Below are 54,926 nucleotides of genomic sequence, written 5' to 3' on the forward strand. Positions count from 1 at the left end.
CTTAACTCGCACCTACGGCCTCTGGCATCGGCCGGTTAGTACTTGTAGAGAACCTCGAAGTATTCGGTGAGCACTTCGCCATCCGGTTCGAATTCGATGCCCACCTGCTGGCATTCTCGCCGGAAGAAGGCCTCGTGTTCGCTCTTCCACTCCTCGAACGTGCCTTCTCCCTCGGCTTCCGCGATCTCTGGGCCAGCTTCCTGAAATGCCACAGTCGCGACCTTGGTTGTGCGGGTGAGGGCATGCGGCGCACCGGCGCCGTCGCAGATGATGGACAGTTCGCCTACCTCGGGTAGGGGAGCGTCCTCGGCCCTGTAGGAGGCCAGCCACGAGGAGGTTGCGCGCTTGACCCCATCAACCACCAGCTGACACAGATGATCGGCTTGCTCAGGTGAATCGCCCATCGAAAAGGCGGACGGGCGCAGCGCAGAAGTACTGTCCGTCCCAACAATTACTTCAAGCGGGTTGATCTTGGCAACGTTCTTTGCCCGTGTCCAAAAGGCCTCCAGCAGGGCATCCTCCGGTTCGGCGGGAGTTTCTTGGTGGCCGCTGGCCGGCGTTGCATTTTCGGACATACTGCCTTCTTCCGTAGGAATCAACTGTTCTCGATCCACCTTAGTGCCCCTTTGCCGCAACTGGATCGCTCAGGTGAAGTGTTCGTCTGGGTTCCGCCCGCCGCAGATGCCACGGGGAACGCCCGCGCCAGCACCAACGTGCACCCTAAGCAACAAACGGGGATACTCGAAGCATGACAACTCTATTTTTGACTGGAGCAACCCGCGGCGTGGGCGCCGCATTAGCTGATCGCTTGGCCGGCTCGTGGGACTTGATCCTGTTGGCGCGAACCGAAGCACGAGCTAGCGAGCTACAAGAAAGGTACCCGCGCGCCCGTACGGTGATCGGTGATCTTTCGAATCCCGCCGAGGCCGCGGCCAACGTCACCAGCGCCTTACGCGAGTGGGACGCGCACGTTGACGCTTTCGTGAGCTGCGCGGGAATTGAAGGATCCGCGGCCCTCGAACACCTTGAGGCCACGTTCCTCGAGCAGGTGTACGCCACGAATGTGTTGTCGCCGATCCTGCTGACGCAGAGCCTCTTACCGTATCTGCGAGAGTCCCGCGGCACGGTGGTTTATGTGGGCTCCACCGCGGCGCAGCTGACCTTCCCGGGCTGGCTGCCATATTCCACCAGTAAGGCTGCCCTAGAGAAGGCTTCTGAGGTGTTGCGCGAGGAGGAGCACCAGCTCCGGGTGAGCACCGTGACCCCCGGCCGGATCGATACCGATATGCAGCGGGATATGGCCGCCAAGGAATCGCGCGAGTTCGATCCGTCAACCGCGATGTCCGCGGATTCGGTGGCGTGGACCATCCAAGCGGTGCTTGAGTCCCCAGATGATGTGGTGATCACGCAGCTCACCGTCAGGCCCAACCGGTAGAGGGCGTAGTCCCCACCGCTGCTTTCCCACCATTGGACCGGTTATGGCGCCTATGGACAGGGTATAACCGGTCCAAAGAGCACATAAGTAGTCCAACGGCAGGTTGAACAGGGGCGGAGGGGGCGGAGCGCGCGAAGCCCTCCGCGAACCCTAGTCAGCGGGCTGAATCACCAAGGAATCATAATCTGGCTCTTCGGAAATGATCCCCTGATCCAGAGCGGCCTTGCCGTAAAGCTCGATGGATTCGGTGTCCAAGCCCGGCAGGTATACGCCGAAGTTGATGCGATCGGCAACGTCCTGATCCAAGCCAACTTCGGATACGGCCAGCTCGCGGAGCTTATCCGTGTTCTCTGTGGCGTATTCGTTGGACTTGTCCATCGCCTTCTGGAATGACGCGACTATCTCGGGGTTTTGCTCGGCGAAATCACCGGACGTGACGTAGTAGCCGAGCGTTGAATCGGGGAAGGCCCCCACAAAGTTGGCCAGAATGGGCCGGTAGCCGTTATCGAGTGCAACAGTACGGAACGGCTCCACCATCCAGATGGCGTCAACATCCCCGCGCTCAAGGGCCCCGGACATATCCGAGTAGTTCATGGGAACGTATTCGATGCCTTCGGGATCGATGCCCTGATTCTCGAGGGCAGCGGGGATGGTCACGTCCCCCAGATTCTTCGTGGAGTTCACGGCGATGGACTTACCGGGAAGATCTTCGGGGCCCTCAATGTCAGAATCGGGCAGGACGAACACCTGAGAAGTATCGTTTTCAGGTACAGAACCCGTACCGCAGCACGTGCTGACGAACTTGATGTCCAGCCCCTGATCAATAGCTGCGAGGTCCGAGACCACGTTGGCATAGCCGATGGGGCTTTCGCCGTTCACCACCGAGGGGATGATGGCGGAGCCGGATTCGGCAATCTTTACCTCAACGTCTAGCCCCTCATCCTCGAAGAATCCTTCTTGAATGCCCAGATACAGCGGCGTGGAATCAGTTGTGGTGATCTGGTAAACGGTGAGCTGTGTGAGCCCATCGGCATCCGTTTCCAATCCTTCATCATCGGAGCCGCACGCCGCCAAAGCAAGCAGCGCGGAGGCCGCCAATGCGGCGATGGTTGTTGATCTCTTTTTCATGGGGTGTCCTCCGGGGGTCGGGTAACTCGGGTGGTCGGGTAACTCAGATTGTCGGGTATCTCGATGATTCGGTGTGATCGAATGGCTTGCTCGCGGATGGCGATGTCAGATTGAATACTCGGGCGGCGTCTTGCTGGGAACAACAAGGTTGCGGATCGTGCCAAAGATGTGCGCGCGTAGCTCCGAGAACTCGGGAAGGGCGCGCGTGACCAGCTGGCTGCGTTGGTCCGGCAGGCCGATAGGCACAATCTCTTCGATGTGGCTGGGGGTTTTGGACAGGACGGCCACACGATCTGAGAGATACACGGCCTCGTCAACATCGTGGGTCACGAACACGAAGGTGGAACCCGTCTCCTTGCGCACTTGGAGGAGCAGATCCTCCAGATCGTTGCGGGTCTGGGCATCCACGGAGGCGAACGGTTCGTCCAGAACCATCACCTCGGGGCGGTAGGCGATGGCACGTGCGATGGCCACGCGTTGCTGCATTCCACCGGAGAGCTGCCACGGGTAGCGGCCCGATGCGCCTTCCAGCCCAACGCTCGCAAGGCATGAATTCACGCGCCCGGAGATTTCTTCCTTGTCTAAGCCCTGTGCACGCAGCGGCAACGCGATGTTCTTGCCCACGTTCATCCAAGGGTAGAGCGATCGGGAGTAATCCTGAAATACTAGCGCGATCTGGCGCGGTGGCCCGGTGATCTCCTGATCGTCCAGCAACACCTGCCCACTCGTGGGTGCGAGCAGGCCGGAGATGCAGCGAAGCAACGTTGTTTTGCCGGCGCCAGAGGGGCCAACGATGGAGAGAAACTCGCCATCATGAACCTCCAGATTCACGTCCCGCAGCACTTCTGTGCCCGAATCCGTGCGGCCGCGGGCTGGATAGGTTTTGTGTAGGCCCTCTACTTTCAGGCGAACATCCGTCATAGTTGATCCCTTCCGTGCAAGCCTCGGTCCCAGGCCAGTAGCCTGCGTTCAATCAGGCTGAAGATACTTGTGAGAATCATTCCGAGCAGTCCCAGAATAATGATGACTCCCCATACGCCCGTCTGATCGAACGAATTCTGTGCGGTGATAAGGAAATAGCCAATGCCTTGCGCAGATCCCGTCATCTCACTGGTCACCACCAGCACGAGTGAGAGCGGAATCGCCACGGTGATGCCGGCAACGGCACGCGGGGTCACGGCGGGCAGCACAACGTTCAGCTGCTTGGTGACGCCCGTGATGCCGAAGCTCTTGGCCGTATCGTGGGATTCGCGTGGGATTGAGCGCGCGCCGTCAATCACGTTGAGGAGGACGGGGAAGAACGTTCCCAGAGCGATAATGAAGATTTTCATCGAGTCCCCGAGTCCGAAAATCACCATTGCAAACGGGATGAGCGCGGTGGCTGGGATGGCCCGAACGAATTCGAGGGGAGGAGTAAGTCCGGTTCGCACGAGTCTTATTTGACCGACGACGAGGCCGACGACGATTCCCGCCAGAATCCCCAGCGTCAGGCCAACGGCTAGATTGGAGAGGCTGGAGAAGAGGTGCTCTTGGCCCTCACCTGTGAGCCAATACTCCCACACAGAGGTCAGGATATCGGGCAGAGGAGGGAAGTAGATTTCCTTGGCGTTGCTGGATGTCACCCACCAGATGGCGATGATGAGGATCGCGCCTGTCAGGCCCAGAAGGAATGAGGTTGATTTTCTCATCGTGCCTCATTTCTATAGGATTCGTGCCAGCTCAGAAGGCGCCGTTGTAGTGCCATCAGCAACGTGTTGAGTCCGAATCCGACAATCCCGATCACCAGAATATAGGCGTACATGACGGGAAGGTTGCCCACGGAACGTGCCTGCCCGAGCTGGTTGCCCAGTCCGTTCATGCCAACCAAAAGTTCTGAGGTGATGCACAGGATCAACGCTGTGTTGGAGGAGATTCGGATGCCCGTTAGGAGCTGGGGAAGCATAGACGGGATGATGAGGAAGCGGATACGCGCCCAGAGCGGCATCGAGTACGCAGCTGCTGTATCCCGGGCCACCGGGTCCACATCGCGCACCGCGGAGATTGCAGACATGAGCATCTGGAAGATCGCGGCGTAGGTTGCCAAAAAGACTTCCGAGGATTTGCCAGAGCCCATCGTGAGAATCACCAAGGGAATCATGGCGATCGACGGGATGGGCTTGAGGAACTCGATGGCCGGGCGGAAGAACGCTGAAAGATAGCGGGAGGATCCAAGGATGAGTCCAACGGTACTACCTCCCACAACCGCAATGGCAAGTGCCTGAATCCACGCGGTGAGCGTGGAACCAATGGCAACCCACAGTTCCGATGCTGCCACGAGGCGGGCGAGTTCGCTCACGATCTGGGTGGGAGCTGGAGCGAACCTCGTGGGAATGATGTCCGTAATTGATGCCAACTGCCACAGCGCCACCAACAGGAAGATCGTGGCGAGCGGTATGAGGAACCGGACGGAGCGCCGGTTGTAGTTGAGCATCATGGGCGGGCTCGCAGTTCCTCTGCGGGCGCGGCTATCAATTCTTCAGCGCGGCGGGCCAGCAGAGCCTTATCTACCTTGTTGGTGCCGGACAGTGGGAAGCTCGTTTCGAAGAACACGCGGCGCGGGTGGGCGTATGGCTCCAGATTGTCCAATGCCCATGAACGCAGCTCAGCCTCCGTGATGTCTTCTCCGGGCACAGGCACAACGAACGCAACGGGTTTTGCTCCCTTGAGGCTGTCCGCAATAGGCACCACAGCGGCTTCCTGAACCGCTGGGTGGTTCTCCAGCACCTTTTCCACGGCGGCGGGGTACACGTTCTCCCCGCCTGAGGTAAACATGTCATCAACGCGCCCGCGGAAGAAGTAGAACCCCTGCTCATCGCGTTCGAATAGATCGCCCGTCATGTAGAAGCCGCGATCATCGATCGGGCTTGGGACATCGGGGCGGTCTTTGTAACCGAGCATTTCGGCGGGGGAAGCTAGGCATAGTTCGCCGGTGACGCTGTTCCCGGGCGTGGTGCCCGAGCCGCTAGCCGTCGTGCCCCGCGAGTTGCGCGCCGCACTGTCGGCAGCTCCCTCAGAGACGAGAACGTTGCCCTCAGGATCGCGTAGCTCTACTCCCACCGCGGGATGAGCGATGCCCACCGAACCAGGCGGAACCGGAAGGGTTGAGTGCGGCGCAAAGGCCACTGGACCGGATTCGGTGGTGCCGAATCCGAGAGAAAAGACGGCATCGGGGAACACACGCTTGCTTTCCTCGATCAGCTCATCGGACATGGGTGCGGAGCCGAGCCACACCTCGTCCACACTGGACAGATCCAAGGAGGGATCGCGGTGGCGAAGCGCCAGAGCCATCATCGGTGGAACGCCGGTGATTCGGGTGACGCCGTAATCGGCTACTGCCTGCAGGAAACCCGCGGCCTCAAATGAGGGTTGAAGTACCACGTGATCACCGTGAAGGAGGGCGGCCTGAACTGTTGCCAACGCATTCATGTGGTAGAGCGGTGCGGCAACCAGCAGCACGCGATCCCTACCATCGGAGTAGCGCTCGCCGGTCTCCATGATCCATTCGTGAGAGGCATGCGAACGGACCACGCCCTTTGGCGCCCCGGTGGAGCCTGAGGTGTACAGGATCATCGAACGGTCGGAGCCTGAGACGGCTGCGGGATTGACGCCGCCAGTCGTGGCCCGGCTAGCCCCGTCTTTCAAAGCCGCGTCCTTCAAGGAGTCCTGAGAATCAGCGGAGTCCCTAGAAGGTGAAGCGGCAACCTCGGAGAGAAGATGAACTGGCAGGGCTGCCGCTTCGGCGTCAAGAACACCGCTGCCCTGATGGCTGAGCCGATCATCCGAGTCCACGAGGATGAGAGAGGTGCCGGAGTTGCTCAGCACGTAGCTCAGCGCAGAGGCGGGGAACTTGTAGCTCAGCGGAACGGCCACGCCACCTGCCCGCATGATCGCGAAGAACGCCACGAGGAAATCGATCGAGTTGATCCCGATGATGGCAACGGCTGTGCCTAGGCCAACGCCGTGTTGTTCTAGTCTGGCCTGCGCTGTGTTGACCCGTGCCAGAAAATCACCGTAGGAGACGCTCTCTGGGTGATCGCCGGTCAGGCTGATCGCAAGCTTTTCAGGGCTGGCGGAATTAATGGCTGCGCCGATGTTGCCAAAGGAGAGAGCATCACTCACGCCTACTGCGAGTGGGCGGTTGGAAGCAGTGGCTGCGCCGGAGTTAGGGGTTGTCGTGCCGAGATGAGAAGTGCTGGCCGTGGCGGTCACGCCGGAAGCGGTGGCTGTGCCGGACGTACCAGCTTGAGCCTCCGGGTTACCTGCTGAGAATGCGATCGGTGTTGCAGCGGATGCCGCGAACGTGCCACGGGCGATGGCAGCGGTCTTCTGCCCCGCCCCATGCACCTTGGCCTCTGCGAAGGCGACCCCGCGCCCCGGTTTGATCAACCGTCCGGTCACGATGAGCTTGCCTGGGGTTGCGGGGCGCAGGTATTGGGTGCTTAGTTCGATGGTGGGCGCTGGACCGCCGATTGTTCCCGTGAGAGAGAAACATGCCGCGGTATCTAGCAAGGCAGAAAGAATGCCGCCGTGAACCACGTCAGCGCTCTGCGCATTTGTCCACTCGGCCCGAGAATCCGCCTCTAGCGTGATCGAATCGCGGGTCAATTCAGTGACCCGCAGCCCGAGCCACCGGTTGAAGGCGCCAGCCTCCAGAACGGCTTGTATGTCCTCTAACGAGGGAAGTGCGGTCATTCAGCCTCACCCCACGGTGCAACAATCACCTTGCCGGTGACGCCGCGGTTCTCCAAACGCTCTAATGCGGCGGGTGCCTCCTCAAGGCTGAGCACCGAATCGATGACGGGATGGAAATCGTGGCGGTCCACCAGATCAACCAGAGCCTCGATATCCTCGCGGCCGAATCCGTTCGATCCCTGCACCTTGAGTTCGAAGCTCCAGATGTAGCGCAGATCCTCGGCTGGGGCGAAGCCTGCCGTTGCTCCAGCTACCAAGATCGTGCCGCCCAACTTCGTGGACTTGAGCGTGGGATGCCACGTATCGCCGCCCGTGTTATTGATCACCACATCGAACCCGGTGTCCGTTGAGTTACGCGAGGGCTTACCAACGTTTTCACGGGTCCACTTATCGATCCCGATCTCGCGGTAATTGAAGTAATCGTCCGCGCCGATGGACAGGAGGCGTTCACCCTTTTCCTTGGAGCCAACGGCGGCCACAACGTAGGCGCCCAGCTGCTTGGCCAGCAGCACGGCGGCGGTGCCAACTCCGCCGGATGCACCGAGCACCAGCACCTTGTCTCCCGCCTTCACAGCGTTCTTGCCCACCACCATGCGGTGAGCGGTTCCGTAGGCAACCGGCATGGCCGCCGCCTCGGCGAAGCTCACCGTATCGGGGAGGGGGATGATCTGGCCGGCTTCTGCTAGCGCGTATTCGGCCAGCCCGCCATCCTGAACTTCTCCCATGAGGTTGAACTTAGAATCGAGCGGATTTACGAGAACGCGATCGCCCACGTGGATATCCTCCACGCCTTCGCCAACCTCAACGATTTCGCCAGCGATGTCCAAGCCTGGGACAACCGGCATGGGGATGGTGATCCCGGGCATGCCCCGCACCGTGAAGATGTCGTGATAGTTCAACGAGGTGGCGCCCACCTTGAGCACCACCTTGCCGGTGGTGGCCTCCGGGCGGGGGTAATCGCCCTCAACAGTTAGATTCTCAACGGTGCCGTGGTTCCGGAGGACCACTGCCTTCATCGTGTTCAAGATGACTCCTATGGATTGGTGGTGCGATGGCCACAATGCGTTCCAGATGTGAGGAATGCGGGATTGAAACACGTCCCGCATGGTCCTTGTGGGCGGCGGGAAATCCTCGGTATTTCTTAGATGCTCCAGATACCTGCTGGCCCGCTCACTTCGAGGCACAGGCGTGCCGCGGTAGAACAGGACGGACAATCCTCAGTAGAGGCGGTCTGGATCTCAATGGCGGTTCCCATGGCCGCCAGCTGCATTCGGACCTGAGGGACGTCATCGCCCGAAAGGTAGAAACCATGCAGATCGGCCTTCGCCGCAGTGGAATAGGCAGGGGAAACAGAATCCTGCCAGTCAATGATGAAGGGGAGAGCACCCGCCGATGGGGGAGTCAGCCGCCATTCAAGAAGGTTGCCATCAGGAGTGCGCCGGGAGAGTGCGTCCAGCGAGCCAACGTCAATTCCCGCTTCCGCGGCCTTCGCAACGGCGGCGTCCGCATCATCTGGGTGAATGGCCCACGTAGAGACGGCCGCCTGCGGCAGCTCATCGAGTCCAAAGGGATAGGGGCCATCGGGGTGAGGAAGTGATTCGTCCACGCCCACGATCTCGAGGTAATGCCCGCCACCGAAGGTGACCAAGTAGTTGCGGGTTCCCAAGCTTTCGTGCGATCCGCCCTTTTCGGGACGGATGCCTGTGGCCCGTTCGAACTCATTCACCGTTGCCTCAAGTGTTGGTGTGGCAACAACGATGTGGTCAAGAAGCGGTGGAATCACAGATGTACCGTGTGTCATGACTTCCCTCCAAATCGTTCATCGGGTTCCAGATGGTCCCGGAACTCTGTCCATGCAGCTATCTTGGCAAACACTTGATTGTTCTCGATAGATAATTTCAGGATTCGAACTGTCTGTAAACCTATTAAGCTGGTAGGGAATAAGAGATAATGGCCATAGTTAGCGAAATGTCTCCTCCACCACCATGGCGCCTTGTGATGAAGATTACGGTCGAGCGTACGCTGCCACGCCGTCGTCGTCAAAAACAATGAAATCGGCCACGCTGGTCCCGCTAACCACGCAATCAAATCACCTAAATCTGGCGTCCCACCACCGTTTGACCAGCTTCGCCACCATGTCCTCATGCCGAGACTCATTGCCGGTGGGCGCCGCAGGGTCAAGGATGGACCGAGAGATCGAAGGGAAGTGTATGACTACTCCATCAACACCAGGTGGTTCGCCGTCACGAAAAGCGAACCGGGGCGCGTTTTCCGGACGCAATGCATTTATTTTTGCGGCGATTGGATCGGCGGTTGGGCTTGGCAACATTTGGCGTTTCCCGTATGTGGCCTATTCGAACGGTGGCGGCTCGTTCATCCTGCCGTACATCATCGCGCTAGTGACAGCCGGAATTCCGCTCCTTTTCCTCGACTATGCGATCGGGCACCGCTACCGCGGATCGGCTCCGCTTTCCTTCCGCCGCCTTCATCGGCGCACCGAACCGCTCGGGTGGATTCAGGTGATGATCTGCTTCGTGATTGGCGTGTACTACGCGCTCATCCTCGCGTGGGCCATACGCTACTTCTTCTTCTCCTTCACCAAGGAATGGGGCGATGATCCGGCGGGATTCTTCGCGGAGTCGTTTACCAAATCTGTGCCCGCCGAAGAGGCGTCCTTCAGCTTGGACTTCGTTCCGGGTATTGCCATCCCATTGCTTCTGGTGTGGGTAGGCGTGATCGTGGTGCTGGCGCTCGGCGTTCAAAAGGGCATTGCTGGATCATCCGCCGTTTTCATGCCGCTACTCGTGGTGATGTTCGTTGTGCTGGTGATCGTTGCCCTCACACTCCCGGGTGCGAGTGCCGGGCTGGACGCGCTCTTCACTCCAGACTGGGGGGCGCTCACTAATCCCACCGTGTGGGTGGCGGCCTACGGGCAGATATTCTTCTCGCTCTCCGTGGCCTTTGGCATCATGCTGACCTATTCCTCCTACCTCAAGAAGGACGAGGATCTGACGGCTCCCGGGCTTCTGGTTGGCTTCTCCAACTCCAGCTTCGAAATCCTTGCGGGTATTGGCGTATTCGCGGCGCTCGGCTTCATGGCGGGAACCACCGGCCAAGCCATCGATGAAGTTGCCGGCGGCGGTATCGGCCTTGCGTTCATCGCCTTCCCCGCGATCATCAATCAGGCGCCACTGGGTGCGCTCATTGGGGTGTTGTTCTTCGGTTCGTTGGTATTCGCGGGCTTCATCTCCATGATCTCCATCATCGAAGTGATCGTTGCGGCGGTTCAGGACAAGCTCGGGATGGGGCGCGTGCCTGCCGTCATGGCCGTTGGTGTACCCATGGCGGTGGTGTCACTGCTGCTTTTCCCCACAACAACCGGCATGAACCTGTTGGATATCACCGATGCGTTCATCAACAACTTCGGCATTGTTGGCGTGGCCCTTTTGGCTACCGTGACGCTCACGGCGGCATTCGGCGCCCTGCCAACGCTCCGCAATCACTTGAACCGATCCAGCTCCTTTAAGGTGGGGCGCATCTGGCAGCTGTTCGTGGGCGGGGTAGCTCCGATCATTCTGGGCTTTACGCTGATCAACGAAGTCCAGCGCACGTTCGCCGAAGGGTACGGCGGCATGCCGGACTGGTTCGTTAACGTGTTTGGCTGGGGGATGATCGTCCTCGTGGTTCTCATGGCCCTCGTTCTCACGGCTATCCCGTGGGGGCCGCGCTCCAACGCGCACACGCTCGATTCCGATGGCGATAAGATACCGCCGCCCATCTTGGACCGGCTGGTGGATCAAGGCCGTTTCGGCCCCGCCAAGTCCGATCCCACTATCGCCGGGTACATCCTGCCCGATCTGGACGAACGCGCCGTTGCCGCCGAAGAATATAGGCACGAACACGGGAACGGCGGGCGTCACGGCGGCGAATCGGATTCTGTATCGAAAGGTTCCGGATCGCAGAACGCCAAGTCCGAACCGCAGGATGCCAAGGACCGCAAGGAGGCTCGCTCATGAGTGGAGCAGCAATTGCCATGATGTGCGTGGCCATGTTTGTTATCTGGGGCGGGATGATCGCCTCCGCCGTGTACTTGCGGAAACACCCGGAAGGATCGGTGCAGCTTCTTGATGAGTTTGGACGGCCGGTTGATCACCCCATGCTGGACGTGGATCACGAGGATTAAGTAGCGGTGGGAACGTGCGCGCTGGCCGCGCCCCACGCCAGACACGCCCGGATCACCGCCAGACAAGTGCGCGCCGGCCGCGCGCAACACCCCCAACTGCTGAGGGGCTACGGAGGTACCGCTGAGGGGGCACGGAAGGGAGCACTGAGGTACCACGGACGGCCAACCCAACCTCCCACAAATCCCAAAAGTGTTGCGTACGCCATAGTTGAGGGAATACTGTGAGTGTGTCTGTAAGAAGGCTCACGCAAACAGGAGTGCGCGGGCTGCCCGTATAACTAAACAAGGTTGGGGGATGGGATGAAGTCTCGCAGAACAAGGCTGTCCGGTCTGGTAGCCGCTGGAGCAGCGGTGGCGCTTGTGGCCGCATGCGGTGGGTCCGGAGATGAAGGCGGCGGCGATGAAGCAGAGCCCGAGGTCACGATTGACGGAGATTTTTCCGGCGAAACATTGAATGTCGCGGCGGCGTGGTCCGGTGGCGAACAAGATAATTTTGAACTGGTGCTGGACGAATTCGAGGAGCAGACGGGGGCAACCGTCAATTACACGAGCTTCGGAGATAACGGTCCGGCGTATTTGCAAACTCAGCTGGAGGGAGGCAACCCACCCAACGTTGCGGTGATCGGCCAGCCCGCGTTGTTGCAGTCACTGGCTGCTGATGGCGATTTGGTGCCGCTAAGCGATGATGCGGTGGCAACGGTTGAAGAGAACTTTGACGAGAGCTGGGTGGATCTGGGTTCCGCGGATGACACGCTGTATGGCGTGTGGTTCAAGGCGGCGCACAAGTCCACCGTCTGGTACAACGCGGATATTTATGATGAAGCGGGTGCCGAGGTTCCGACGAATTGGAATGGTTTCCTCGATCAGCTCCAACTCATTTCGGATGCCGGGTATGACGGCATTTCGGTTGGCGCGGATGTGGGCTGGCCGCTGACGGACTGGTTCGAGAACGTGTACCTACGCACGGCCGGACCTGATCTGTATGATCAGCTGGCAAACCATGAGATCCCATGGACGGACGAATCGGTGACCGTGGCGCTCGAGACGCTGGCAGAGCTCTGGGATTCTGACGTGGTCCAGTCCGGAGGCGCCCAGCGTTCCTTCCCAGATAGCGTGACGGCCGTGTTCGGCGCTGATCCGCAGGCTGGCACCGTGTTCGAAGCCGATTTCGTGGCGGGCAACATCGCTGAGGATGGCAATTCCACCGTTGGGGAAAACGCGCTGTTCTACGATTTCCCGTCCATCAACGGTTCCCCGGCATCGGTGGTTTCCGGCGGTGACGTCGCGGTAGCGATGGTGGATGATGAAGCAACGGCGGCCCTCATGGATTATCTGGCAACGGCTGAGGCCGCTGAGATCTGGATCCCGCACGGTGGGCTCCTTTCGCCCAACCAGCAAGTAGATACCTCGGTGTATCCCGATGATGTTTCCCGGGAGATCGCCGAATCGCTAACCGAAGCGGAGACTCTTCGCTTCGATATGTCGGATCTTGCCCCGAGCGCCTTCGGAGGTACTCCAGGCCAAGGGTTCTGGCAGGAAATGATTAGCTTCTACGAGGATCCCACGGATATTGAGGGAACCCAGCAGCGTCTGGAGGATGCTGCAGAGGCTGCGTACTAGCCCCTAAGAAGCAACATGATTCGGTGGGTTCGGCGCTGTCTGGGCCCACCGAATCCGTTTGAAAGGACAATCCGTGACCGCCACCGCCACTGAGATTCCTCCCGCTCCCAAGCAGGCCGCGCCCGCTCCTCGGCACGTCCGGTGGAAGCACGGGCTGCTCATCGCCTCGTTCGTGGCGCCCGCACTCATTATGTTGGGTGCCTTCGTGGTGTATCCGATTATTTTCACGCTCGTGCGCTCGTTCTACGACGCATCGGGCGGCGATTTCATCGGTTTCGAGAACTACATCCACATGTTCACGAACGATTCCACCTACACGGCGATCCGCAATAACGTCATGTGGGTGATCGTGGCCCCGCTTACGTGTACGTTCCTTGGTCTGATTTTCGCGGTGATGATGGAGCGCGTGCGCTGGAAAACGGCCTTCCGCCTCATCATTTTCATGCCGATGGCCATCTCGATGTTGGCCGCCGGGGTCATTTTCCGCACGATGTTCCAGGAGGATCCGAACCTCGGGGTGGCGAACGCCGTCGTTTCCGGCGTTCACGGGGCGTTTAGTGACGAAGCGAGTTATCCCGGAGCCAGAGTTCGTGAGGGGTTCGATATTTCGGACGACGACGGCGCCCTCGCTTCTACCGATTCCCTCAGCGCCGGTAGCTCTGTGGACTTCCCATTGATCGGGGTCAAGCAGGGTGACCTTCCCGAGGATGCCGTTCAGGCGGCGCAGCATTCTGGGGCAAATGACTCGCAGATTTCTGGAACGGTGTTCCTTGATGTCATTCGCGGAGGCGGCGGGACGCAGGGGCAGATTGATGAAGGCAAGAGCGGTCTACCCGGTATTCGGGTAGACGCGGTGGATGCCAACGGCGATGTGGCGGGAAATGCCACCACGGGACCGGATGGAACCTATGTGATCGAGGGGTTGGATCCCGGCGGGGACTACCGGATCGCGTTGCCGCCCACGAATTTCGAGCAGGGCTTTCAAGGCGTATCGTGGCTAGGCCCATCGCTCATCAACGCGGTGATCATCTTGTCTTACGTGTGGATCTGGGCCGGCTTCGCCATGGTGATGATTGCCTCCGGCCTATCGGCCATTGATCGAACCCTACAAGAGGCTGCGCGAACGGACGGTGCCAACGAGTGGCAAGTGTTCCGAAAAATCACGGCGCCCCTCCTTTCGCCGGTCATCGTGGTAGTTCTTGTCACCCTTATCATCAATGTGCTCAAGATATTTGACCTTGTGTATGTAATAGCTCCCGGCCAATCCAAGCCCGCATCCAACGTGATAGCCGTGGAGATGTGGACGGCATCATTCGGTGGCGGAAACGATCATGGGTTGGGATCGGCGCTCGCGATCTTGCTGCTGATTCTCGTCTTACCATCCATGATCATCAACGTGCGCCGGTTCAGGGAGGAGTCCAGCCGATGAGTACGAATGAAGTGCAAGCAGTGTTGGATTCGCCCGATTCTCAGAATGAAGAGGACTCTGGGCGCACAGCGGCAGTGGTTCGGCCAGCGCGTCCCAAGAAGCCTGTGGCCCAGCGGATTCGGCAATGGCGTAGTCAACGTCCTGCTGATCGCGGTGGCGGTTTTCTGGCTGGTCCCGACAATAGGATTGTTCCTGACCTCGCTGCGCGCACCGGGAGATAATGCCTCGTCGGGGTGGTGGACGGTGTTCACTCAGCCAGCCCAGCTCACGATCGAGAACTATCAGAACCTCCTGTCCAATCCCACCATCACCGGATCGTTCTGGAACACTGTGGTGATCGCGGTTCCCACAACTATTCTCGTGGCCTTGTTCGGTGCGCTCGCGGCCTACGCGTTTGCGTGGATGAAGTTCCCTGGACGGGACTGGCTGTTGATCGCTGTCATCATCCTGCTTGCCGTTCCGCTTCAGGTGGCCTTCATTCCGTTGGCTCGCATGTTTGGGACCCTCGGTATTTCCGGCAGTGTTGTTGGCGTGATTCTCTTTCACGTGTCCTTCGGGTTGCCATTTGCCATTTTCCTCCTGCGCAACTTCTTTGTGCAGATACCGGGCGAGCTGCTCGAATCGGCGCGAATCGATGGGGCAGGGGAATGGCGAATCTTCTTTACGATTGTGCTGCCGCTGGGCTTGCCAGCCATTGCTTCCCTGTCCATTTTCCAGTTCCTGTGGACGTGGAATGACATGCTGGTGGCTCTGATTTTCACCAACTCCGGCTCGCAGCCATTGACGGTGGCTATCCAGACCCAACTGCGCCAGTTCGGATCGAACATTGACGTGCTCTCCTCAGGAGCATTCTTGTCCATGCTTGTCCCGCTGTTCGTGTTCTTCGCCTTCCAGCGTTACTTCGTTCAGGCGTTGCTGGCCGGCTCGCAAAAGTAATACGTCTCTGAGAGGCAAGAAAGTGGGGAGTGTGAGGGGGATTCAACTCCCCCTGAGCGATATGTCTCCGTGAGACAGGAGAGTGGGAGGGACGCGGCTGTGATGCCGGGTCCCTCCCACTGACTAGTAGTGGACGCGTCCTCGAGTGAACGTCCTGCTCTAGGTGTGAACACACCCTGTCTAGGTGCGAACAACCTGCCTAGGCGCGAACGCCCTGCCGCGCAATTGCCGCCTTGTGAGCGATTGGCACAGAACGTGCCTCGGGCAGAGTCCAACTCTTGGTTAGGATGCGCGCCTGCGCATGACGTAGGCGATGATTCCAGCCGCAGCTGCACCAATCGCGAGTCCGCCGATTCCAAAGAGCCACGGAGTGGAATCGATGCCCGAGTTTGCGGTGTTCGGGCGTCCAGTCAGCTGGACGGCGCTGTAGTCAGGGATGTTATCCGGGTCCCCGTAGGTGCCAGCGCGATCGAGCGTTGATCCGTCAGTCCAGCCGCCGCCAACATCGCAGTTCATGCGATCGCGGGAGGCCGCGTCAGACTGTAGGTCCATCGGGAGGGAACGGGCAGAGGCGCTGGTGCCATCCGTGATCTCAACGTCCGGTACATGAAGGCCACCGTCAGCGCGAGACTGCGTCAGGGTGTCATCCAAGAGATAGTTGCCTAAACGCAAACCGTCCAGCGCACGGGACTCGGTAGCAGCCGTCAGGATTGTGGTGCTCTCATCCCCGTCATCTAGAGCATTTTCAGCTTGCTGCAGCGTATTCTCCCACTGCGCGATACTCTCAGCGTCGTAACCTTCGAAGGCAGCGGTGACGCCCGGTAGGTAATCCTCAGGGCGTGAGCACGTCGCGTACATTAACTGCTTGTAGGTTTGGGTGGCGTACTCGGTGGCCTCTTGCTCGGCGTACTCAGGATCAATGTAGTTTTCCGACGCTCCAGCAGTCAGGTACCTGTGCTGGGAGAATTCCTCCGGCAGATCTTGGGTCCCGATAGCGATTGGAGTATAGGGCGCAGTAACCGCAGCGGTAGGAGCTACCCACAGTGTTGCCAGCGAATTATCGGCAAGATCATCCTTGAGCTGGGCAACGTGGCCGTAGCCCGAACGATCATCAGACCACCGTGGATCGCGAACAATTCTCATGACATCTTCAAGCTTGATGTCATCAAGCTGCTCGAATTCCTCTTCGAGGGAGACAGGGTTGCGGTAGGGAGCCGTGTCATCCGGGCTGGCAACAGTTCCAACCTCAAACTCGTCGGTGGGGAAGGGTTCCTGATAGACATCCTGAAGATTGAACGAATCGTCCGTTTCGGGGTCATACCAGCCCTGCTCCTCGGCGAAGGATACAAGGTTATCTGAGCCGACGAAATCAGGGTTGTCTCCGTTCACGGCATCAACGGGGAAGTCGTGAATGTAACCGGGGTAGTTGACGCGGATCTCATCTGGGCCAAGGCGCTCTGCGGCCCACAATCCCTCGCCACCAGCAAACTCGATGAACACCCAGCCTTCGTTCTCATCAGCAAAGAGGTGGGAGTTACCGCCGTAGGTGGTGTAGCCGTATTCGTCGATCAGTTCTCCGAGGATGTCAACAGCTTCGCGAGACGATCCCGCGCGCTCCATAGCGATGCGCGAAAGGTCGGAGTACTGGGGCCCCGTTTGGTCGGTGGGTGTCATGTCCACGAGTTCTTCGCGGGAGTTGGACCAGACGTCGCGTGCGGCGAGGTTTTGATCGTTGAGCCCGCCGTTGGTTAGCGGTGCCGGCATACCTGTGAATTCAGAGTAATTCGAGGTGATGTAACGATTAGTGTGTTCAGCCTGCGGGATTGTGGAGAGTTCGCCCGGCATATCTGCTTCGTCAGTAGCCCCAACGGTAATTTCTGAGCCCTCGGGATGGTCCTGCTCTGGAACTATCTCTACCCAATGGCTGGACGGTTCGTGCCCGAAGCCGCCCAACATGGTGTAGCCGTCTTCTGTGAGTTCCTTGCCAACATAGACGGCAAAGGACTTGTCAGGTTCATCGAATTGGTCATCTGATGCCTGTGCTTGCGGTGCAAGAGGTGGCTCTGGCTCAAGCGGCATCGCTTGAGCTGGTGCGGCGAATCCACTCAGGGTGGTTATCAGGGCTGCAGAAGCAGCTAGGACGGTGGACGTTTTGGCTAATTTGCTGAATCTCATCAGTATCCTATCGATCTGTTATCGATGTGCTGGTCGGTGGTGTAATCGTTCTGGTGGCAGTCTTCCTTCCTGTCGTTCTTGGTGCCCAAGTCCGTTGGCTCAGGCCGAAAGCCTTGTGTTCACGGGTTTCGAGACTTTGGCACTCGCCTTGTCTCCGCGGGTTCCGGGAACTCGGTTGCCCGTTGACACAAGGCTGTTGAGTCTAGGGGACCCAATTGGGCCTTTCCAATAAATCCATAACGTGGGATGTGGTGGTTTCTCTCCAGTGGATGAATACTAGGTGAAGGTTTCATGGGCGAGGACCAGCGTGACCTTTTATCTCCAACGCAATACTGCGTGACGATGTCGGAGGGCGAGCGGCAGTTGTGCGGGTTATCCCCAGACGGGGATATTGCCGAACGCGATGGTGGAGATGACACGTAGACTGTGCCTGTGAGTATGGCACTGTACCGGCGATACCGGCCCCAGAAGTTTCAAGATGTGATTGGCCAAGAGCAAGTCACCAAGCCGTTGATGGCTGCACTTCGTGCGGGAAAAACCGCGCATGCTTATCTGTTCTCAGGGCCGCGAGGATGTGGCAAAACAACCTCGGCCCGCATTCTGGCGCGCTGCTTGAACTGTGAGCAGGCTCCAACCGATACCCCCTGCGGTGAATGTGAATCGTGCCGTGAGCTTGCCGCCGAAGGTTCTGGCTCCCTAGACGTCGTGGAGATGGACGCTGCCAGCCACGGTGGTGTGGATGATGCCCGCGATCTCATCGAGCGTGCGTCGTTTGCTCCTGCACGTGATCGCTACAAGATCTTCATTATTGACGAGGCCCACATGGTCTCCAACCAAGGTTTTAACGCGCTCCTCAAGTTGGTGGAGGAACCCCCGCCGCACATCAAGTTCATCTTTGCTACTACTGAGCCTGAGAAGGTTATCGGCACCATCAGGTCCCGTACCCATCACTATCCGTTTAGGCTGGTGCCGCCGGATGAGCTCGAGAGCTACCTTGGCCAGATCTGCGGCGAAGAAGGCGTACAGGTTGGCGCCGGAGTTTTACCTTTGGTTGTCAGGGCAGGCGGGGGATCTGTTCGCGATTCGCTTTCCGTTTTGGATCAGCTCATCGGAGGATCGGAAAGTGACTCCCTCGCCTATGAGGCGGCCATTGGCCTTCTTGGCTTTACTGATGGTTCGCTGCTCGATGATGCGGTGGAGGCGCTCGCGGCGCGCGATGGCGCCACGCTTTTCGCAGTTATTGATCGCGTGGTCCAATCCGGGCATGATCCGCGCCGATTCGTGGAGGATCTGCTCCAGCGGCTGCGGGACATCGTGGTGATTGCTCTGGCGGGAGAGTCAGCCCACGACGTGCTGGTCTCGGTTCCCGATGATCAGTATGAGCGAATGGTCCAACAGGCGGGGCATCTGGGTGCGGCCCGGTCAAGCTACAGCGCAGATCTGGTGAACGATGCGCTCTCGCAAATGGTTGGCGCCACGTCCCCCCGTTTGCAGCTGGAACTCCTGTGTGCGCGTTTGCTGCTACCGCCGCAGCGTGCTGATGGTCAGGCTCCAGCGCAGGCAGCATCTAGCGGTCACGGCGATTCAGTCCAGCCTAGCCCGGCACGGAACAAGCCCGCTGAGCGCCCGGTGCGCCCGGCATCGGCAACCCGTGAACAGAAGGCTCCGGCTGGCCCCGGTAATCCGAGTGTTCCCGGGCGTCAGATTCGCCCGGAGTGGGCGGCGCCTGAAGCGGCACCGGCAACGGAACAAGCTGCGAGGTCTGATCGGGCCGGATCCGCCAGTCCTGCGAGAGCTCGAGCAGAGCAATCAGAAGCTACGCCTGCCGAGCAACCGGGAAAGGTTCAAGCGGCAACTCCTGAGACCGTCCCAGACACTCGGCCCAAGAGCCCGCAAACATCTCGGCCCGATCAGTCGGTTGAAACTCAACCCGCACAATCTGAAGCGGCAAGTAGGTCTCAGACCAATCAACCGGTCGATGATCAGAGCGCGCAACCTGAAGGGCTCGAAACGCCTCGGCCTGAGCAGCCAGCTGAAGCTCCAGCAATCCCTCAGGACTCGGGGGATGTGAGCATTATCCGCCAGCGATGGAAGGAAATCGTTGCGGAAGTTCAGGCTCATTCAAAGTCCACCGCTGCTCTCATCCAGACGAATGCTCAGGTTGGGAGCCTCGAAGGCGGCGTCCTGACACTCCTGTTCCAAACACAAGGCCTTGCCACGACCTTTAATAGCCGCGGGCACGCCCCGCGCGTCCAGTCCGCTCTGCACGATGTTCTGGGGATCGATGCCACAGTTGAGGCCGCGTCGGGAGGCGATGGTGCCGGCCCAAAAGCGCGGGCCGTCGCGGCGGCCGGCCCCAGTAATTCACCCACTGTCCTAGCAACGGGCGCCCTGACTGACACCGCCACGAATCTCGGGAAGAACTCACCCAATGTCCCGGCCATAAGCTCTGACGAACCAGCGCGCGATCAAGAGCATCAAATTCAACAGCTGAGGCCCGAACCCGCAGAAGTGGCGGAGCAGCCGACGCCCGTCGCGAAGGAACCTGCGCAGCCGACGCCTGTCACGAAGGAAGCTGCGCAGCCGACGCCTGTCGCGAAGGAAGCTGAGCATCGCCAGGCTGGCCCAGCCGATCCAGCTGGTGTTCTGGCGCTGCTCTTGGATTCGCCGGAAAACAACGGTAGTGCCGAGCCGCAAGAGGTTCAGTCAACGCCCGTATCCGCTGCCGAGTCTCAACGCGGGCCCAGCCTTGATACGAATACCGGATATGACGCCGCACCCGCTGAGACGGATGGGCCAGCAGGGCCTGAACGAGAGACCATGTCCGTTGCGGTGACTGACCCGGCGCCGGAGGACGGCGGCACTCCCTATTTTCCGCCAGAGCCCGAACCGGAGCCGTGGCTAGATGAGCCGGAAGCATCTAGCTCGGCGGCCATGGCGGACCATGAAGCGATGCAAGTCTCGGAGCCGGCACGTCCTCTTGGGCAGTCACCTACCTCGAGATCTGAGGAACCGGCGGATCGTACGGGACAAGCTAGTCCGCACGTTAGCGCTTCGGAGGGCAACGGTTCGTTAGGCAGTACGTCGGACGTCAATGGGGCGCGGGGCCATTCTCCGGACACGAGCGATGTCCCGTTCTATGCCCAGCAAATGCCCACCCCGCGCCGTCCGGAGGATATCGATCCCGGCGGAAGCCTGCCAGCCGGGAGTCGCGCATCGAGCGCGACCAGCACTGCCCAGACACCTAGTGCACCCAGCACTGCCCAGACACCCAGGGGATCTAGCTACAGCCAAGCGCCGAGCGGGCCCAGCTCTGCCCAGGCTCCTGGTGCACCCAGTTCTACCCAAGCGCCCAGCGCACCCTCTCCATCCTTCGCGCTGCCGTCCAAGCCACGTCCGCAGTCCGCTGGTGGCCCGAGTTCGAACCGCTCTGTCTCTGACCGGATCCGCGAGATGCACGGTGGCAGCAGCTCCAGCCCAGCCGATCCGGGACCGTTCGCGAGCCAAGGCGGGCGTGGGCTGGGATACGGAGCAACTGATCGCGGCTATGCTGGTTCCGCTGATTCCCACGAAGACGCCGATGATGATGGCGTTTCGCCCGATGATCCCACAATTGCGCAGTCCAACCTTGTGGGAATTGAGGTTGTACTCAACACGTTCAAGGGAACAGTGATTGACGAAAAGACTGGAAATGGAGAGTAGATAATGGCGGGAGTTTACGATGGAGCTGTCCAAGAGCTCATCGATGAACTGGGGCGGCTCCCAGGAATTGGCCCCAAGAGCGCGCAGCGCATCGCCTTTCATCTGCTTGAACAGGATTCGGCTGAGGTAGATGCCCTCGTGGGCGCGATCCAGCATGTGAAGCAGCGCGTCCACTTCTGCAACATCTGCGGGAACGTCACAGAAGGAGAAACCTGCTCCATCTGCAATGACGTCCGCCGCCTCGATGCAGTGATCTGCGTTGTTGAGGAAGCCAAGGACATCGTGGCAATCGAGCGAACCCGAGAGTATCGCGGCCGCTATCACGTGCTGGGCGGGTCGATTAACCCGATTCAGGGAGTCGGTCCAGAGGACCTGCGTATCCGGGAACTCCTCACTCGCTTGCAGGATGGCAAGGTCACGGAAGTCATTCTGGCAACAGACCCCAACATCGAAGGCGAGGCAACAGCGGCCTACCTCATCAGGCTCCTAGTGCCAATCGGAGTTTCTGTGTCTCGATTGGCCTCCGGCCTGCCGGTAGGCGGAGATCTTGAGTACGCGGATGAGATCACACTCTCGCGCGCCTTCGAAGGCCGTCAGCGCGTCCATACTGCAGCCGGAGCTGAATAGCCAAAAACGGCGACGTTCCGGGGATTTCAGTGTGGCTCGCGCCTCAATTGTGGCCGCTGTCTCATGTCCACGTGCCGATACGTCCCGAATAGTGGGAATGTGCGGCGGTTACGATGATTACGTCGATCAAAGGAGCACCCTATGGCACTCATTGTGCAGAAGTTTGGCGGATCATCTGTAGCTGACGCTGCGAGCATTAAGCGCGTGGCTAAGCGGATTGCCGAGACTAAGCGAATGGGTAACGACGTCGTCGTCGTCGTTTCTGCTATGGGTGACACTACGGACGATCTCATCGATCTTGCCGAACAAGTAACGAACAAACCGCCGTCCCGTGAAATGGATATTCTCCTCACGGCTGGGGAACGAATCTCCATGGCTCTTCTGGCCATGGCTGTGACCGACGAGGGTATCGAAGCACACGCATACACCGGCCAGCAGGCTGGACTGCTCACCGACGATCGGTACGGGCAGGCCTCGATTCTCGGAATTGTTCCCGAGCGGATTCTTCGCACCGTCAAGGACGGCGCTGTTGCGATTGTCGCAGGGTTCCAAGGAGTGAACTCGCAAAATGATGTGACAACGCTTGGACGCGGCGGTTCCGATACGACGGCCGTAGCATTCGCCGCAGCGCTGCACGCAGAGGTATGCGAAATCTATACGGATGTGGACGGCGTGTTCTCCGCCGATCCGCGCATTGTCCCTGCAGCTGGACAAGTTGCCCTCATGACGTATGAGGAAACCCTTGAATTGGCTGCTCATGGCGCTAAAGTATTGCACTTAAGGGCCGTCGAATTTGCGCGCAAGTTCAACGTCCCCCTTCACGTACGTTCTTCATTCTCCAACAAGGAAGGCACTTGGATCGTGAGCGATAACCTCAGCCAGCAAAAAGCAATGGAAGCGCCAGTGATCTCCGGCGTTGCTCACGATCGATCTCAGAGCAAGATTTCGGTTGTTGGCGTTCCGGATGTACCTGGGGCTGCCTCGAAGATCTTCGCCACCGTGGCGAGCGCCGATGGCAACATCGATATGATCGTGCAGAACACGGCCTTGTCCACGCCCGGACAATCCAACATTTCCTTCACCGTGCCGCGCACTCAGCTGACAGGTGTTGTTGACGCCCTGAAGGCTGAGCGCTCCGAACTTGGGATCAAAGAAATCCAAGTGACCGACGAAATCGGGATCGTTTCGATCGTGGGTGCTGGCATGCGCTCCCATTCAGGGGTCTCTGCCAAGCTGTTCACGGCCCTGTCTGACATTGGGGTCAACATTGACATGATTTCGACATCGGAGATCCGCATCTCCCTTGTTGTTGCGCCGGACGCACTCGAAGAATCCGTCCGCACTGTACACACCGCCTTTGGACTCGATTCCGAATCCGAAGCAATCGTCTATGGAGGTACCGGACGATGAGTATTACTCTCGCTGTTGTTGGCGCCACCGGCCAAGTTGGCCGCGTTATGCGCACCCTTTTGGATGAACGAAACGTTGCCGTTGATAAGGTGCGATTCTTCTCCTCCGCCCGGTCCGCAGGCACGGTCCTGCCGTTCCGTGGCGAGGACATCACCGTGGAAGATGTGGCTACGGCTGACTTTTCGGGCATTGATGTTGCCGTTTTCTCCGCTGGAGCTACCGCTTCGCGCGAGTTCGCCCCAAAGTTTGCGGCGGCTGGCGCTGTAGTTGTTGATAATTCCTCCGCGTGGCGGAAGGATACTGACGTTCCGCTCGTGGTGTCTGAGGTGAACCCGCAGGACATCCCGAACCGTCCCAAGGGCATCATCGCCAACCCGAACTGCACCACAATGGCCGCCATGCCGGTGCTTGGGCCGTTGCACCGCAAGTACGGACTTTCGCGCCTGATCGTTTCCTCTTATCAGGCGGTTTCTGGATCTGGCCTTGCCGGCGTCAAGGAGCTGGATGGCCAGATTCGCGCGGGCGTGGAGCAGGACCTGACCGCGTTGACTACCGACGGGCAGGCCGTGGAATTGCCTGATCCGGGCGTGTACGTGGCACCGATTGCCTTTGACGTTGTGGCGCTTGCCGGCAAGATCGTGGACGACGGCTCAGATGAAACCGACGAGGAACAGAAGCTCCGCAACGAATCCCGCCGGATCCTCGGTGTGCCGGACCTCAAGGTGTCTGGCACCTGCGTGCGCGTTCCCGTTTTCACCAGCCACGGGCTGGCCATCAACGCCGAATTCGAGACCCCTGTGACCCCCGAAGAGGCGACGGCCCTACTTCGCGAGGCGCCGGGTGTTGAACTCGTTGATGTTCCCACCCCTCTTGCCGCCGCTGGCAAAGATCCGTCCTTCGTTGGGCGTATCCGGCAAGATCAGTCAGTGGACGACGGACGCGGGCTCGCAATGTTCGTTGTGGGGGACAATCTCCGCAAGGGTGCAGCCCTCAACGCGATTCAGGTTGCCGAGCTTGTGATCCAGGAGCTTGAAGGCTGACGGTCTAGCTGGATTCGATTCGCTGGATTTGTTGGTTTGACCCCTTAATGCGCCTCATGACATGTTGCAACATGTCATGAGGCGCATTAACCTGTCTACTGCCGAAATGGTGGTGGCTGGGGAGGCTGAAACGGGAGCCGGAGAGGCCGAAACGCCGCTGGTTGCTCAAGGGGTAACCGTGGCGGAGATTGGTTGGCTAGGCGAAGTACCCAGCCATCCCTGACATATCGGCGGTGTCGGGCCCAAGCACCTCTTCGGCGTTCTTGCCAATAAAAGAGTGCTCGTTGGGCTTGTGGCGCAGGACGTGTTCGATGAAGGAGGCAATCACCTTGTCGCCGGGCACATCGTAGCCGGCGTTTTCTGACATGTACCAGCGGTGCTCCAGGAGCTGGTGGAAGATTTCGGCGGGTTCCAATTTGCCGTGCAACTCCCGCGGGATGGCGTTGATGGTGGGCTCATACACTTTGGTCATCCACTCGTGGGCGGCGATCGCCTGCGAGGTGCCGGGCTTGAAGTTCGTGACACGGTACTGCTCGATATCATTCATCATGCGCCGGGCCTGATTCTCCTCCACATCCATGCCGGTGAGCCGCATGATCTTGCGTGAGAAGTGCCCGGCATCCACAACCTTGGGTTGGATCGATACCTGCGTGCCGCCTTGATCGGAGGACATGGACAGTTCGCCCACCTCGAAGCCCAGATCGTTGAGCCGGCGAATCCTTTCGGCGATCTTCCAGCGCTCGTTAGTGGAGTAGGTAGTGGTTTGGGTGAGGTCAGCCCACAGATCGGTGTAGCGCTTAACAAAGAAATCGCCTACCTCGATGGCATCAACATCCATCTGGAGGATCTCGCCTGCCTGAAGATCCATGAGTTCGCCGATGATGTTGGTCCGGGCAACATCCACGTCATAATCGCGCTTGCCGCGCGTGAGGCTTGGGTAAAGCTCCCCAGTCTCAGCGTCCACGAGGTAGGCCGCGAATTCTCCGGCGTCCCGCCTGAAGAGCGTATTGGAGAGCGAAACGTCGCCCCAGAAAAAGCCAAGGAGATGCAGGCGAACCATCAGCACGGATAGGGCATCAATCAGGCGCCGCACTGAATCCTTGCGCTGGTGTTGGCCGAAGATCGCGCGGTAGGGCAGGGAGTAAGCAAGGTGTTCCGTCACCAATGCATCGTTGAGCCGCTCACCATCTGGTGCGCTCCGGCCAGTCACAACGGCCACGGGTTCCACAGCCGGGGCATCATGGCGTCCGAGATCGCGCAGCATCTCGTATTCCTTGTAGGCCACGGTCTCGCCGATTTCCTTCACGGCAATAATTCGTTCGCCGAGATACACGAACCGGACGGTATGGCGAGAAATGCCGCGTGGGAGAGCCGCGATGAGCTCCTCCGGCCAATCCGTCAGAGGAGTGTTCCACGGCAGATCGAACAATTCGGGATCTACCTGTGCCGCCATGATCTGGAGCGAGGGGTTCATGCCGAGCCTTTCAGAAGGAATTGAGGCAACGATTATTCTAGCCGCCTGCTACTGCGGCGTGCGACCACCCAATACTGCGGCGTGCGACCACCCGCAGATACAAAAAGGTGGCGGGAAGATCGCTCCTCCCGCCACCAGTTCCCGATGTCAATGAGCTACATGCTACTGGCGCACCTTTAGCTGTTCAGGCGCTCACCGGTGGAGGCCGAGAAGTAATGCACGGTGTCATTCTCGGGTGTCAGGTTCACAACGTCGCCTGCGGAGGGAACAACATGCGGCTCGATGCGCACGGTGCAGTCGGATACGCCATCGCCGGAGCCGAAGTTTTCGGTTTCCTGCTCGGCGCCGGAAACGCGGCCATACACATAGGCGTCTGATCCGAGGTGCTCAACGAAGTCCACCTTGAGGGGGATGTTGGAGGCGGCTGGCTCGGATGTCCACGCCAACGCTTCGGGGCGGAAGCCCACCATGATCTGGCCATCATCGGCTGCCTGAACCTGCTTGGCAACGTCCTCCGGCAGAACCAGCTTGGCATCGCCGAATGTGGCAACGTTGCCGGAAACCTTCCACTTGCCCAGATTCATGGCGGGGGAGCCGATGAAGCCGGCAACGAAGGAGTTGGCTGGGGTCTTGTACATTTCGTCTGGGGTGCCCACCTGCTGGAGCAGGCCGTCCTTGAGAACGGCGATGCGATCGCCCATGGTCAGAGCCTCGGTCTGATCGTGGGTCACGTATACGGTGGTGATGCCTAGGCGGCGCTGCAGCGAAGCGATCTGGGTACGGGTTTGAACACGGAGCTTGGCGTCCAAGTTGGAGAGCGGCTCGTCCATGAGGAACACCTGCGGCTCACGAACGATCGCGCGGCCCATGGCAACGCGCTGGCGCTGGCCACCGGAAAGAGCCTTGGGCTTGCGGTCAAGGTAGGGCTCAAGATCAAGAATCTTGGCGGCTTCCTCAACGCGCTTGCGGATTTGATCCTTGGGTTCGCCGGCAATCTTGAGCGCAAAGCCCATGTTGTCCGCAACGGTCATGTGGGGGTACAGGGCGTAGTTCTGGAACACCATCGCGATGTCGCGATCCTTAGGTGAAACATCGGTGACGTCCCGATCGCCAATAAAGATTCGTCCAGCGTTTACTTCTTCTAGGCCGGCCAGCATGCGGAGCGATGTGGATTTTCCACAACCCGATGGGCCAACAAGAACAAGAAATTCGCCGTCATTAATTTCCAAGGAGAAATCATTAACGGCGGGGGTATCTGATCCCGGGTAAACACGGGTTGCGCTATCGAAAGTTACGGTTGCCATGATTCATGGTCCCTTCACCGGCAGGTACGTGCCGGACGATCCGAGTGAAAGGTGCCGAGTACGGTGTGTGTCCGCTCTGACACGGTCCGCCATATGTAACGAACCGATCTCATTTTTACACGTCCTGAAAGAAAGTGCCACATGAGTGGCGAGGATCACATAATTAACCACGTGATACCGGTGCCGAGGACGTGGCGGTGGGCCCCGCCGTCGGCGTCAAACAAAAAACTTCCCGCCACCCGCGATAACCGTGCCACACCCCGCAATCCGATCGCCGGCGGACGGTACGGTTAAGGGGTGAGTGAACGACGTGCAGAGATAGGCGGCTACGATATCGTCCGCAAGATCGGCTCTGGCGGCATGTCCACGGTGTACGAGGCGGCCGACGGGCAGGGCCATCGCGTTGCCATGAAGGTCCTTCATCCACATGTGGCAGACACGCTCGATGGCCGCGAGCGGATGCGCCGCGAGGTCCGGATGTTGCGCAAGGTCAAGGGGCCGTACGTGGCTGAGGTGCTGGACGTGGAGACGGATGATGACGATGCCTTCATCGTCACCCAGCTGATCGATGGCCCCACCCTCGAAGATGACGTGGTGACCGGCGGGATCTACACCGAAGAGGACCTCGCTTCCCTCGCCCGTAACCTGCAAAAGGCCGTGGCCTCGATCCATGCCGTGGGTGTTTTGCACCGGGATCTAAAGCCGTCCAATGTCATGATGAAGCGCGGGCGCCCTGTTCTCATCGATTTCGGGATCGCTCAGCTCGGCGACGATCCGCGGATCACCCAGCATGGCCAGATCGCCGGTTCGCCCGGCTACACGGATCCGCAGGTCCTGCGAGGGGCCGAACCATCCAAGCAGGCCGATTGGTGGGCGCTCGCCGCGGTGCTCGCCTACGCCGCCACGGGATACGCACCGTTCGGCTCCGATGCCAGCTTGGTGATCACCAACCGGGTGTTGCGCGGGGAGATGAAGCTACCGGGCCTCACGCCCGCGATTCGGCGCGCTTTCGAACGCGCGCTTGCGCCCGATCCCGCTACCCGGATTTCGTTCGAGGAATTGGTTCGGGCGATTGAAGGTTCGGAGATTTTTGACGACGACGGCGAATCCTCTCCATCCGCTACCGCACCGCTCAGTGCACTCGGTGGCGCAGCGGCCGCTGGGGCGGCGGGCGTGGCTGGAGCGGCTTTGGGGAAACATGCTCAAGGCCCCGGCGTTCCGGCAGATGGTGCAACCGAGGTGATCGGTCACGCGGCCGATGGTGTGGAGGCGGCTGGCCCCGGCCAGGACCAGACGGCAACTCCGGACGAGGCCGGTGATAGGGCGGGTGAAACCGAAGTGTTCGGGGCGGCTGGACAATCGCCAAGCTCTTCGTCGCACGGGGATTCTCATACCCACGTGTTCCCGAGCGTTCAGGATGCCGAGAGTGGTGAACCCGGCGCACAGTATCCGGATTCGCAGGAGTCGGTGGGGGAATCGGCGCGGACGGAAATCTTCGGGGGCAGCTATGGCCAGCCGCCGGAGGATTCAGCGCCAACGCAGGCGTTCGGTGGTGCGTATAACCAACCTCAACAGCCCGCGCCTGCACAACCGTTTGCGGGGGCTTACAATCAACCTGCCTACGGCGGCCAGCCTGCGGGGCAGAACCCGTACGCGCCCCAGGCGCCGAACGGAGTCCAGCCATACGGTGGCCAAGCGTACGGCGGGCAGTATCCGCCTGAAGTGCCTGCGTGGCTGCGCCCGCCAGAGCCCGCCAAGCTGATTGTTGCGTTGATTGGCGCCACGCTTGCCTTGCTCGCGGCGGCTCTTCCGTTCGTGGCTATGGCCATTTTTGTTGTGTTCAGTATCACGGCGGCAGTGGTGGGAGCGGGATTCCACAGTCTCAACAAGAAGCGGGTTGCCAAGGGCGGCAGGTTTTCAGGAGAAAGCGGCTGGGTAGTGCGCAGAGTGCCGTGGCTCGTGGTGAGGGGGTTCTTCTCCCAGATGCTCGGCTTCCTGATCGGCGGGGGGCTCGGTGGTCTCACTGTGTGGCTCCTAGCCATGGTGGTCTCATACGATCAACGGTTGGGGACGGTGGCCGGTGCCGCCGTTGCGATGCTGGTCTCGTGGTTCATGGGAACCAACTCGTTGGGCAGAGAAGGGGCTCGCAGAATCGTCAAGGCGGTTGCCCCGTCAACCGGCTACCGAGTGCTATGGACCGTGGTGTGGGTGGCGGTCGTGTTCGTGGCCTTCGTGGTGGCGCGTGGAAGCGGAGCTCCCGATTGGTACCCGATCACAACCCCGTTCTTCTACCAGTCCCTGTGATCAGGCAGCGCCCGCTTTGATCCGATAGCCTTCTTCTTATCCGGCAGCCCTCATAGGGGATTGCTGGCGCTAGCCGCTTTGGCAGCAGTAGAGGTGCGAGAAAGCTCCATGGCCTGCGGGCTTACTTGCGCTTGATGCGCCTAGTTCGGTGCCGGATTCGGTGGAAAGCTTCGCGACGTGCGGGCTTACCTGCGCTTGGGCCCATCGGCGTGAAGCATGTTCGCGCTAGCTGGGTTATTGCTGAAAGCGGTCCTCGAATTGCCACGGTTAAACCGGGTAGAGTGACAAAGTCGGGCGTTCCGGCAGCGAGTATACAAAGGAACTAGTTTAGAATTCAGCTATGGCATCTCGAAATACGCCGGGCACATCCGGCCAAAACCTCACCAAGCAGGAGCGGCGCGAGCAGGCTCGCGAAGCCGCCCGTAAGTTGCAGGAACAAGAAGCAAAGCGCGCCAAGCGCAACAGGATCCTCGCGATCATCGGCACGATTGCCCTTGTTGCCGTTGTTGGGTTGGCTGTCTGGCTGATTGTCCGATCCGGTCCTGATGACACGGGGTCAGACGGAGATTGGGCGGATTTCAATCGCGCCGAATCCGTTTTCACCGAAGATCGGCCTGAAAACGTCACCGATCAAGGTGGCATCACCATCGGCGCCAGTGGAGAAGCTGGAAGCGTGAACGAGGGCGCCCCCGAAGTGGATATCTACTTCGATTACCTGTGCTCATGGTGCAACAAGCTTGAGGGCGAATCCGGCGAAGAGCTTGCACAGATGGCAAAGGATGGCGAGATCACGCTCGTGTACCAGCCCGTTTCCATTATGGGTCAGGATTTCTCCGATCAGAGTGCCACGGCGGATTTCTTCCTCGCAGAGAATGCCCCCGAATACTACTTGGATTTCCACAATGAGTTGTTCTTGCAGAAGACCAACCCGCTGTTCGAAGATGGTGCTGATCAGACGTTACCGACGGTTGATGACATCGTAGAGATAGCCGAAAGCGTTGGCATCCCGGACGATACGATTGCTGATCTGAAGGAGGCCGTGGAAACCGGCGCCTATGATGACACGATCGCTAGCGCTTACGAGCAGTGGACCGCCAACGGGCAAACCGGTACTCCTGGCGTGATCATCAATGATCGCCAGCTCGCTGATTGGACGGAAGGTAAGCTCATTCAGTACGCCAAGCAGGCTGGCGAAGAGTAAAGACCCTCACTTGCCAGTTTGGGTAGGACCGTGACCCGCGGCTGCTTCGATAGGAATGCGGAGAGTAACGATTCTCGCATCTGCCTAGTTGGCCTGTAGGGCCCGATTCTGGCAAGATTAGGGACGCTGCGAACGTGCAGCGTGCCACCTTAGCTCAGTTGGTAGAGCAGCTGTCTTGTAAACAGCAGGTCATCGGTTCGAGTCCGATAGGTGGCTCAAGAATTTCAACTGCGAAGACCCGGCACACTTCAGAGTGCTGGGTCTTTGCGTACTCTGGAACCGTGAAGCAACATGGTGGTTCCTCGCTCGGCTCGGCGCGTCAGCTTTGGTGTATCCTCGCTGGAGGTTTTGCGCTGGCGTGGACGTTAGGTGCGTGCTCGCCAGCCACAGACGGTGCGCCATCCGGTGGGGGCCGTAACTCCGCATCAGTTAGCACCAGTCCGGAAAGCGCTCATGTGCCGGAAGAGACCTCTACGGAGGCAGAGAAGGCCAGTGGCTCGCCACAAACTGATACGGATAGCTCCGAAAGCTGGATGCTGCCGGAGGCGGGGCAGCTCGACTATCAACTGGGCGGCGCCTACGATCCGGATGATTCCGTCCACATTCTTGTGCGGGATCGCGAAGAGCCGCCGCTGCAGGGCGAGTACTCCATCTGCTATGTGAACGCGTTTCAAACTCAACCCGGCGAAGAGAGCCAGTGGAGTGAGGAGCTTCTGCTCAAGGAGAGCGGCGAGGTCTATTACGATCCCGAGTGGCCTGACGAAGCGCTGCTGGATACGTCGACTGAGCACAATCGCGAGCAGATCGTAGAGATTGCCAGCCCGTGGATCGAACAATGCGCTCGCGCTGGCTATCAGGCCGTGGAGTTCGACAACCTAGATTCCTACACCCGAACCGACGGTCTGCTGAGTTTTGGCGATAACCTCGCGATTGCTGAAGAACTGGTAGAAGTCGCCCACGCCAATGGACTGGCAGCTGGACAGAAGAATGCTGCCCAGGATTCAGCGGAGTTTCACGCTGGTGCTGGCTTTGACTTCGCGATCACGGAAAGCTGCGCCTATTACGGTGAATGTGCCGAGTATTCGCAGGTTTATGGTCCACTGGTGTTGGATATCGAGTACGCCGATCAGGTCACTTCTGCGGAGTTTCAGGCATTGTGCACCGAACCCGAATCGCCAGCTGGGATGGTCCTGCGAGACCGCGATCTGCTCACTCCGGACGATTCGGCCTACGTGTTCGAAACCTGCTAGCTGAGTTCTGCATACTGGTTGTCGGACTTTTCGCAGCTGGGCACTGGGCGGCACTTGTGTGCCGGATATGTGAAGGAGCCGCAGCCCCGGAAACCACCCGAATCCGGGGCTGTGGCTGGTCTTGTCACGCACCGATCAGCGTCTTGTATGCCGAATCGGAGCGTGGGTTGATGCGCGGGAGACTGAGCGGCGGCACCGCGAGTATTCCGCCGCTTCTCAGAGCTCCCACTTCCGTGAGCAAATGTGTGTCAGGCGAGTCCATAGGGCAGCGAAGCACTCGCCGTGATCTCGAGGAGCCGGTTGTACTTGGCGATTCGCTCTCCGCGTGCCGGTGCTCCGGTCTTGATCTGACCGGAGCCCATCGCCACAACGAAATCTGCGATGAACGGATCTGGTGTTTCTCCCGATCGATGCGAGACCATCTGCGCATAGCCGTTGGTGTGGCACAGCCGAATGGCATCAATAGCCTCGGTGACGGTACCGATCTGGTTCACCTTGATAAGCGCCGCGTTGGCAACGCCGTTATCGATGGCCTCGGAGATAATAGCGGGGTTTGTGCAGAAGTTGTCGTCTCCCACCAACTGGACCTTGTCCCCGAGCTCACGCGTCAACGTTTGCCAGTCCGCTAGATCATCTTCAGCGGCACCATCTTCGATGGACCAGATGGGATAGCGCTCCACGAGTTCGTCCAGAAGTGCGATCATCTGCTCCGAGCTCAACTGGCTTTCCCCTATGAGGTACCTGCCGTCTTTGTGGAACTCGGATGAGGCGGGATCTAGTGCGATCATGATGCCGCTTCGTCCGTGAGAGTAGCCGGCTGTAGTAATTGCCTCCACAAGAAGGTCACAGACTTGCTGAGGGGTGGCGAGGTCAGGCGCAAAGCCACCCTCATCACCCAATCCAGTTGAGTATCCGCGCGATGCCAGAATCTTCTTGAGTGCCGAATAGACCTCGGCGCCTGCACGGACCGCCTCGGGCATAGACGGCGCCCCAAGTGGGCTGATCATGAACTCTTGGAACTCAAGCGGGTTGGGCGCATGAACCCCGCCGTTCAGCACGTTGAAGCAGGGGACTGGAAGTCTGTAAGCCTGTCCCTCGATCGTTGGCAACCACTGCCACAATTCCTTGCCATCGGCGATTGCTGCTGCCCGAGCAAAGGCCATAGAGGTGCCAAGAATCGCGTTAGCACCAAGGCGAGCCTTGTTTGGAGTGCCGTCAAGATCGATCAGGGCCTGATCAAGAGCAGCGAGCGAATCAAAAGCTCTGCCTGAAAGAAGATCACGGATCTCTGTGTTGCAATTGCTGACAGCCTTCAGCACGCCCTGCCCAGAGTAGCGATCTGGATCGCCATCGCGCAGCTCCACCGCTTCGCGCGAGCCGGTCGAGGCTCCAGACGGAACCCCTGCCGTTGCTCGGAGGCCACCGGCGAGCGTCACAGCTACTTGGAGTGTTGGCTTCGCCCGAGAATCTAGGGTCTCTACCGCTTGGACATTTTCAATCTGGTACGGCATGGCCGATCCTTCCTCACGTAATAATGCAAGGAGGCACCCTACGAAAGCATGAATGCCTCGTAGGGACCGTTGGCCATCTGGATTCCAGATCGCAGTTTCATAGGCGGGCCCCACCGCCACTACCAATCGTCAGCATACTCCACGTTGGTGGCTACGGAGCGCCCGTTCCCAGATCTGGTGTCCTAGATTCGTGTTTTCTGGAGCTGGCGTCCTGATTCCAGTTAAGGGGCGCTCCTTAACCGGCGTTACGCCCCGGATCTGGTGAGTAGCGTGCGCCCGCGTACGGCAAGGTCCCGGCCGCAGTAACACTGAGGGTAGGTCCTATGAAAGCTGGAGGGTTGTGAGGCAGGTGGCGTCGTCGTCGTTAATCGTCGAAATATCCTCGGAAGCGGACTTTCCATCGTACTGGACCGTCAACTCAGCATCGATTCCCTTCGGGAGCCACACGCCAACGAAGCCGTTGTCAAAGCTGGTGAGGGTCTCGTTCACAATGTCCTCGCCGGTTTCCGAATCAACGATGGTCACCTCGAAGTCCTGATTGCCGAGTTCGGCCGTGCATGTGGTGAGGCTGTGGTAATAGCAATCGTGCGTCTGATCGATGTACGGGGCGAAGGAGAGGTAGAACTGGTCCTCGGGCAGCGGTGCGGATTCCTCGGCGCCGCTGGCGGTGGTGAAGACGACCTCGTCAGGGAGGACTGAGGCGAGAAGATCAGCGGGGCGTTCGTTCAGTGGTGTGCGGTCGAGTTCGTCTACAACCTCTTCCGGGGCCAGATCGCCGAGTCCGTGGGACTCGAGGACGTCTGAGACTTCGGCTGGCGCTTCCTGTGCGGCCGCATCGCTTGAGGCTGGTGCCGAATCGGACTCCGAATCCGAGCATGCCGAGAGAGTGGCTGTGGCGATCAGCAGTGCCGAGCCGATGGAAAGAAGCTTTGACGCGCGCATGAAGTGCCTCCGTGATGGGGTTGCGAGTATGTGGCTGGCTGGCCGGTGTTGCGTGTGGCCGGCCGAAGTATTGTGCCAGCTGGAGTTTGTGCTGGATTTGCCTTGGTTGTGATGCTGGCAATCCATCGGGAGTTCGATTCCCAACAGGCCGCCAACAGAAACCGTGAAAATTCTAAACAGGAACTCCGCCGGGTAAGTAGGTATTCGGACCTATACCGGGGCAGGGTATGCGGGGTGTTGGGTGTGTTGGGCGGGAAGTGGTACTACTTCCCCTAGTGTTTGGGCTCCCGATTTCTCAGTGAAGCGTCAGTGTAGGTCACTGAATTACACTGAACTACAGTGAGACCTACACTGAACTACAGTGAGACCTACACTGAACTACAGTGAGACCTACACTGGGATCTAATGATAGCTAAGAGGCATTGAGGCTGAGCCTTCAGTCGGGCGGCGGTACTTCCGCTGTCTGCTCGTTGGTGGAGCGGTAGCTTCAACCATCCCATCCGCGATGAGTTCCCGGAGAACATGACGGAGGGAGCCAATGGAACGTCCAGTGAGCTCGGCAATGTCATGGATAGATAGTGTCTCGTTCGAAGACAGCACGTCTAATATGGCAGCGCCCGCAGGAGACGGGAGTGCACTGCCGATAGCTATCTCAAAGTGTCCGTGCTCGGTTGACCTAACAACGCACTCCTTGCGGAGATCCTCGACGATTCTCTGCAAGTCCGCAGAATCGTAGCCCAAAGACTCGTGGAGGTCTGAAATAGTGGATTCACCGTCCCGATTCAGCGTCACGAGGATGGCATCCTCTTCGGGTGTGAGGTCCCGGTCAGTCAGATTATTCAACCAGCTTCGGAGTTCTGGCACTTCTGTCCCGTGACGGCGCAACGTGATTTCCACGCGTGCTGGGGTCACTCTGAACTCAGGAGGTTTGAGAGATCCTTCCGCCATTCGATTGATTATTAACCGGATACCGCTGCCTTGGCCCTCAGCAGCTTGATAGCCCGCGTTAGAAGGAACGGATTGTAAGAGGTTCAGCAGGACGGGATTTCGGGGAATGGACACTCCATCATCGAGAGTTTCACGAGTCTTGCCGCCCCACAACCCTCCTGGACTTTCGATCTCAATTCGGTCGGCGTAAATGTCAACACTGACATCTTGCGATTGGAAGCGTGAATCGTATTCGCGGTGGAGCACTGCATTCGCGATCGCTTCCCGAATCGCGTCCTCAGGGACCTCTAATTGGTCGCGCCTGCCCTCGCCTGTAACAACAGTGAACGTGCGAAGATTCTTTGTCACAGCTGCGACCGCTTGATCGACCATCTCTTGGATCGTGCCTTCGCAGATGGTTCGATCTAGGAATCTCATGGGGGCGCTAGCGTTCGACTTCTCGAGTCCCGGATGGGACGTGACGTCGATAACCAGCCGGGGGAAGAACTGTTGCGGATACGCGCCCAATACGAGTACTCCTGCCATCGTTAGCTCGCCCGATTTGGTAAGTACGTTAAGCCGGTGAAGTCGTGTTTCTACGGAATCGACACCGCTGATCGCGCGCTGTGAGCGCTTGTGAGCGAGCAATGCTTCCACTAGGTGGGGGTTGAGATCATCAATTGAACTATCCGGAACTGGGGACCTGTCCGTGTCTTGTGGGCGTAGCTCGTTTTGAAACTCGAATACCTCGAACGGTGTTAGCTTATGATCGCCATCGTCGATTCGCTTATAGGCACCATTCTGGACGCCTCTCGCAGTGATAAAGCTGGGACGGTTTCCTGCGTGATTTGGGCTGATGTCAACCAATAGCAGCGGCGCATCTTCAAAGGCTGCTCGGTGGATCTCATAATCGGGTGGGTTCGTTAACCGTGCAGCGGCCGAGTCTGCGCCACCGATACCAGAGATGAACTGGTTGCTAGCCCTATCTGGGTCAAATCCAACGGTCGGAGTGAAACCGGCTTCTTCGTCCAGTCCTAGAATTAAGGTCCCGCCGTTGGTGTTTGCGAATGCGCTGACCGTTTCCCATACGGCCTGCCCGATGTCTCTTGCAGCAGATTTCACTTCAATAGTGTTGGTGTCACTGTGGTGGGTGCGCATGAGTGATATCTCGCGTGACAGGTTTTCGATGTTCATGCTAGGCCCACATTCTCAGTGCTAAGCGGATAGTATCCGTGTGTTCATTCCTCAGTGTACGTCACTGTAGTTCACTGTACTACAGTGACGTACACTGATCGAGGCGGTTGTGTGCAGTGAGTTTCTCTGAAATGAGAACTAGCAATAGAGTTTATGGTGGAATTGCGGGGATTCCCAGATCTGGGATGTCTCGATCAGTGGATCTTCAGTGTATGTCTCAGTGGATTACACTGTGACATACACTGAAGTACAGTGAGGCCTACACTGAGCCTTACGTAGGACTTGTGGAGAGCGATTCCACTCCTAGATCGTGGATTCCGGCGGATTGGCGAGCAAAGGGCAAGTTATAGCTCCGTATATGGTGTAAGCCGTCTCCATGCGCATGGCTACTACAACATGCGGATCTATAATCCGACTAATCGGCGTTATGGGTGTGGCGGCTGGGGATATTTGTTGACTACCTGCACTTCCCGCGCGGGAGACTAGGCGGATTCAACAAGTGTTGCAACCACCGATTGAATTCTCCCTATCTATCTGCCCGCCGACAAAAGCCGTAGAGTTGCGGCATGGTTGATTCACGGCTTCTAGAACAAGCGAAGCGTCTCGGGGATAATGAGAAACTCGAGATGATCTCTGTGTTGTGGGACTAGATTGACCACTCAAAGCGGGAGCCATCGAAGGAGCGCCTTGCTGCTGTTCAACAACGGGCGGCAGAGGCGGACCCCAATCCGGATGACCAACTGACTTCAGAAGAGTTTTGGACTCTCCTTGAGCGGCGCTACATGTGAGCTCGAGATTTTGGACCGGATCCAGCCGCGCTAGGCAAACACCACGGTGGATGTGCCGTTGATTAGCACGCGTTGTTCTGCGTGCCAGCGGACGGCGCGGGTGAGTACGCGGCGCTCCACATCCTCGCCCTGAGACATGAGCTCTGAGACGGAATCTGAGTGTTTGACGCGCACGACGTCCTGTTCGATGATCGGGCCCTCGTCCAGATCTGGCGTGACGTAGTGAGCGGTGGCGCCGATGAGCTTCACGCCACGGGCATGGGCTTGGGCGTAGGGGCGTGCGCCCTTAAACGAGGGGAGGAAGGAATGATGAATGTTGATCACTCGGCCCTCCATTGCCTCACACACCTTGTCTGAGAGGATCTGCATGTAGCGGGCGAGCACCACAAGCTCGGCCCCGGTATCCTCGATCACTTTCAACAGGGCGGCCTCTGCCTCTGGCTTCGTTTCCTTCGTGACGGGGATATAGATGAACGGGACGCCGTAGAAATCGGCAAGCGGGCGGAGCGTCTCGTGGTTGGCCACGATCGCTGCAACCTCAATCTGAATCTTTCCCTCTTTGGTGTGATACAGAAGGTCAGAGAGGCAGTGTCCCTCTTTCGAGGCCATGATGACGGTTGGAATCTTCCGATCCTTGGCGCTGACTTCCCAAGCCATGTTGAGAGCCTGACCCATGTTGGCCATCCGGTTGCGGAACCCATCGGGATCGGCAATGCGCTCGGTTTCCACGCGCATATGGAAGTTGCCGGACGTTGTATCCCCAAACTGCTGTGACTCCACAATGTTTCCGCCCAGCTCAGTAATCGCGCCACTCACGGCGCGAACAATTCCGGGGCGGTCGGGGCAACTCAGCTTCAGGATTAACTCATCAGACATGGTGAGCATATTAGCAATGTGAGCCGGTGGCGTTGGGGAGCGCCCATCAGGTGTGCCTTCTGGTGAAGCTGATCGGTACCCATTGAGGCGGCCTTCGCCGATCATTCATCTGCCATACTGAACCATGGCGCAGATCAAGACATATCGCAGAGATGAAGAAGGCATTCTCCACTATCGTGAGGCGTGGACGGACAAGTCTTCGTTTCGCACCCATTTTGGCGAGGTGGGCACGAAGGGCACGGCCAAAGCGCAGACTGTGCGGGGCACGGCGCTATACCGCCAGGACAAACCCACGGCAACGCAATACATGCGCATGTTCAAAGAAGAGGCGCATGCCGATGGATACGCAGAGATTACTGACGAGGATCACGGTTGGGCGGTACTGCAAGTATGGACGCACACGCCTGATTTCAGCCACCCAGATGATGCGAGGTTGCTCCCAGAAGGCGAAGAAGCTCTCAACGATTTTGTTGGCTGGTACGGAATTGGCCACTGCGACGGCTACGACGTGGGAGGCACCCCTCCCGCAATACACAAGCTCGATGGGACGGTTGTGAACTACTTCTGTAAGGTCGTTGACACCGAGATATCGGTGAAGGTGCTGCGAATCTTCACACGGAAGTTCGGTATCACTCAGAAGTTCGTGATCGGGACCAGAGAGCCGGGTGAAAACACGGATTATGTGCTGGCTTGGTCGCCGCGTAAGCGAGACAAAGGCTTTAACCTCTTCGGCGCCTGATTCCTAGGCATCAGTTCCTAGGAGCCAACTTTTCGTCAAGCTCACCACCCAACATCCCACATAACATAACAGGGTGGTGAGTTGGGTGGTATGCTGAGTGGGAAGCTGTGTTGGGAGGTGTCCACGATGGACAGTGGCAAGCTATCCGCTATCGTCGAGAGTCTGCGCCAAATTGGCACGGATAAGCAACGTATCGAAGTGAAATCTGGTGTTGGTAAGTCAGTCCTAGAGACCCTGAGTGCATTCTCGAACGGTGATGGTGGAATGCTGATCGTGGGGTTGAGCGAATCTGATGGGTTTTCACTGGTTGACGCTTTTGACGCGGGGAGTCAACGAGACAAGCTGATGAACTCGTGCAAGAAGCTAACGCCAGTAGTGAGGCCGGAAATCGACATTGTGCCTTTCGAGAGCGGGGCGTTGCTGGTGGCGGAGCTTGACCCCATGGTTTCGCACGATAAACCGTGTTATGTCACTGAGCGTGGGCGCTACGGCGGTAGTTATATCCGAACGGGTGATGGCGATCTTCGCCTACAAAAGTACGAGATTGATCGCCTGATCGAAGAAAAGACGCAGCCTTCGTGGGATGCAGAAGTGGTTCCGGGCGCCCGTATTTCAGATCTTGATGAAGAGGTACTGCAGAACTTCATTTCCTCCCAGAGAATTCAACGCCCAAGGACATTCGCGAATGGCGAAGCTGTCGCACTGCAACGACTGTGGGTACTGAAGAACGAGGACCTGACGTTAGCGGGAGTGCTCGCAATGGGCGCGTTTCCTCAGGAGTTCTTTCCCCGGCTGAATGTCACCTTCTCGGAGTTTCCCGGAACGTCCAAGAGTGACATTCGTGAGGGGATGAGGCTTGTGGATCGGGCTACGTTCGAGGGCCCGATCCCAGAGATTGTTGAGAGTGTCATCGAAAAGGTGCAATCAAACATGCGGACTGCGGGGCAGATTGAGGGGGTTTATCGCAAAGATCTACCAGATTACCCGCTCGTGGCTATACGCGAGGCGATCGTCAATGCGCTCATGCACCGTGATTACTCGCCCGACGCCCGTGGCACTCAAGTTCAAGTCAACATGTTTGTGGATAGGTTGGAGATAACCAACCCGGGTGGTCTCTACGGCGCGGTGACGTTGCGAACTTTGGGGCAAGCGGGATTGAGTTCTACTCGAAACCAACGGCTGTCTGCTCTTCTGGAGACTGTCAGGACGACTGCTGGAGGCCCCGTAGCTGAGAATCGTGGAACTGGAATAGCCATCATGCAATCAGAGTTGAGCAACTCGCTCATGCCGCCTCCTGAATTTCGAGATGACCTAGCGAGCTTCACAGTGGTTTTCCGGCGCCGACACGTGGCGCCAGCAGAACGCTATCTCACCGCATTGAGCAGAGTGCAACAGGAATTAACGGAGCGTGAGAGTGCGAGTACAGCGCAGCTCATGGAAGAACTTGGATTGAGTAGGACTAGCATCCAGAACGCCGTAAATAAGCTGATCGAATCTGGCATTGTCGAGGCTACTGAACCCCCGAAGAGCCCGCGCCAGAGGTACCGGATCGTTAGGAGCTAGAACTTCCACAAGCTCACCACCCAACATCCCACATAACATAACAGGGTGGTGAGTTGGGTGGGATGTTATGTGGGAAGCTCTCTCGACACGTCCCTATGTAGTCCCGGTGCATCGGTGATCGGCGAGTTGAAGCTCTCCCCAACTCCCGAACACCCCACCGCCCTACGGCAACTGCCAGTCAATCGGCCCGGCCCCCTGCGCGGCCAACAGCTGGTTGGCGCGCGAGAACGGGTGGGACCCGAAGAATCCCCGGCTAGCCGATAGTGGCGAGGGATGTGGGGACATCACCACCGGCGTATCACCTAGCAGTGGCCGCAGTTCCTGTGCCGGCCGCCCCCACAGAATCGCGACGAGCGGCTGATCCCGCGCCGCCAGCGCCCTTATCGCGTGATCGGTCACCTGCTCCCATCCCTTGCCGCGATGTGATGCGGCCTTGCCGGGCTGGACGGTCAACACCCTGTTGAGCAGCATGACCCCACGATCGCACCACGGGGAAAGGTCCGGCGTGGAGGGCATGGGCGTGCCCAGATCATCGTGCATTTCCTTAAAGATGTTGACGAGCGAGCGAGGAAACGGCCGCACATCCCGCTCCGCACTAAAGCTCAGTCCCACCGGATGTCCGGGAGTCGGGTAGGGATCTTGCCCAACGATCAGCACCTTGACGGCGTCCATCGGATAAGTGAACGCGCGCAGTACGTTCTGGCCAGCCGGCAGATAGCCGCGCTTGGCCGCCAGTTCCTCGCGAAGAAACTCGCCCATCTCGTGAATCCGCGGCTCCACCGGCGCCAGCGCCGCGGCCCACTGCGTATCGATGATCTGATCCAAAGGCTGCATGGAGTTTAGTTTAGTGCTCGGTGGGGCGTGGGAGGGATTTCGTCGTCGAAAAGATGACGACGACGGGACCCCGCGTACGCACGCGGGAACCTCCTCCGTCCCCGATCGTGTGCCCGCGATCCGGAGCCGCGAACCGAAATGTGGTGGAGGCGGCGGGTAGGGTTGTGGCAATGAATAGTACGGAGCAAGTGACTGGGTGGGCGGCGCGAAATCTGGAGCCGCTGACGGAAGAGGAAGCGCGCGTTCTGGAGTTTGAAGGAACGTGGGCGCAGCGCGGCCTGCGCAAGAACGCCGGGATCGCGGCTCTGGGCATGAGTGTGTCTCATTACTACCTTGTACTGAACCACGCGATCGCCAAGCCTATCGCGGAGCTGGAGAATCCGGAGCTGATCCGTAGGCTGAAGCGCATGCGCGAGGTGCGTGAAACTGAGCGGCACGGTAGGCGCTAATGGGTGGGACAAGATAGGCTAGCGGCGTGGCAGATAAAGAGTATCCGGTTGATGAATTTGATCGTCTTGCGTCCGAACGCAAGGTTCGTGGCGCCCACCGGCGTCAGGAATCCAACCGCAAATGGTGGATTGCCCTTGTGGCCGTTCTGGTTATTGCGCCGCTGATCGGCTGGGGGCTGGTCCACTGGGCTGGTCAGAGATCAGACAGTCCGCTTGCCGAGGGCCCGGAGCCAACCACTGTTGCCACAGATCAGGCCACAGCGGGCCCCGCGGATCCGGAGGCAACTCCAACCGCTGATCCCACGGAGGCGCCGGAAGAAACGCCAGAACCCACCGAGGAACCAGTGGCAGATCCGGATCTCGATACGCCCGTTCAGGTTCGTAACGCTTCCCTCGTTGCTGGGCATGCCGCTCAGATGCAGCAGGCGCTGCTTGACGCCGGGTACACCAACGTAGCGGCGGACAACTTCCCTACGACCAGTCCCACCGTCTCCCAGGTGTTCTACCCGGATGAGAGCTTCGAGCCAACGGCGCTCGCGGTTGCCGAGGCGTTGGGCATTCCGGCAGATGCGGATCATGTTGTGGAAGGTGAAGGTACTGAGGGTACCGGCGTGATCATCGTGGTACTGGCTGGAGATCTGGGCTAGCTTTTCGGGTGGCTGGCGCGTGCCGGGGTGTGCGGAAGTGCTGGCGTGCGTGTGCCGATACATCACCAATGTTCGCTGACAGTATGATCACTCGCTCATAGTTTTGACGCGCCTTGCACTCGCGGGCCTAGAGTGCCAAAATCTAGTTAGCACTCTCGTAGTGAGAGTGACAAAGTCTCACAGTTGGTGAGGGTTCGTGCGGGCCGGGACGTGACCGGTGTGTACGATCTCGTCCGTCGCGGGCACCAGCTGGCAGATCTAACCGTCCCCATGGGAGGAACTAGAAGCTATGGCAAAGACCATTGCGTTCAACGAGGAAGCTCGTCGCAATATGGAGAACGGGCTGAACCTTCTCGCCGATACGGTGAAGGTGACGCTTGGCCCGCGCGGCCGCAACGTTGTCCTAGACAAGAAGTGGGGCGCCCCCACGATCACCAACGATGGTGTGTCCATCGCCAAGGAGATCGATCTGGAGGATCCCTACGAGCGCATCGGCGCTGAGCTGGTGAAGGAAGTTGCTAAGAAGACCGACGATGTGGCCGGTGACGGAACCACAACCGCTACGGTCCTCGCACAGGCCCTTGTGCACGAAGGCCTCCGCAACGTTGCCGCCGGATCCAACCCGATCGCCCTGAAGAAGGGCATCGAAGTTGCCGCTGCGGCGATCACCGAGCGTCTGCTCGTTGATGCCAAGGAAATCGAAACCGAAGAGCAGATCGCGGCCACCGCCTCGATCTCCGCTGGCGATCCCGAGATCGGCGCAGTTATCGCTCAGGCGATGACCAAGGCCGGCAAGGAAGGCGTCATCACGGTTGAAGAGTCCAACACCTTCGGCCTTGAGCTGGAGCTGACCGAAGGCATGTCCTTCGATAAGGGCTTCCTTTCCCCATACTTCGTGACGGATTCAGAGCGTCAGGAAGCAGTGCTGGAGGACGCCTACGTTCTCCTCGTTGATTCCAAGATCTCGAACGTCAAGGAACTGCTGCCCCTCCTTGAGAAGGTTATGCAAACCAACAAGCCGCTGCTCATCATCTCCGAAGATGTTGAGGGCGAAGCCCTTGCCACTCTCGTGGTGAACAAGATCCGTGGCACGTTCAAGTCCGCAGCCGTCAAGGCTCCTGGCTTTGGCGATCGCCGCAAGGAGATGCTGCAGGACATGGCCATCCTGACCGGTGGCCAGGTTATCTCCGAGACCGTTGGTCTCAAGCTGGAGAACGCTGATCTGGACCTCCTCGGCAGTGCACGCAAGGTTGTGCTCACCAAGGATGAGACCACGATCGTTGATGGCGCAGGTTCTTCCGAGCAGCTCGAGGGCCGCGTTGCCCAGATCAAGGGCCAGATCGAGAACTCCACCTCTGAGTATGACACCGAGAAGCTCCAGGAGCGCTTGGCGAAGCTCGCCGGTGGCGTGGCCGTTATCAAGGCTGGCGCAGCAACCGAGGTTGAGCTCAAGGAGCGCAAGCACCGCATTGAGGACGCCGTCCGCAATGCAAAGGCTGCTGTTGAAGAAGGAATCGTTGCCGGTGGCGGCGTTGCCCTCATTCAGGCCGCCGAGGAAGCTTTCGCTGGCCTAGACCTCGAAGGTGACGAGCTGACCGGCGCGGAGATCGTGCGTTCGGCCATCGTTGCTCCTCTCAAGCAGATCGCTGTGAACGCTGGCCTCGAAGGCGGCGTTATTGTGGAGAAGGTACGCGGGCTCGAAAAGGGCTTCGGACTCAACGCTGCAACTGGTGACTACGTGGATCTGGTTGCCGCTGGCATCACTGATCCGGTTAAGGTGACCCGTTCCGCGCTGCAGAACGCTTCGTCCATTGCTGGCCTGTTCCTGACCACCGAGGCCGTTGTGGCCGACAAGCCAGAACCGCCGGCCGCTGCTGGCGCTGGCGATGGTGGCATGGGCGATATGGGCGGCATGTACTAAGCCATCAACCCACACGGTTACGGTGATCGGGTTAAGCCGATTCGGTAGCCGCACCAGGTGGCGGGGGCCTCGGAGCATTGCTCCGGGGCCTTCGTTCGCTTTGTCTCTTGTGAATGAGTGTTACGAGGGTGAGTGGGTTGTGGGGAAGGGGCGGGGCCGTCGTCGTCAAAAAATAACGACGACGGGACGCTCAAAACGCACGGAAGGCGTCACTAGCTAGGCCGCAGAATCAGAATCGCCTAGGTCCACCGGGGGATCGAAGGGCGAGTGGCCATCAATCTCCGGGTGCGGTGTACCCTGCTCCAACATTGCGGTGATGGCAACGAAGCAGCGGGCCATGAGTTCGTCGGGCGTTTCGTTCGGCATGGCGTACATCGGTTTGCCGATGAACAGGAATACTTCGCTGCCGATCTTTGGGAAAACCGCGCCAACTGGCATCGCCTCGTGGCCGCCTGACATGGCAATTGGGACTAACGGGATATCGTTGTGGATGGCCAGTGCGGCGGCGCCCGCCTTGGGCGTGCCCATGTTGCCATCGCGCGAACGTGTGCCCTCGGGGAACACAAGGATGGGAACTCCGGCGCGCAGCAGCCGTCCTGTCATGCCGGCTGCTCGACCTCCCTGAGTGTTCTTTCCCTTGCGTTCGATCGGGTAGCTATTGAAGAAAACCGAGGTGAGCCCCGAGATGAAGCGCCTGCGGTAGAAATAATCGGCCGCGGCTCCCGTTGCTAGGCGCTCCGTCAGGGAGGTTGGCAACAGAGAGAACACCATGGGAGCGTCCAGATGGGACGAATGATTCGGGGTGATGATGAAGGCGCCATCGAGGTCCTCCACATTTTCTTCGCCGAGCACAGTGGGCCTGACCACCGTTGAGATAAGAGGGCGCGTCACGAGCCGGCGTACCCAGTGGCGGCGGCGTTTGCGCCCGCTGTCCAGATACGGCTCGAGGGGCTCCAAGTTCTCCGGCATGTAGCTTAATCACGCCCCTTGTTGATGCGAGATGTCACGGCTTCTACTGCCGGACGTGGAGCGTGTTCGGCTAAGGCAGCGATGACTTTGAATCGCTTTGAGGGTACCGAATATGTCTTGCCTCGTTCAACGTCGCGTAGACACTCTGCGACAACCCGCTCAGGACTAAGAAACAGGAAATCGGGCAGGTTTGACGTGGTAATGCCTGAACGCTCATGCAGTTCAGTGCGAACCCACCCCGGCATAAATGTCATCACTTGCACACCTTGAGGTGCCACCTCGATGGCTAGCGAACGGGACCACTGGCGAACAAGTGCCTTGATACCCGAGTACAGGCCCATGGGTACGAGCGCAGAAACAGAGGCGGTATTGATGATGACTCCGTGGCCGCGGTTGGCCATGGCGATGCCGCTTGCCCCGCCCACGCGGACAACTGCCGATGCCATGACGTCAATGGCGCCTATAAGAGGATCGGTATCTGTTGTGGCGAGCTTGTGATGCAGCCCGAAACCGGCATTGTTGATCAGGACCTCGATCGGGGATTCCTCACTGAGTAGGCGATCACTCACCAGCTGGAGGCCAGCTTCTGTGCTGAGATCCGCCTGAAGAATATCGCAGGCCGTGCCGCGTGAACGAAAGTCCTGCGCCGTTGCTTCCAATTTCGTGAGCGAGCGGCCTACTAGCACGAGTTCGCATCCTCGTTGGGCCAAGGCATTTGCGAACGCTAGGCCTATTCCCGAGGTTCCACCGGTGACTAGGGCTCTGCCGCGGAGCGGCGAAGCGGAGTTTCGAGATGATCGCACGACACTACGTTAGTTCACTGGGCCGTGTTTGTGCTCCTTTTGGGTGAGGTGTGGTACTCGGGAGTTGAAAAAACATACGATGGGGCTAGAATCGCGTGGGCCGAAAAGCCGGTGGTTTGTTTATGAGTGGTCTGGTCAGGAGGTCACATGTCAGCGGAGGTACCGCAGTGGTTGATTCAAGCGTTCGTACGCTCGGTTCAGGCTGCTGGATCGGCGGATTCTAAGGATCAGATTGCTGACGTATGCCGTGCGCTCATCGGACGGTGGTCCAGCCCGGACCGCTCCTATCACGGCGTCACCCACCTTACCTATGTCCTGACGCGTTTGGAGACCCTGTTGCCCGAGGCTCGGGAACCCGATCTGGTGCGGCTTGCCGCTTGGTACCACGGCTGCTCATTCTCCACGACCGAAGAAGATACCTACACTCATAACGGTGGCGAAAACGAGGACGCATCCGCCACAATCGCTCACGAGCAGCTCCAAGGCTTGGGCGTAGCTCCCGAGAAGGCGGAGCGTGTAGCCTCGCTCATTCGCGCTCTCGGCCCTCAACGGAATGCTGCCGGTTCGGAAAGCGCACAGGTGTTTGATCTAGACGAACAAACACTGCGAGACGCACACCTAGGTACCCTGGCCGTTGAGCCACAGCGCTATAAGAACTACCTATCGAAAGTTGCCGAGGAGTATTCCCACATTCCCCGCATCGATTTCCTGACGGCACGGCGGCAAATTGTGAGCAGGTTGCTCTCACGTAAACAGCTGTTTCTGACGCCTCTGGCGCGACAGTGGGATGAACCTGCCCGCGAGAACCTCGCCGCCGAACTCGAGCGGCTGAACAATTCTCTCGCCAAGGAAGCTGAGGGCGATTCGAGGGAAGGCGATGCGGACGAACATGTTCCGGCGGGAAGCGGCGTTGAGCGGACCGGCGCTCAAGCCGAGCAGGCGGGCGGTCAACCTGAGCCGGCGGGTGCCCAACCTGAGCCGACCAGTGCTCACGGCGAACAGACCGGCACGCAAGCTGAGCAGACGCGTGCTGAAGCTGAGGTAACCAGCGCTGAAGGTAAGCAGATCGGCGTTCAACCTGAGCAGGCGCGCGCTGAAGCATCCGCAGGAATCCGCCGCGAGCCTCGTGCGACAAACAATGAGGACACGATGTCAAGCCTCGAAGCGTGCGCAGATAGGGTTGATCCGGGCCTCAAGCCGCATGAACCAGCAACGCCTGAGGCCGCTCGAAAGGCCCGGCGTGACCAGATCGCTGAGGAAATGCGCCAGCGAATCGAAGAACGGCATAAGGCTGCCGATACGATTCGGATGAATCGGATTTCTGAGGAAACCGCCAGAGAGCAAGGGCTGAAGCACGAGTCACAAGATCGTGATGATGTGGCAGGCGATCCTGTTGACGCCAGCACGGAAGAGCACTCCCTGCCATCCCGCGAGATCGGATCGTCCAGTTCAACGCCGCCGCGCAGGATATCCGCGTGGGAGCGCGTGATGGACGGGCAAGGCGGGCATAGTGACCGGCAAGACGGGCACAGCAAGGGCCAAGACGGACACAGCGACCGACAGGATAACGGGCATGGTGACCGGCAAGATAGCGGCCAAGACGGACACAGCGCCGGGCACGAGCCCGTAACAGAGCGTGAGACAGCACCAGAGCCCGCACGGTACTCAGAGCCTGCACCGCACCTAGAGACCCCGCCGCAACCAGAACCCTCAGACGAGAGCGCACTCGCGGAACCAGAGCATTCAGATGAGGACAGCCAAGCGGCCCCGGCCCCAGAGGAGGAGCGGCAAGAGGCTCCCACTCATGGGATTGAGCGAGAGCCAGACCTGTAAGCCGCAGACCTGTAAGCCGCGGAGCCGAATGACCCTCGCACTAGCAACAACAATGACCCTCGCACAAGTAAGAACCTTGTGCGTTGGACCAGCCGGGGTTCGGCCTAGGCCTAAGACTTTTTGGCCCCGCCCCGCGATCCGCGTATGCCTTTAACACCCTTGACCCCTTTGAAGCCCTTGCCACCCTTTTCACCCTTGCTGGCTCTTTCACCTTTGGATGAGCTGTCTTTGGATGAACCGCCTCTAGACGAACTACCTCTAGACGAACTACCTCTAGACGAGCTGCCGCCTTCGGCCGGCGCCCCAGAATCGGCACCGTCCCCGAGGCCGCTCGCATCGTCGTCCACGAATCCGATGGGAAATGCGAGGCGGACGGTGAGGCCGTGATCGGCTGTGGGCTGTACGCGCGCAGTGCCGCCGTGGGCAGCCATGATGGAGGCCACGATGGACATGCCCAGCCCGGACCCGCCAGATTCGCGTGAGCGTGACGAATCGGTTCGATAGAAGCGCTCGAACAGGTGCTGGGCGTCGGCGGCGGATACGCCGGGCCCATGATCGCGAACTTCGATGACGGCTTCGGTGGGGGAGATCTTCCCGATGGCAAGTTCGGTGGGTGTTCCGGCGGGAGTGTGGGTGAGAACGTTGTTGAGGATATTGGTGATCACCTGGGTAATCTTGTCCTTGTCCCCGATGATGGATACTTCGGGTGCCGCTCCGCCTTCCAACCCGATGAGCTGAGCGTTGCGCGAAGAATCCCGCGCGTGCATATCGGAAATCGCATTGATGCAGGCATGGTTGAGATTCACCATGGTGCGGTCCAAGGGGCGGCCTTCGTCCAACCGCGCCAGCTGCAGAAGATCTTCCACGAGGCGTGACATGCGCTTGGATTCGGATTCAATGCGCGCCATGGTGGGCGTCATTTGATCGTCTGGCACGCCCCCAAGCCGGTACAGTTCCGCGTAGCCGCGAACGGTTGCCAGCGGCGTGCGAAGCTCGTGGGAGGCATCGGATACGAACTGCCGCATCTGACGTTCGGACCGCTCCTTATCGGCAAAGGCATGTTCAATCTGCGCCAGCATCACGTTGATCGAGTTGGCCAGCATTCCCACTTCGGAGCCGGGGTTATCCTCGGGAACTCGTTGGGAGAGATCGCCGGCCGCGATGGAATGGGTAGCCCGTTCGATATCGCGCAGGGATTTCAGGTGATGGCGCACAAGCCACGAGGCCACCAGAGTGCCAACGGCAAGTACCGCGAACCCCACAAGCACGAGGAGCCGCGTTACCAGCGCAACGGTATTGTGTACTTGGGCCAACGGCCGCGCCACAAGAACCGCGCCCACCGGCTGGTTCTGATTCGCGAGGTCGCTCATGGTGACGGGCAGAACGATCACCCGCCAGTTGCTGCCTTCCTTAGTGCCTGCGACGGTCTGAGGTGAATCACCCACGGTGCTCAGCAACTCGGTTGCCTCGGAAGGCGTTCCGTAGCTGCTGAGGGTTTGCGGAGCAATCCGAGTAGAGGTGACGAATTCTCCCCCTTGCTGATCGTAGATCATGGCTTTGAGGTAGAAATCGGACAGATTGAGGTTACTTCCTGATCCGGACTCCGTAGCCCGCATATCATCAATGATTTGCACGGCCACGAGCTTGCCGGACGAACGCAGCCCATCGTCCAGATTCCGTACCAGGTACCGCTCCAGCAGAGTTACGGTGATGGTGCTGACCACAATAATCACCACAACGATCAGGGCGATAAACGTGAACAGAAGCCGGAAACTCAGCGTATTGGTACGCTTGGGCTGGAGTAGGGGCTGCAAGGGGTGCTACTGCTTTCCCGCGCGCAGCACGTACCCGATGCCACGCTTGGTGTGAATCAGTGGGGTGAGCGAAGCAGCTTCCTCAGGATCGGTAATACCAATGTTGTCCGGCGAATCGATCTTCCTGCGCAAGTAGGAGATGTAGGACTCCACGATGGAGATTTCCCCATCCCAGTTGTAGTCCCACACGTGATCGAGGATCTGCATCTTGGATACCACGCGCTCCGCGTTGATCATCAGGTAGCGCAGCAGCTTGAATTCCGTGGGGGAGAGTTCTACGGGACGGCCGGCCCGATGGACTTCGTAGGAATCCTCATTGAGCTGCAAATCCGCGTACTGGAGTACCGCGGCTTCATCCTCAACTGGACTGGTTCGGCGCAGAACGGCGCGAATCCGCGCCACCACCTCTTCGAGGGAGAACGGCTTGGTGATGTAATCATCGCCGCCAACAGTCAGCCCTTGGATCTTGTCCTTGATATCGTCACGCGCGGTCAGGAACAGCACGGGTAGTTCGGGATCGCGTAGGCGCAGCCGGCGCAACACTTCGAAACCGTCCATATCGGGCAGCATGATGTCCAGAACCACAAGATCAACATGGCTCCCTGACTGGTGATGCAGCGCCTCATTTCCGTCCGCCGCTGTGAGTACGGAGAATCCAGCGAATCGCAGGGACGCAGAAAGAAGTTCGCGGATGGACGGTTCATCGTCCACGACGAGCAGGGTTGCTTCAGATGTTGGCTGCTGAGTACTCATGGGGACCATTCAAAACCCCGTAGCTGGGAGTTGTCTAGGAGTAAGTTGTGTGAGGATTATCGACGACGGCGACGACGGCGACGAATGCAAACGGCCACCCCCTACCAGATCCAGAGCGAAGGATCTGTTAAGAAGTGGCCGTTGCGATTAGAGGGAGGTGTGTCAGCGCGGACTAGTAGGAGGTGAAGTCCTTGCCCTCGATCTGCGCCTGCTCATCTGGGGCAGCATCTGCGCCTGCCTTGAGTGCGGCTAGGCGGGTCTCGATCTCCACATCGTTGGAGTGATCCTCGAGCTCAGCGAACTGATCTTCCAGCGAAGAAGCGGCTACCTCTGCCTTGCCCATGGCAAGGGCTTCCTGCCGGCGAACGCGTTCCTCGTAGCGCCCCAGCTCGGAGGTTGGGTCCATGACGTTAATCGAGGAAATCGCATCCTGAACTTGGTTCTGGGCGCCAGCGGACTTCTCGCGGGCAACAAGCTGATCGCGCTTGGTCTTGAGCTCTGTGAGCTTGCCCTTCATCTGTTCAAGGCCGGTCTTGAGCTTCTCAACAACTTCTTCTTGAGATGTGATCATCGGTTCGGCATCGCGAGCTTCCTGCTCGGAGTTGATCTGGTTGGTGATGGCCACCTTGGCCAAGTTGTCGAAACGCGCGGCCTCGGAATCGTTTCCTTCTGCGCGGAATGCGTCTGCACGCTGAGAGGCGGCCAGAGCCTTCTGACCCCACTGCTTCGCGGTTTCCACGTCCTCGTTGTAATCAGCCTGAGCCAAGCGAAGGTTGCCAACGGTGACGGCCACGGCGTCCGTTGCCTCGGCGATGGAGTTCGTGTAGTCACGCACCATCTGATCCAGCATCTTCTGGGGATCCTCTGCGCGATCGAGCAGGGAATTCACATTGGCCTTGGCCAGCTGACTGATCCGGCCGAGGATCGTTTGCTTTTCTGACATGGTATGCCTTTCGTTGAGCTTGAAGCCGCTTGCTGAAACTTTAGCGAATAGAAGTGTTGTGTTCTCAGATATTTCGCGGTGAGCGGTGAATGGTTGCTACGTGGCCTAGAACGAACCACCGAATCCTTTGCCGCCGGAACGCCCGCCGCCAAAGGACCCACCGCGCCGGCCACCGCGGAATGATCCGCCCGAGCGTCCCCCACCGAAGGAGCCGCCCCCGCCTCCGGAGAAGCCGCCGCGCCTGCCTCCACCAAACGATCCGCCGGAATAGCCCCCGTAGTACCCGCCGCGGCGGCCGCCTCCGGAGAGCAGAGAGCCGATGATCATGCCGCCAACCACATCGCCCCAATCGGAGTTGCCGCCGTTGTTGTGCTGGTTGGATTCATTGCGCACTGATCGTTCGGCGGTTTTCAGGGCGTTGTCTGCCTGAGAGCGTGCGCTCTCGAACAGCTGGGCCTTGTGCGGGAGATCTTGGGCGGCCTCACCTTCGGAATAGGACTTGCGGGCGGCGGCCAGCTCCGTCCGCGCACGCGAGGAAACGTAGCGAGAGTACTGGTCAATGTAGGAATCGGCCTCTGAAATGGCCGCCTGTGCGAGGTTCTGGTTGCGCCCGGCCAGAGATTCGGCGCGCTGCCGATTCTCTTCCTGAGTACGCACCTGCTCAAGCGCCGCGTCCAGAGCAGTTTCCGCCTCGGTCAGATCGTTCACCGCCTTGACCGGGTCAGGTGTGGAGCCGGTGGCGTAATCAATGGCCTTCTGGGCCGTTGCCGCACGGGCACTAATGTTGGGATCGCCCGCACCCAGCTTCTTGGCATCGGCAACGTCCTGGCTAATGGAGGCAATGTTCTGCTGCATCTGAGCGCTGGCCTCCTCCAGTGAGGCGCGAGCATTCGAGAGCTTGTGTGCGAGGTTGCGCGCCTGACGCAATGCGTCCTCAGCCATCCGCGCATAGGGAACCGCCTTGTTATTCTGCCCTGCGTCCACGAGCTTCCGTCCCTCGGACGTTGATTCGGTGACAGAGCCCAGCAGTGCAAGGATTTGGGAGGGGTAGGTGCGCAGAGTTTCCAACGCCGATTCGGGGTAGGAAAGCGCCAGTGAGTTCAGCTGGGCATCGGCACTCGATATCTGATCGGCAATCTCCTTGACCCGTGTATCGAGTTCAGCAAGGTGCTCGCCCGCGGTTGCGCTCAGGTTGCGCAGTTTCTGGAACTCGGCTTCCTGAGCGGTGATAGCCTGCTGCGCACGCCCGGTCAGTTCGATGATGTTTTGATTCATTTCGAACTGTTGCGCGGGAGTCTCTGGAACGTCATCATCCAAGCGCTTCTGGATTTCGAAGGCTTGCTGCATGGCGTTCTGCGCGTCAACCAGCGCGTGCGAGAACTGTGAGGTGGCTTCCGTGCCAAACTCGGCCCGTGCGTACTCGAGTTCCGCAGAAGCCGAGCGAACGCCGTCGTCGGCAGAAAGAAGCTGAAAGGAGGCCTGCTTGACTATCTGCTCCAAACTTGCTGCCTCGTTGCGTTCCCGCGCGGACTTGCGGCGCTTACTGATGAGCCAGTACGCACCGCCCACAATAACGATGATGAGCGCACCTACAAGGAGTGGGCCCCAGTTGAAACTCTGGCCGCTCTCCAGCTCCTCGGCTACGAGGATCGTGCCCTCCGCCCAGTTCCCAGCTTGCCACTGAGCCATGGCGTCCTCGGTCAGGGCGTCGCTGATTTCATCCGCCGTGAAGCCATCTTCGCCCGCCCACACGGAGTATTGGCGGGAATCGGTGGCAATGGCTAGCACCGCGTCACGGCTGCCCAAGTTCGATTGTTCGGCGGTATCGGCTGCCCAATCGTCCGAGCTTGCGCCATCAAAGGTGCTGACATACACCACGCGCAGGTTGTGGCCGGTTTCGCCCTGAAGATCCTCCAAAGCCGATTGCACGCTCTCAACATCGCTGACAACCCCGGATTCATCCGTGACGGTGCCCGTCAGATTCATTGGCTCCTCCGCGTGTACCGAAGGGAGGGCAATCAAGCTCACGGCGAGGGCCACGAGCATCGCGATGAGGCGTGGCAGAACACGATGTTGAGATCTCATTCTTAGATCATTGCGTATCGCGGTGCTTTGGGCCAGAGCGAAACACAAAATATTCTCTGAGCGAGCCTGCGAGCATTGCCATAAAAGGTTCGTTTAGCGCCTAGTCAAAGAAGGGCTAGACTGGGGAGCAGTATCTATTCAGTTTGATGAAAGCGAGTTGCCGTGCCTACGGGTAAGGTTAAGTTCTTCGATGAGAAGAAGGGGTTTGGCTTTATTGCCGGGGACGACGGCGAGGAAGTCTATCTCCCCTCCTCTGCCCTGCCCATCGGCATCAAGCTGAGGGCTGGATCTCGTATCGAATACGGCGTTGCTGAGACACGCCGTGGCCCACAGGCCCTGTCAGTCTCCCTTCTGAAGAAGGTGGAGTCTCTATCCAAAAAGAACCGCCGCCCTCCCGAGGAAATGGTGGACATTGTGGAGGACCTTATTAAGATTCTTGACCACTCCTCTGAGCAGTTGCGCCGTGGGCGTTACCCAGAAGGCGGACGGCGCATCGCCCAAGCGCTGCGCACATTGGCGGATGATTTTGATGCCTGAGCAAGTAAAACTATCGAAGGGATACGGCAAAGAACGTATTCTCGGCGAGGCCGTTGATTTCGCGCGTGAGGCCCTGAGCCAGCTGACCAAACCTGCCAACGTTGGTGCACATGTTGGCGTGGTGGCCGAAGGCGATCGGGTGTTGACGCACTGCTTCGCTTGCCTGCTGCCCGGATACCCCGGATGGTACTGGACCGTTACACTGGCGCGGATTCCCCGCTCTAAGAGGCCAACGATCAACGAGATGTCATTGCGGCCCGGCAAGGATGCCCATCTGGCACCCGATTGGGTTCCGTGGGCTGAGCGCCTTCAGCCTGATGATATCCAGCCAACCGATCGGCTCCCCTATGTGGAATCCGATGAGCGGCTAGAACCGGGTTTCGAGGAAATCGGGGATGATGCCGATCAGCTCGAACAGTTCGAAATGGGACTGGGGCGCGAGCGCGTGCTTTCTCCCGAGGGGCGCAGTCAGGCGTTCTCGCGCTGGTATGCGAACGATCACGGCCCCGATAATCCGGCCACGCGTTCTGCTTCCGCAACATGCTCCACCTGTGGATTTCTCATGACCATGGGCGGGTCCGCGCGCACCGTATTTGGCGTGTGCGCCAACGAATGGTCCCCGTTTGATGGGAAAGTTGTATCCTTCGATCATGGCTGTGGCTCTCACTCACAAACCGACGTGCCCAAGCAGAAGCTGCTGTGGGATCCGGTAGAGCCCGTGATTGACGAAATGGATGTTGACGTTCTAGCGGCGGAGTAAATGGAGCGTTTGCAGGGCCGGGTCCGGGGCTACGCGTGGGGAGGGCCCGCCACAATTCCCGAGCTTTTCGGCTATCCGCCAGCCAATGG

The 54,926-nt window shown here is 59.1% G+C and carries 44 protein-coding genes and 1 tRNA gene; 23 read left to right on the plus strand and 22 right to left on the minus strand.

Translation table 11 applies throughout. The features are described 5' to 3' along the window. Positions 1-35 precede the first annotated feature (35 nt). Positions 36-575, minus strand: coding sequence for an ASCH domain-containing protein (locus ACTHV6_RS06155; protein WP_441386407.1), 540 nt, complete (start codon positions 573-575; stop codon positions 36-38). A 173-nt stretch (positions 576-748) separates the two neighbouring features. On the opposite strand from ACTHV6_RS06155, the gene ACTHV6_RS06160 reads away from it, so the two are divergent. Next, a complete protein-coding gene (locus tag ACTHV6_RS06160; RefSeq protein WP_441386408.1) occupies positions 749-1,435 on the plus strand; it encodes an SDR family NAD(P)-dependent oxidoreductase in 687 nt (228 codons plus the stop codon). 150 nt (positions 1,436-1,585) lie between these two features. On the opposite strand, the gene ACTHV6_RS06165 is transcribed toward ACTHV6_RS06160, so the two are convergent. The 7 genes from ACTHV6_RS06165 to ACTHV6_RS06195 form a co-directional block, all read right to left on the minus strand. After that, a complete protein-coding gene (locus ACTHV6_RS06165; protein ID WP_441386409.1) occupies positions 1,586-2,563 on the minus strand; it encodes an ABC transporter substrate-binding protein in 978 nt (325 codons plus the stop codon). A gap of 105 nt (positions 2,564-2,668) precedes the next feature. Further along, complete coding sequence (locus ACTHV6_RS06170; RefSeq protein WP_441386410.1) at positions 2,669-3,484, minus strand: ABC transporter ATP-binding protein; 816 nt, start codon at positions 3,482-3,484, stop codon at positions 2,669-2,671. Beyond that, positions 3,481-4,251, minus strand: a complete 771-nt coding sequence (locus ACTHV6_RS06175) for an ABC transporter permease (RefSeq protein WP_441386411.1) — start codon at positions 4,249-4,251, stop codon at positions 3,481-3,483. Before ACTHV6_RS06175 ends, ACTHV6_RS06170 begins: the two co-directional genes overlap by 4 nt. After that, positions 4,248-5,036 carry an ABC transporter permease gene (locus tag ACTHV6_RS06180; protein ID WP_441386412.1) on the minus strand — a complete coding sequence of 263 codons (789 nt, stop codon included), beginning with the start codon at positions 5,034-5,036 and terminating at the stop codon, positions 4,248-4,250. Before ACTHV6_RS06180 ends, ACTHV6_RS06175 begins: the two co-directional genes overlap by 4 nt. Further along, a complete protein-coding gene (locus ACTHV6_RS06185; protein ID WP_441386413.1) occupies positions 5,033-7,294 on the minus strand; it encodes an AMP-binding protein in 2,262 nt (753 codons plus the stop codon). Before ACTHV6_RS06185 ends, ACTHV6_RS06180 begins: the two co-directional genes overlap by 4 nt. Further along, positions 7,291-8,310: a zinc-binding dehydrogenase gene (locus tag ACTHV6_RS06190; protein WP_441386457.1), complete on the minus strand. Its 1,020-nt coding sequence runs from the start codon at positions 8,308-8,310 to the stop codon at positions 7,291-7,293. The genes ACTHV6_RS06185 and ACTHV6_RS06190 overlap by 4 nt, the downstream gene beginning before the upstream one ends. Before the next feature lie 125 nt (positions 8,311-8,435). Beyond that, a complete protein-coding gene (locus tag ACTHV6_RS06195; RefSeq protein WP_441386414.1) occupies positions 8,436-9,095 on the minus strand; it encodes a VOC family protein in 660 nt (219 codons plus the stop codon). A 409-nt stretch (positions 9,096-9,504) separates the two neighbouring features. On the opposite strand from ACTHV6_RS06195, the gene ACTHV6_RS06200 reads away from it, so the two are divergent. The 5 genes from ACTHV6_RS06200 (at position 9,505) to ACTHV6_RS06220 (ending at position 15,462) form a co-directional block, all read left to right on the plus strand. Then, the gene (locus tag ACTHV6_RS06200; RefSeq protein ID WP_441386415.1) at positions 9,505-11,310 is read left to right on the plus strand and encodes a sodium-dependent transporter; all 1,806 of its coding nucleotides are present in this window, start codon (positions 9,505-9,507) and stop codon (positions 11,308-11,310) included. After that, the gene (locus ACTHV6_RS06205; protein WP_441386416.1) at positions 11,307-11,477 is read left to right on the plus strand and encodes a methionine/alanine import family NSS transporter small subunit; all 171 of its coding nucleotides are present in this window, start codon (positions 11,307-11,309) and stop codon (positions 11,475-11,477) included. Before ACTHV6_RS06200 ends, ACTHV6_RS06205 begins: the two co-directional genes overlap by 4 nt. 300 nt (positions 11,478-11,777) lie before the next feature. Continuing rightward, the gene (locus ACTHV6_RS06210) at positions 11,778-13,097 is read left to right on the plus strand and encodes an ABC transporter substrate-binding protein (RefSeq protein ID WP_441386417.1); all 1,320 of its coding nucleotides are present in this window, start codon (positions 11,778-11,780) and stop codon (positions 13,095-13,097) included. Positions 13,098-13,170: 73 nt separating this feature from the next. Next, positions 13,171-14,526 carry an ABC transporter permease subunit gene (locus tag ACTHV6_RS06215; protein WP_441386418.1) on the plus strand — a complete coding sequence of 452 codons (1,356 nt, stop codon included), beginning with the start codon at positions 13,171-13,173 and terminating at the stop codon, positions 14,524-14,526. A 45-nt stretch (positions 14,527-14,571) separates the two neighbouring features. After that, positions 14,572-15,462, plus strand: a complete 891-nt coding sequence (locus ACTHV6_RS06220; protein ID WP_441386419.1) for a carbohydrate ABC transporter permease — start codon at positions 14,572-14,574, stop codon at positions 15,460-15,462. 282 nt (positions 15,463-15,744) lie between these two features. Here ACTHV6_RS06220 and ACTHV6_RS06225 read toward each other — a convergent pair whose 3' ends face one another. Further along, the gene (locus tag ACTHV6_RS06225; protein WP_441386420.1) at positions 15,745-17,637 is read right to left on the minus strand and encodes a C69 family dipeptidase; all 1,893 of its coding nucleotides are present in this window, start codon (positions 17,635-17,637) and stop codon (positions 15,745-15,747) included. A 438-nt stretch (positions 17,638-18,075) separates the two neighbouring features. Between ACTHV6_RS06225 and ACTHV6_RS06230 the strand changes: the two genes are divergently transcribed. The 5 genes from ACTHV6_RS06230 to ACTHV6_RS06250 all read left to right on the plus strand — a co-directional run bounded on the left by ACTHV6_RS06230 (position 18,076) and on the right by ACTHV6_RS06250 (position 24,639). Then, entirely contained in the window at positions 18,076-21,339 is a 3,264-nt protein-coding gene (locus tag ACTHV6_RS06230) for a DNA polymerase III subunit gamma and tau (RefSeq protein WP_441386458.1), read from the plus strand. Positions 21,340-21,342: 3 nt separating this feature from the next. Beyond that, positions 21,343-21,966 (plus strand): recombination mediator RecR, encoded by a 624-nt coding sequence (gene recR / locus ACTHV6_RS06235; protein ID WP_441386421.1) that lies wholly within the window; start codon positions 21,343-21,345, stop codon positions 21,964-21,966. Positions 21,967-22,107: 141 nt separating this feature from the next. Next, complete coding sequence (locus tag ACTHV6_RS06240; RefSeq protein ID WP_441386422.1) at positions 22,108-23,376, plus strand: aspartate kinase; 1,269 nt, start codon at positions 22,108-22,110, stop codon at positions 23,374-23,376. Next, positions 23,373-24,416, plus strand: a complete 1,044-nt coding sequence (locus tag ACTHV6_RS06245; protein WP_441386423.1) for an aspartate-semialdehyde dehydrogenase — start codon at positions 23,373-23,375, stop codon at positions 24,414-24,416. Before ACTHV6_RS06240 ends, ACTHV6_RS06245 begins: the two co-directional genes overlap by 4 nt. 76 nt (positions 24,417-24,492) lie before the next feature. Further along, positions 24,493-24,639: a hypothetical protein gene (locus tag ACTHV6_RS06250; RefSeq protein WP_441386424.1), complete on the plus strand. Its 147-nt coding sequence runs from the start codon at positions 24,493-24,495 to the stop codon at positions 24,637-24,639. On the opposite strand, the gene ACTHV6_RS06255 is transcribed toward ACTHV6_RS06250, so the two are convergent. After that, the gene (locus ACTHV6_RS06255; RefSeq protein WP_441386425.1) at positions 24,613-25,890 is read right to left on the minus strand and encodes a DUF4032 domain-containing protein; all 1,278 of its coding nucleotides are present in this window, start codon (positions 25,888-25,890) and stop codon (positions 24,613-24,615) included. The two genes, ACTHV6_RS06250 and ACTHV6_RS06255, sit on opposite strands and share 27 nt — an antisense overlap. Before the next feature lie 176 nt (positions 25,891-26,066). Further along, positions 26,067-27,194: an ABC transporter ATP-binding protein gene (locus ACTHV6_RS06260; protein WP_441386426.1), complete on the minus strand. Its 1,128-nt coding sequence runs from the start codon at positions 27,192-27,194 to the stop codon at positions 26,067-26,069. Between the two features lie 297 nt (positions 27,195-27,491). On the opposite strand from ACTHV6_RS06260, the gene ACTHV6_RS06265 reads away from it, so the two are divergent. The 4 genes from ACTHV6_RS06265 to ACTHV6_RS06280 all read left to right on the plus strand — a co-directional run bounded on the left by ACTHV6_RS06265 (position 27,492) and on the right by ACTHV6_RS06280 (position 31,949). Beyond that, the gene (locus tag ACTHV6_RS06265) at positions 27,492-29,498 is read left to right on the plus strand and encodes a serine/threonine protein kinase (protein WP_441386427.1); all 2,007 of its coding nucleotides are present in this window, start codon (positions 27,492-27,494) and stop codon (positions 29,496-29,498) included. A gap of 340 nt (positions 29,499-29,838) precedes the next feature. Then, positions 29,839-30,699 (plus strand): DsbA family protein, encoded by an 861-nt coding sequence (locus tag ACTHV6_RS06270; RefSeq protein ID WP_441386428.1) that lies wholly within the window; start codon positions 29,839-29,841, stop codon positions 30,697-30,699. 143 nt (positions 30,700-30,842) lie between these two features. Next, a tRNA-Thr gene (locus ACTHV6_RS06275) sits at positions 30,843-30,915 on the plus strand. Between the two features lie 65 nt (positions 30,916-30,980). Next, positions 30,981-31,949, plus strand: a complete 969-nt coding sequence (locus ACTHV6_RS06280) for an endo alpha-1,4 polygalactosaminidase (RefSeq protein ID WP_441386429.1) — start codon at positions 30,981-30,983, stop codon at positions 31,947-31,949. A gap of 248 nt (positions 31,950-32,197) precedes the next feature. Here ACTHV6_RS06280 and eno read toward each other — a convergent pair whose 3' ends face one another. The 4 genes from eno to purU form a co-directional block, all read right to left on the minus strand. Beyond that, positions 32,198-33,460 (minus strand): phosphopyruvate hydratase, encoded by a 1,263-nt coding sequence (gene eno, locus ACTHV6_RS06285; RefSeq protein WP_441386430.1) that lies wholly within the window; start codon positions 33,458-33,460, stop codon positions 32,198-32,200. Between the two features lie 321 nt (positions 33,461-33,781). After that, a complete protein-coding gene (locus tag ACTHV6_RS06290; protein WP_441386431.1) occupies positions 33,782-34,402 on the minus strand; it encodes a CueP family metal-binding protein in 621 nt (206 codons plus the stop codon). A 402-nt stretch (positions 34,403-34,804) separates the two neighbouring features. Continuing rightward, positions 34,805-36,523 carry an ATP-binding protein gene (locus ACTHV6_RS06295; protein ID WP_441386432.1) on the minus strand — a complete coding sequence of 573 codons (1,719 nt, stop codon included), beginning with the start codon at positions 36,521-36,523 and terminating at the stop codon, positions 34,805-34,807. A gap of 818 nt (positions 36,524-37,341) precedes the next feature. Then, positions 37,342-38,187, minus strand: coding sequence for a formyltetrahydrofolate deformylase (purU, locus tag ACTHV6_RS06300; RefSeq protein ID WP_441386433.1), 846 nt, complete (start codon positions 38,185-38,187; stop codon positions 37,342-37,344). Positions 38,188-38,311: 124 nt separating this feature from the next. Here purU and ACTHV6_RS06305 point away from each other — a divergent pair, with 124 nt between their 5' ends. Together ACTHV6_RS06305 and ACTHV6_RS06310 are read left to right on the plus strand one after the other, a co-directional pair. Beyond that, on the plus strand, positions 38,312-38,926 hold the full coding sequence (locus ACTHV6_RS06305; protein ID WP_441386434.1) for a hypothetical protein: 615 nt from the start codon (positions 38,312-38,314) through the stop codon (positions 38,924-38,926). Between the two features lie 126 nt (positions 38,927-39,052). Beyond that, on the plus strand, positions 39,053-40,489 hold the full coding sequence (locus ACTHV6_RS06310) for an ATP-binding protein (protein ID WP_441386435.1): 1,437 nt from the start codon (positions 39,053-39,055) through the stop codon (positions 40,487-40,489). A gap of 162 nt (positions 40,490-40,651) precedes the next feature. Here ACTHV6_RS06310 and ACTHV6_RS06315 read toward each other — a convergent pair whose 3' ends face one another. Next, positions 40,652-41,323, minus strand: coding sequence for a uracil-DNA glycosylase (locus tag ACTHV6_RS06315; RefSeq protein WP_441386436.1), 672 nt, complete (start codon positions 41,321-41,323; stop codon positions 40,652-40,654). 170 nt (positions 41,324-41,493) lie between these two features. Here ACTHV6_RS06315 and ACTHV6_RS06320 point away from each other — a divergent pair, with 170 nt between their 5' ends. The 3 genes from ACTHV6_RS06320 to groL all read left to right on the plus strand — a co-directional run bounded on the left by ACTHV6_RS06320 (position 41,494) and on the right by groL (position 44,340). Continuing rightward, on the plus strand, positions 41,494-41,772 hold the full coding sequence (locus tag ACTHV6_RS06320) for a DUF3263 domain-containing protein (protein ID WP_441386437.1): 279 nt from the start codon (positions 41,494-41,496) through the stop codon (positions 41,770-41,772). Positions 41,773-41,798: 26 nt separating this feature from the next. Then, the gene (locus ACTHV6_RS06325) at positions 41,799-42,419 is read left to right on the plus strand and encodes a LytR C-terminal domain-containing protein (protein ID WP_441386438.1); all 621 of its coding nucleotides are present in this window, start codon (positions 41,799-41,801) and stop codon (positions 42,417-42,419) included. Positions 42,420-42,708: 289 nt separating this feature from the next. Next, positions 42,709-44,340, plus strand: coding sequence for a chaperonin GroEL (gene groL, locus ACTHV6_RS06330; RefSeq protein ID WP_441386439.1), 1,632 nt, complete (start codon positions 42,709-42,711; stop codon positions 44,338-44,340). 216 nt (positions 44,341-44,556) lie between these two features. Here the strand turns inward: groL and ACTHV6_RS06335 are convergent, their stop codons facing one another. Continuing rightward, positions 44,557-45,309 carry a lysophospholipid acyltransferase family protein gene (locus tag ACTHV6_RS06335; RefSeq protein WP_441386440.1) on the minus strand — a complete coding sequence of 251 codons (753 nt, stop codon included), beginning with the start codon at positions 45,307-45,309 and terminating at the stop codon, positions 44,557-44,559. Positions 45,310-45,314: 5 nt separating this feature from the next. Then, positions 45,315-46,112 carry an SDR family NAD(P)-dependent oxidoreductase gene (locus tag ACTHV6_RS06340; RefSeq protein ID WP_441386441.1) on the minus strand — a complete coding sequence of 266 codons (798 nt, stop codon included), beginning with the start codon at positions 46,110-46,112 and terminating at the stop codon, positions 45,315-45,317. A 147-nt stretch (positions 46,113-46,259) separates the two neighbouring features. On the opposite strand from ACTHV6_RS06340, the gene ACTHV6_RS06345 reads away from it, so the two are divergent. Beyond that, on the plus strand, positions 46,260-47,945 hold the full coding sequence (locus ACTHV6_RS06345; protein WP_441386442.1) for a hypothetical protein: 1,686 nt from the start codon (positions 46,260-46,262) through the stop codon (positions 47,943-47,945). Between the two features lie 110 nt (positions 47,946-48,055). On the opposite strand, the gene ACTHV6_RS06350 is transcribed toward ACTHV6_RS06345, so the two are convergent. The 4 genes from ACTHV6_RS06350 to ACTHV6_RS06365 all read right to left on the minus strand — a co-directional run bounded on the left by ACTHV6_RS06350 (position 48,056) and on the right by ACTHV6_RS06365 (position 53,540). Then, the gene (locus tag ACTHV6_RS06350; RefSeq protein WP_441386443.1) at positions 48,056-49,759 is read right to left on the minus strand and encodes an ATP-binding protein; all 1,704 of its coding nucleotides are present in this window, start codon (positions 49,757-49,759) and stop codon (positions 48,056-48,058) included. A gap of 6 nt (positions 49,760-49,765) precedes the next feature. Then, positions 49,766-50,512, minus strand: a complete 747-nt coding sequence (locus tag ACTHV6_RS06355) for a response regulator transcription factor (protein ID WP_441386444.1) — start codon at positions 50,510-50,512, stop codon at positions 49,766-49,768. A 172-nt stretch (positions 50,513-50,684) separates the two neighbouring features. Beyond that, positions 50,685-51,455: a PspA/IM30 family protein gene (locus ACTHV6_RS06360; protein WP_441386445.1), complete on the minus strand. Its 771-nt coding sequence runs from the start codon at positions 51,453-51,455 to the stop codon at positions 50,685-50,687. Between the two features lie 105 nt (positions 51,456-51,560). Beyond that, complete coding sequence (locus tag ACTHV6_RS06365) at positions 51,561-53,540, minus strand: TPM domain-containing protein (RefSeq protein WP_441386446.1); 1,980 nt, start codon at positions 53,538-53,540, stop codon at positions 51,561-51,563. A 162-nt stretch (positions 53,541-53,702) separates the two neighbouring features. On the opposite strand from ACTHV6_RS06365, the gene ACTHV6_RS06370 reads away from it, so the two are divergent. Together ACTHV6_RS06370 and ACTHV6_RS06375 are read left to right on the plus strand one after the other, a co-directional pair. Continuing rightward, positions 53,703-54,077 (plus strand): cold-shock protein, encoded by a 375-nt coding sequence (locus ACTHV6_RS06370; protein ID WP_441386447.1) that lies wholly within the window; start codon positions 53,703-53,705, stop codon positions 54,075-54,077. Then, entirely contained in the window at positions 54,070-54,837 is a 768-nt protein-coding gene (locus ACTHV6_RS06375; RefSeq protein WP_441386448.1) for a DUF3027 domain-containing protein, read from the plus strand. Before ACTHV6_RS06370 ends, ACTHV6_RS06375 begins: the two co-directional genes overlap by 8 nt. Positions 54,838-54,926: the final 89 nt, after the last annotated feature.

The sequence above is a fragment of the Ancrocorticia sp. genome (assembly GCF_052089425.1).
GTDB lineage: Bacteria > Actinomycetota > Actinomycetes > Actinomycetales > Actinomycetaceae > Ancrocorticia.

Bases quoted from the DNA above. Each gene is read 5' to 3' on its own strand.
- ACTHV6_RS06255 (WP_441386425.1), bottom strand. From the start codon at position 25,890: ATGAACCCCTCGCTCCAGATCATGGCGGCACAGGTAGATCCCGAATTG.
- ACTHV6_RS06185 (WP_441386413.1), bottom strand. From the start codon at position 7,294: ATGACCGCACTTCCCTCGTTAGAGGACATACAAGCCGTTCTGGAGGCT.
- ACTHV6_RS06205 (WP_441386416.1), top strand. From the start codon at position 11,307: ATGAGTGGAGCAGCAATTGCCATGATGTGCGTGGCCATGTTTGTTATC.
- purU (WP_441386433.1), bottom strand. From the start codon at position 38,187: ATGTCTGATGAGTTAATCCTGAAGCTGAGTTGCCCCGACCGCCCCGGA.
- ACTHV6_RS06180 (WP_441386412.1), bottom strand. From the start codon at position 5,036: ATGATGCTCAACTACAACCGGCGCTCCGTCCGGTTCCTCATACCGCTC.
- ACTHV6_RS06310 (WP_441386435.1), top strand. From the start codon at position 39,053: ATGGACAGTGGCAAGCTATCCGCTATCGTCGAGAGTCTGCGCCAAATT.
- ACTHV6_RS06210 (WP_441386417.1), top strand. From the start codon at position 11,778: ATGAAGTCTCGCAGAACAAGGCTGTCCGGTCTGGTAGCCGCTGGAGCA.
- ACTHV6_RS06305 (WP_441386434.1), top strand. From the start codon at position 38,312: ATGGCGCAGATCAAGACATATCGCAGAGATGAAGAAGGCATTCTCCAC.
- ACTHV6_RS06355 (WP_441386444.1), bottom strand. From the start codon at position 50,512: ATGAGTACTCAGCAGCCAACATCTGAAGCAACCCTGCTCGTCGTGGAC.
- ACTHV6_RS06230 (WP_441386458.1), top strand. From the start codon at position 18,076: ATGGCACTGTACCGGCGATACCGGCCCCAGAAGTTTCAAGATGTGATT.
- eno (WP_441386430.1), bottom strand. From the start codon at position 33,460: ATGCCGTACCAGATTGAAAATGTCCAAGCGGTAGAGACCCTAGATTCT.
- ACTHV6_RS06335 (WP_441386440.1), bottom strand. From the start codon at position 45,309: ATGCCGGAGAACTTGGAGCCCCTCGAGCCGTATCTGGACAGCGGGCGC.
- ACTHV6_RS06225 (WP_441386420.1), bottom strand. From the start codon at position 17,637: ATGAGATTCAGCAAATTAGCCAAAACGTCCACCGTCCTAGCTGCTTCT.
- ACTHV6_RS06360 (WP_441386445.1), bottom strand. From the start codon at position 51,455: ATGTCAGAAAAGCAAACGATCCTCGGCCGGATCAGTCAGCTGGCCAAG.
- ACTHV6_RS06190 (WP_441386457.1), bottom strand. From the start codon at position 8,310: ATGAAGGCAGTGGTCCTCCGGAACCACGGCACCGTTGAGAATCTAACT.
- ACTHV6_RS06195 (WP_441386414.1), bottom strand. From the start codon at position 9,095: ATGACACACGGTACATCTGTGATTCCACCGCTTCTTGACCACATCGTT.
- ACTHV6_RS06290 (WP_441386431.1), bottom strand. From the start codon at position 34,402: ATGCGCGCGTCAAAGCTTCTTTCCATCGGCTCGGCACTGCTGATCGCC.
- ACTHV6_RS06240 (WP_441386422.1), top strand. From the start codon at position 22,108: ATGGCACTCATTGTGCAGAAGTTTGGCGGATCATCTGTAGCTGACGCT.
- ACTHV6_RS06270 (WP_441386428.1), top strand. From the start codon at position 29,839: ATGGCATCTCGAAATACGCCGGGCACATCCGGCCAAAACCTCACCAAG.
- ACTHV6_RS06220 (WP_441386419.1), top strand. From the start codon at position 14,572: ATGAAGAGGACTCTGGGCGCACAGCGGCAGTGGTTCGGCCAGCGCGTC.
- ACTHV6_RS06160 (WP_441386408.1), top strand. From the start codon at position 749: ATGACAACTCTATTTTTGACTGGAGCAACCCGCGGCGTGGGCGCCGCA.
- ACTHV6_RS06320 (WP_441386437.1), top strand. From the start codon at position 41,494: ATGAATAGTACGGAGCAAGTGACTGGGTGGGCGGCGCGAAATCTGGAG.
- ACTHV6_RS06260 (WP_441386426.1), bottom strand. From the start codon at position 27,194: ATGGCAACCGTAACTTTCGATAGCGCAACCCGTGTTTACCCGGGATCA.
- ACTHV6_RS06175 (WP_441386411.1), bottom strand. From the start codon at position 4,251: ATGAGAAAATCAACCTCATTCCTTCTGGGCCTGACAGGCGCGATCCTC.
- ACTHV6_RS06245 (WP_441386423.1), top strand. From the start codon at position 23,373: ATGAGTATTACTCTCGCTGTTGTTGGCGCCACCGGCCAAGTTGGCCGC.
- recR (WP_441386421.1), top strand. From the start codon at position 21,343: ATGGCGGGAGTTTACGATGGAGCTGTCCAAGAGCTCATCGATGAACTG.
- ACTHV6_RS06315 (WP_441386436.1), bottom strand. From the start codon at position 41,323: ATGCAGCCTTTGGATCAGATCATCGATACGCAGTGGGCCGCGGCGCTG.
- ACTHV6_RS06155 (WP_441386407.1), bottom strand. From the start codon at position 575: ATGTCCGAAAATGCAACGCCGGCCAGCGGCCACCAAGAAACTCCCGCC.
- ACTHV6_RS06365 (WP_441386446.1), bottom strand. From the start codon at position 53,540: ATGAGATCTCAACATCGTGTTCTGCCACGCCTCATCGCGATGCTCGTG.
- ACTHV6_RS06170 (WP_441386410.1), bottom strand. From the start codon at position 3,484: ATGACGGATGTTCGCCTGAAAGTAGAGGGCCTACACAAAACCTATCCA.
- ACTHV6_RS06200 (WP_441386415.1), top strand. From the start codon at position 9,505: ATGACTACTCCATCAACACCAGGTGGTTCGCCGTCACGAAAAGCGAAC.
- ACTHV6_RS06250 (WP_441386424.1), top strand. From the start codon at position 24,493: ATGAGGCGCATTAACCTGTCTACTGCCGAAATGGTGGTGGCTGGGGAG.
- ACTHV6_RS06165 (WP_441386409.1), bottom strand. From the start codon at position 2,563: ATGAAAAAGAGATCAACAACCATCGCCGCATTGGCGGCCTCCGCGCTG.
- ACTHV6_RS06295 (WP_441386432.1), bottom strand. From the start codon at position 36,523: ATGAACATCGAAAACCTGTCACGCGAGATATCACTCATGCGCACCCAC.
- groL (WP_441386439.1), top strand. From the start codon at position 42,709: ATGGCAAAGACCATTGCGTTCAACGAGGAAGCTCGTCGCAATATGGAG.
- ACTHV6_RS06375 (WP_441386448.1), top strand. From the start codon at position 54,070: ATGCCTGAGCAAGTAAAACTATCGAAGGGATACGGCAAAGAACGTATT.
- ACTHV6_RS06345 (WP_441386442.1), top strand. From the start codon at position 46,260: ATGTCAGCGGAGGTACCGCAGTGGTTGATTCAAGCGTTCGTACGCTCG.